Source organism: Nonomuraea sp. NPDC004702, assembly GCF_053601695.1.
In genome coordinates this window covers 182450-238942 of sequence record NZ_JBSGCE010000009.1, presented here as the reverse complement: position 1 = coordinate 238942, position 56493 = coordinate 182450, and the positions used below count along the sequence as shown (strand labels likewise).

Below are 56493 nucleotides of genomic sequence, written 5' to 3'. Positions count from 1 at the left end.
CGTCGCCCGGCGCCCTCCGATCGCAGCAACTTCACCGCGCCAAAGATGAAGGCGCCGCCGACCACGACCGGGGGGATGAGCGCTGACAATACGTCTGTTACGGCTTCCATTCGTCCTCGCCTCCAGGGCTAGCAGGGTTTCGGGGGCGCTAAATACGCATCCCGGCGCGACCTGCGGGACCTGCGGGAGCACGCCGGACGCTCATGACGCCTAGGTGACAACTCACCCGGAACCGACCATAGCCACACACAGTCGCCCTCAGGGAGCAGGGGCACCGACATCCGGCAACCCGGACGTCCCATAGCCTAATGCCAGTCTCTCCAGGCTCCTTACCGGATCAAGGGAAAATTTTGCGAAAAGGCATCTTCCCAGGTGTGGACGCCTCAACGAAGATCTTTTACCACCCGCGTTCCGGCCAGCCTGTCATGCGGCCCGCGCTCCAACGGCTTGTCGATCAGGATGAGCAGCCCGACGCCGAACAGCAGCATTCCGGCCAGCAGATTGACCACCGGAATGCCCATCAGCATGACAGGCCCGGGATAGACCAGGGCCCGTTTCAGCAGGGCGCCACGCGGAAGGTCGTCCGGCGCCAGGCGAATCTTCATGATCGCCTGGCCGAACGTGCGCCGGCGCAGGCAATGGGCCCGCCAGTCATAGGCCGTATAACACAGGCCGGCCAGGAACCAGGCCAAGAGCCCGGGGAGCCGTCCGCCGAACGCCTCGACCATCCCGACAGTCCGGAAGGCGCCCCACAGCGCGATGAACAGAATGTAATAGAAGACCCCGAAGACCAGGGCCTCAATGAAGCGGGCGGCGAGGCGTTCCCACCATTCCGCGGGCACGGCGCCCGGCCACGACGGTGTCCCGGCCATATCCCACCTCACGCGGTCGGCGGTCGTACCCCCCATATTGGTACGCCCCGCACACACAAAACAGAGGCCGGCGGGAAGCCGGCCCCTGTTTTACGCTGACGCGGGATTACTTGATCTTCACGACCACCGTGCCCGCGAACTTGTCCGCGAACGTCTGCTGCAGCGGCTTGTCCCACAGCTGCGAGGCGCCGTTGACCGCGACGCACGCCCAGGCGAGCAGCGGGCCGAGGAACGGGATCCAGCTCAGGATGTAGCCGCCCCAGGTGACGCCGGCGCGCTTGATCGCCAGGTCGGACGCGAGCCCGCCCGGAGGCAGGGCCTGGCCCACCGGCACGACCTTGATCCCCATGACCATCTTGCCGACCGTCTGGCCGTTCATCTTCGTCAGGAAGAACTCGTAGCACACCCAGACGGCGGTCGTCACGATCGCCGACAGGAGGATGATGACGAAGGGGGACAAGAGGCCGGAAGTCAGGCCGGTCGCCGAGTCGTAACCGACCGCGAGCAGGCCCAGGATGAGGCTGACCACGAAGTTCACGACGCCGAGGATGACGCCGTCGACGATCCTCGCGACCAGACGCTGCCACCACTCCGCCAGGGGGGCCGGAGCGCCCGGAGGCTGCACGCCGACGGGCTGACCGTAGGGCTGGCCGTAGCCGGGCTGGCCGTAGGGCTGCGACTGCTGCTGCTGGCCGTATGCCTGGCCGTACTGCTGCTGGTCGCCGTACTGCTGGCCGTAACCCTGTTGCTGGTCGCCGTACTGCTGCTGGGCGTAGCCGCCCTGCTGGCCGTACTGGGCGTCCTGGCCGTAGCCCTGCTGCTGACCGTAGTCGGACTGCGGCTGCTGGCCGTAGCCCTGCTGGCCGTACTGGGCCTCCTGGCCGTAACCCTGCTGACCGGAGGCGGCCTGCTGGCCGTAGCCGGGCTGGGCGTACTGCTGGCCCGAGGACTGCGGCTGCTGACCGTAACCCTGCTGGCCCGAGGCGGCCTGCTGGCCGTACTGGGCGTCCTGACCGTAGCCCTGCTGCTGGCCGTAGTCGGGTAGCGACTGCGGCTGCTGGCCGTACTGCTGCTGGCCGTAACCCTGCTGACCCGATGCGGCCTGCTGGCCGTACTGGGCCTCCTGGCCGTAGCCCTGCTGACCCGAAGCGGCCTGCTGGCCGTAGCCGGGCTGGGCGTACTGCTGGCCGGAGGCGGGCTGCTGGCCGTAACCCTGCTGGCCGTACTGGGCTTCCTGGCCGTAGCCGGGCTGCGTGTACTGCTGGCCGGAGGACTGCGGCTGCTGGCCGTAGCCCTGCTGACCCGAGGCGGCCTGCTGGCCGTACTGGGCCTCCTGGCCGTAGCCGGGCTGCGTGTACTGCTGGCCCGAGGACTGCGGCTGCTGGCCGTAGCCCTGCTGCTGGCCGTAGCCCTGCTGACCCGGGGCGGCCTGCTGGCCGTACTGGGGCTGCTGGCCGTAGCCCTGCTGGTGGCCGTACTGCTGCTGTTGCTGGCCGTACTGCTGTTGCTGGCCATAGCCCTGTTGCTGCTGCTGACCGTATGGGGGCTGGCCGAAGGCATCGTCCGCCCGGTAGCCGACCACAGTCACGTCCGGGTCGGGCTCACCGGGCCGACGGCCGTGGTGCTGGCCGTACTCGGGGTTCTCGCCGGAATCGTCCTGTGGGTACGGCGGCTGTCCGGTGCTCACCGTGTCACCTCGCTTCGAGTGCGCATGTGGCACGTGTCAGGACACATGCCTGTGCTGCCCAACGTATCGACATAGGTATCAACAATCACCTTTCCAAGTGGTCAAGGTCCGCGTCACCCGATGTCAGATGCAGCAGCATGCGGGTGTTGCCAAGGGTGTTCGGTTTGACGTGTTCCAGATCAAGGAACTCCGCCACACCCTCGTCGTACGAGGCCAGCAACTCGGCGTAGACCTCGGGTGAGACCGGTGTGCCCTGGATGGGGCGGAAACCGTGCCTCGCGAAGAAGTCGACCTCAAAAGTCAGACAGAATACACGCCGCAGTCCCAGATCCTTCGCCTGCCGGACGAGTGCCGAGACGATCCGCCGCCCCACGCCCAGCCCCCGGCACGCGGGATCGACGGCCACCGTACGGACCTCGGCGAGGTCCTCCCAGAGCACGTGGAGCGCGCCGCAGCCGACGACCTCCCCGCCCCGCTCGGCCACCCAGAACTCCTGGACGTCCTCGTACAGCGTGACCGTGGCCTTCTCCAGGAGCCGCGGCCCCGCGCCCGCGTAGGTGTCCACGAGACGCCTGATCGCACGCACGTCGGGCGTGCGCGCACGCCTGACCACGACCGCGGTCTCGGGGACTGCCACTTCGGCCACCTGCTCCATGGCTCTCCAGGGTACAGATCTCATTACGGCTCGGCCCTAAATCCCACGTCTCGGGCATCTCATCACATCCCGTGGTCAGGTGAACACGGGCCGACTTGGAGCTTTCCTCCAGACCTCAGCACCCCGAATGCTGGACAAAAGGTGCAGAAGCCCGCTTCCGTACGGCTACCCACGAGATCACCTTGTGACCCTTCAGTTGTGAAACCTCTACAGACTCGGCAGTTCCGGTTGAGCGTGAACCCGGAGTGCATTAGTGTCCAGCGACGATGTTCTCCGCGTAATGCGCGCGGAAAGACACGCCCAATTCCCGCAAGGGAAGCCGGGGAACCAACGGCGGCGAGCACCTGGCGCCACCACTTGGGGTGAATCCGACCATCTCGGTAGGGCTGCTCCGGCCCGAACCCGTCAGCTAACCCGGCCGGCGTCGATGAGAGGAGCTCGGTTGGTGAAGCGGACGTTCGACCGCTCGGGGACGTCCGGGGGCAGGCACGCCCGCCCCCAGGAGCAGGCCAGGCGCGCACACCGCCTCGGCGTCATCGGCGTCACCGTCGCCGCGATGCTGTTCGCCGTCCCCGTCGGCTCCGCCGCCGCCGACCCGAAGCCGTCGCTCTCCGAGCTCTCCGACCAGGTGGAGAAGCTGCACGAAGAGATCGAGACGCTGGCCGAGCAGTACAACGAGCAGCGCGAACGGCTGAAGGCCGCCCAGAAGGCCAACGACTCCGCCCAGAAGATCCTGGCCACCAGCGAGTCCGACCTGGCCGCCAAGCGCGCCAGGGCCTCACTGCTCGCCCAGAACGCCTACATCACCGGCGGCCTGGACAAGGCCCTGGCCTTCGCCCAGTCCGGCGACCCCGAGACCTTCCTCGACCGGGCCGCGACCACGTACGCGCTCGAACAGCAGCAGGGCGAGGAGGTCAACCAGCTCGCCAGGGCCATGGAGGCCGCCGAGCGGGCCAGGGCCGGCGCCAAGACCCGCATCGCCGAGGTCCAGAAGCTCGTCACCGATCTGGAGAGCAGGCGCTCGAAGATCACCAAGCTGGTCACCAAGGTCGAGAGCAACCTCTACCGGCGGGCCGTCGGCGAGGCGGGCCGTCCCGGCACCCGGGCCGTGCGCGTCAACCTGCCGGTCATCGGCGACGGCAAGGCCGCCCAGGCCGTCAAGTGGGCCCTCACCCAGCAGCTCAAGCCGTACGTGTGGGGCGCCGAAGGGCCGCGCTCCTACGACTGCTCCGGGCTGGTGATGGCCGCCTACCAGCGCGTGGGCATCTCGCTCCCCCACTACACCGGCGACCAGTGGACGGCCGGCAGGCAGGTCAGCCGCGACCAGCTGCGCCCCGGCGACCTGGTGTTCTTCTACAGCGACCTGCACCACGTCGGCATCTACATCGGCGGCGGCATGATGGTCCACGCTCCGCGGACGGGTGACGTCGTGCGGGTCGCCCCGATCGGCGGGCGGCCGTTCGCCGGCGGCGTGCGCATCGCGGACTGACCCGCGCGCCGGTTCGCCCAGCGCCACTTCGCCCAGCGCCGGTTCGCCCAGCGTCACTGGATGATGAGCGCCACCAGATGAGCGCCGCTAGATGAGCTGGCGGCGCGCCGCCCATGCCACGGCCTCGATCGCCGTGGCCACCCCGATGCGGTCGCAGATGCCCCTCAGCCTGCGCCGTACGGTCCGTCCGCTGATGTCCAGCCGCCTGCCGACCCGATCGACCGTCACTCCCCTGGCCAGCTCGGCCAGTAACGCCAAATCCGCGTGGCTCAGCTCAACGCCTTCTGTGAGCACATCCACCGGGAGCCCTCCCCCAAACAGCAGAACTCGGACCTTTCAGGCGAAGCAAAGCCGCTCGTCTCGGTGAAGGTAAACGCATCGCGGAAAGGTCGTCAAGCGCCACAATCGGCGCCCTTGACCAGTGCTATTGACATGATCACTTATATGTGACGTACTCCGCATATGTTGGCACGCCGTGGTCCGCTATGAACGGTCCAAACGATCAATTCGGCGGCCCGGTTCCACCTCCGATGAGCGCCACCGACGTGCTGGGTTTTGATCCCTCGGATCCGCAATTTGTGCGCGATCCGTACGTCCGATATCGCGAGCTGCGAGCCGCCGGGCCGATCTTCAGAACGCGCGGCGGGCTGCTCGTCGTGACCACGTACGAGTGGTGCGCGGCCGTGTTGCGCGACCCCGGGTTCGGTCACGGAACGTCCCCGTCCGCGCAGGAAGAGGCAGGTCAGCCCGGCAGGTCGTTCCTGCTCATGGACCCGCCCGATCACACCCGGTTGCGTGCTCTGGTCAGCCGCGCGTTCACGCCGCGCATGGTGGCCCGCCTCAGGCCGCGGATCGAGGCGATCACCGCCGACCTGATCGGGCGGCTGCCGGAGGAGGCGGAGCTGATTTCCGGCTTCGCGTACCCGCTGCCGGTGATGGTGATCAGCGAGATGCTCGGGGTGCCGCCGGAGGACCACGACCGCTTCCGCGGATGGAGCGAGGCCCTTGCCCGCGGACTTGACCCGATGCTGACAGACGCCCTCATGTCGGAAACGGAGCGTTCCAGGAACGAGTTCCGCGACTACTTCCGCCACCTGATCGCACGGCGACGCGAGCGTCCCGGCGAGGACCTCCTGAGCGCCCTCGCACACGTCGAGGAGCTCACCGAGGCCGAGTTGCTGGCGACCTGCGTGCTGCTGCTCGTGGCCGGCCACGAGACCACCGTCAACCTCATCGCGAACGGCGTGCTGAACCTGCTGCGGCACGACCTGCTGCACCGCGCCGCCGAGCGCCCGAGGGAGGTCGTGGAGGAGGTGCTGCGCTTCGATCCGCCGGTCCAGCTCACCTCCAGGATCGCGCTGGAGGACCGGGAACTGGGCGGGACGCCGGTGCCCGCGGGCTCGGCCGTGCTCGTGCCGATCGGCGCGGCCAATCGCGACCCCGCCGCGTTCGCCGATCCCGACCGGTTCGACCCCGGCCGCGAGCCCGGCCGCCACCTGGCCTTCGGGCTCGGCCTGCACTTCTGCCTGGGCGCGACGCTGGCCAGGATGGAGGGCGAGATCGCGCTGTCGGCGCTGGCCGCGGCGGCGCCGAAGATGGAGGCCGCCGATCCGGATCCGCCGTACAAGGAGAACGTGGTGCTGCGCGGGCTGGCCCGGCTGCCGGTGCGGCTCAGGCGGTAGCGTCGTAGCGTTCCCTGGCGGCCTCGACGTCCTCGATGTGCTCCTCGGCCCACGCCTTGATGGCGGTGACCAGCGGCATCAGGCTCTGGCCCAGCGGGGTGAGCGCGTAGTCGACGCGCACCGGCACCTGCGGCGTGATCCGGCGCGCCACCAGGCCGTCGCGCTCCAGGCCGCGCAGGGTCTGGGTGAGCATCTTCTGGCTGACCCCCGCGATGTGCCGGGCCAGGTCGCTGTAGCGGCGCTCGCCGGAGGCCAGCGAGCTGAGCACCAGCGTGACCCATTTGTCGCTGAGCCGGTCGAGCAGCTTGCGGGAAGGGCATTCGGCGAAGTAGGCGTCGAAGGCGAGTCTCGCCTGGTCACGCCGCTGCGCCGCCGTCGTGGTGGCCACCGTCTCACTCCTCGCTGTGTGTTACGCACTTCCAGGTGCCTACTTACTGAAAGAGAGTAACTCTTCCTAGGGTCACGGGCATGACGAACATGCGTGCACTCATCGGCGGCTCCGGCGCTCCCCGGCTGGTGTCCGCGCCGCTGCCGGTGGCGGGGCCCGGCCAGGTGCGGATCAAGGTGGCCGCGGCCGGGGTCAACCCCTTCGACCTGGCCGTGGCGTCCGGGGCCCTGGTCTCGTACGGGCTGGCCAGGAAGCTCGACTCGTACGGGATCGGCTTCGACGCCGCGGGGACCGTCGACCAGGTGGGCCTGGGAACCTCCTTCAGCGTGGGAGAGGAGGTCGTGGGGCTCTGCGCGCGGCTGGAGCTGCCGTACAAGGCGCAGGCCGAGTACGTCGTGCTGGACGCCCCGGCGGTGGCCCGCGCGCCGCGCGGCGTGAGCCCCGTCCACGCGGCCACGCTGCCGCTGAACGGGCTCACCGCCTGGCAGGCGCTCGACCGGACCGGCGTCGGGCCGGGCGGCACGCTGCTGGTCACGGGGGCGGCGGGGGCCGTCGGAGGCTACCTGGTGGAGCTGGCCGCCGTGCGCGGCGTCAGGGTGGTGGCCGCCGCCGGCGCCGCGGACGAGGAGCTGGTACGCGGCTTCGGAGCGGAATGGTTCGTCCCGCGCGAGGAGGACCTGGCCGAGGCCGTACGGGCGCAGGTGCCCGGCGGTGTGGACGCCGTGGTGGACGCGGCCGTGCTGGGCCTGCCCGCGCTCGACGCCGTACGGGACGGCGGAGCGTTCGTGGCGCTCGCGTCGGGGGTCGCGCCGGTGGCGCTGCGCGGCACGGACGTGGCCACCGTGCTGTTCCGCTCGGACGCCCGGCAGCTCGCGGAGCTGGTGCGCCTGGTCGAGGCCGGACGGCTGACGCTACGCGTGGCCGGGACGTACCCGCTGGAGAAGGCCGCCGACGCCCACGCCCGCCTGGCGGAGGGCGGCCTGCGCGGACGGCTGGTGCTGGTGCCCTGACCGTCCGGACCGGCGCCCCGCACGTGCGCGGGGCGCCGGACGGCGGCTCAGTGGGTGGGCTTGACCAGCGGGAACAGGATGGTCTCGCGGATGTTCTTGCCGGTGAAGGCCATGATCATCCGGTCGATGCCGGCGCCCATGCCACCCGTGGGCGGCATCGCGTACTCAAGGGCCTGCAGGAAGTCCTCGTCGAGCTGCATCGCCTCAAGGTCGCCGCCCGCGGCCAGCAGCGACTGCTCCACCAGCCGGTGGCGCTGGTCGATCGGGTCGTTGAGCTCGGAGTAGCCGGTGCCGAGCTCGGTGCCGAACCCGATCAGGTCCCACTTCTCGGTCAGCAGCGGGTTGTCGCGGTGGAGACGGGCCAGCGGCGAGGTCTCCAGCGGGTAGTCCATGACGAACGTCGGCTGCACGAGCGTGTGCTCGACCAGCGCCTCGAACAGCTCCTGGACGAGCTTGCCCGACCCCCACTTGACGTCCCAGTGGACCTCGCGGCGATCGGCGATCTTCCGCAGCTCCTCAAGGGTGGTCTCGGTGGTGATCTCCTCGCCCACGGCGTCGGACACCAGGTCGTAGAGCCGGACCCGCGGCCACTTCTCCAGGCCGAGGTCGATCTCGACGCCGTCGTGCACGACCACGGTGGTGTCCAGGGCGGCCACGACGGCCTTCTGGTACATGCGCTGCGTCAGGTCGGCGATGTCGTTGTAGTCGAGGTAGGTGCCGTAGGCCTCAAGCATGGTGAACTCGGGGTTGTGCGTGGAGTCGGCGCCCTCGTTGCGGAAGTTGCGGTTGATCTCGAAGACCTTCTCGACGCCGCCGACCACCAGCCGCTTGAGGTAGAGCTCGATCGCGATGCGGAGGTAGAGCTCCATGTCGTAGGCGTTGATGTGGGTCTTGAACGGCCGGGCCGTCGCGCCGCCGTGGATGGGCTGCAACATCGGGGTCTCGACCTCGAGGTAGCCCTCCTCGTGCCAGAAGTCGCGCACCGCGCGCACGGTCGCGCTGCGCACCCGCGCCATCTTCCTGGCCTCGTCGTTGACGATGAGGTCGACGTAGCGCTGACGCACCCGCGCCTCGGGGTCGGTGAGGCCGACGTGCTTCTCCGGCAGCGGGCGCAGGCACTTGGCGGTGATCTGCCAGCTGTCGGCGAGGATCGACAGCTCGCCGCGGCGCGAGGTGATGACCTCGCCGGTCACGCCGACGTGGTCGCCCAGGTCGACGTCGCGCTTCCAGGCCGCCAGCGACTCCTCGCCGACCTTGTCGAGCGAGATCATGACCTGCAGGTCGGCGCCGCCGTCGCGGAGTGTGGCGAAGCAGAGCTTGCCGCCCACGCGGTTGAGCATGACGCGGCCCGCGACCCCCACCGTCTCACCGGTGGCGGTGTCGGGCTCCAGGCCCTGGTGTTTCTCCTTGACCTCGGCGTTGGTCGCCGTGCGTGGGAAGTTCACCGGGTAAGGGTCGACGCCCTCGCTGCGGAGGCGGTCGAGCTTTTCCCTCCGGATGCGCATCTGCTCTGGAAGTTCCTCGCTCACAACAACAAAGCGTAGGGGATACGGCGAACTGCAAGCGCTCGTGACGGTTCCCTGCAGGGGCGCTGCAAGGACCCTTTTGTACCAATGACTCACGAGCTCCGGGGGGAGCCGGCAAGGAGCCGGCCCGAGGGGAGCTCCGGGAGAGATCATGATGAAGAAGATCGCGACAGGCATCCTCGCCATCGCCGCCACCAGCGCCGTGGCCCTGTCGCTTCCTTCGGCCGCCAGCGCCACCACCGCCGACTTCGACGACTACTCCGACTACTGGGGCCCGGTGTACGCCAAGCAGCACCTGGCCAAGGCCCAGGGTCACGTCAGCGTCGAGTGGGACGAGGAGGACTCCAACGAGGTCCACGTCACCGGCCGGCTGTACGACCTGGACGACCGCGACTACGACGAGGGCGGCAAGTGCGCGTACGTGAAGTTCCAGGCCGAGGACTCCGACGGCGACTGGTCCACGGTCTACGCCAAGAAGTACTGCGGCTTCCCCGGCTACAAGAAGTTCCACTTCGAGGAGAACGACGTCTTCACCCTGCGGGCCAAGGTCTGCCAGGTTCCCGAGCAGGGCGTCTTCGCCACCAAGTGCGGCCCCTGGAGCGAGCTCTACAGCGCCGAGAACGAGTGACCCTCGCCGGCGACACCACGACCGACAGGCGGCCCCCTTCCCGAACGGGGGCCGCTTGTCACGTTCTAAGCGGTATTGCGGTGATAAATCAGGCGCAAGCCGATGAGGGTCAGCCACGGCTCGTGCACGTCGATCGAGCGCGACTCGCCGACCACCAGCGCCGCGTGGCCGCCGGTCGCCACGACGGTCACCTCGTCGGGGTCGTCGGCCAGCTCGGCGGCCATGCGCTCGACGATGCCGTCGACCTGGCCGGCGAAGCCGTAGATGATGCCGGCCTGCAGCGCCTCGACCGTGTTCTTGGCGATCACCGAGCGCGGCCTGACCAGCTCGACCTTGTGCAACTGGGCGCCGGCGGCGGCCAGGGCGTCGACCGAGATCTCGATGCCGGGAGCGGTGACCGCCCCGACGTACTCGCCCTTGGCCGACACCGCGTCGAAGGAGGTGGCGGTGCCGAAGTCGACGATGATGCACGGGCCGCCGTACTGGTCGATGGCGGCCAGGGCGTTCACGATGCGGTCGCTGCCCACCTCTTTGGGGTTGTCCATGCGCACCGGCACGCCCGTGCGCACGCCGGGCTCCACGATCACGGCGGTGACGTCGCCGTAGTAGCGGCGGCACATCTCCCGCATCTCGTTGAGCACGCTCGGCACGGTCGAGCAGATGGCGATGCCGCTGATGTCGGCGCCCTTGAGCAGGGGTGACTGGGCCAGCAGCCCCTGGAGCACGACGGCGATCTCGTCGGCGGTGCGGCGGGCGTCGGTGGCCAGCCTCCAGTGCTCGATGACGTCCTCGCCCTCGAACAGCCCCAGCACCGTGTGCGTGTTGCCGACGTCGATCGTGAGCAGCATCAATTACCCCCGCAAATCCAGTGCGATGTCCAGGGCCGGCGCCGAGTGGGTGAGCGCTCCCACCGCAAGGTAGTCAACGCCAGTTTCAGCCACATCACGAGCCGATTCCAAGGTCAATCCCCCACTCGCTTCAAGCGCAACCCTGTTTTTCGCCCGACTTTTCACGATTTGTACGGCATGTACGGTGTCCTCGACCGTGAAGTTGTCCAGCAGGATCTCCTCGGCGCCCTCGTCCAGCAGGGGCTCCAGCTGGTCGAGCCGGTCGATCTCGACCTCGATCGGCACCTCGGGATAGCGCTCCCGCACCGCGCGGTACGCCTCGGCCACGCCGCCGGCCGCCACCACGTGGTTGTCCTTGATCAGGGCCGCGTCCGACAGCGACATGCGGTGGTTGACGCCGCCGCCGCAGCGCACGGCGTACTTCTCCAGGGACCGCAGACCCGGCAGGGTCTTGCGGCTGTCGCGCACCCGCGCCCGCGTGCCGTCGATCGCGGCCACCCACCTGGCGGTCAGCGTGGCCACCCCGGACAGGTGCGTGAGCAGGTTGAGCGCGGTGCGCTCGGCGGTCAGCACGGCCCGCGTCGGGCCCTCGACCGTCATCAGCACGTCGCCGGCCGCCACCCGCTCGCCGTCCTTGGCCCGCCGCTCGGCGCGGCCGGCGCCCAGCCGGAGGAAGACCGCCTCGGCCACGGCCAGCCCGGCCACCACGCCGTCCTTGCGGGCCACCACGTCGGCGGCCGAACGCTGCTCGGCCGGGATCGTGGCCAGGCTGGTCACGTCGCCCGCCTCCTGCAGGTCCTCTTCGAGCGCGCGGTCGATCAGCGCGTCGACCTCGGCCGGGTCGAGCCCGGCGGCGGTCAGCTCCTGCGCCAGCCGCGGCGGCATCGCCTCGCCGTGCGGGGTGTACGTCATGCGAAGGCCCTCCTCGGTCAGGGTCACGTCCAGGTGGCCCAGCCACTCATTGTCGTCCCGGGTCTCGTGGTCCTCGCGCCAGTGGGAGCCGCGGGTCTCCAGCCTGGCCGCCGCCACGCCGGTCAGGACGGCGGCGACGGTGAGGAGGTTGCTCGCCTCCCACGACTCGGTGCAGGCGGGCACCTCGACCGGCGTCCAGAGCGCGTCACGCAGCGCCTTCGACGTGGCCTGCAGCGACGCGCGGCTGCGCAGCACCCCGGCGCCGGCGCTCATGTGCGCCTGGATCCTGGGCCTGGCCCTGGGGTCCACCAGGCCCGTCGCGGCCCGCCCGGCGACCGGCTCGCCCGGCTCGGGACGCGTCCGGTGGATGTCCTCGGCGATGCGCTCGGCGAAGACCAGGCCCTCAAGGAGCGAGTTCGAGGCCAGCCGGTTGGCGCCGTGGACGCCGGTGCAGGCCACCTCGCCGCAGGCGTACAGACCCTCGATCGAGGTACGCCCGGACAGGTCGGCGCGCACGCCGCCGCTGGCGTAGTGGGCGGCCGGGGAGACGGGGATCGGCTCGGTGGCCGGGTCGATGCCGTGCTCCCGGCAGACGGCGTAGATGGTGGGGAAGCGGCTCTCCCACTTGTCCCTGCCGAAGTGGCGGCCGTCGAGGAAGACGTGGTCGCGGCCGGTCTCGCCCATGACCCTGGTGATCGCCTTGGCCACGACGTCGCGCGGGGCCAGGTCGGCCAGCTCGTGCACGCCCTGCATGAACCGGTTGCCCTCGTGGTCGACGAGGACGGCGCCCTCGCCCCTGACCGCCTCGGAGATCAGCGGCTGCTGGCCGGTCGAGCCCTCCCCCAGCCACAACACGGTCGGGTGGAACTGCACGAACTCGATGTCGCGCACGACCGCCCCCGCCCTGAGCGCGAGCGCCACGCCGTCGCCGGTGGACACGACCGGGTTGGTGGTCGCGGCGTAGACCTGGCCCATGCCGCCGGTGGCCAGCACCACCGCCCGCGCCAGGACCGCCCCGACGCCGTCACGCGCGCCCTCGCCCATGACGTGCAGGGTCACGCCCCTGGCCCGGCCGCGGGCGTCCTTGAGCAGGTCGAGCACGAGCGCGTGCTCGATCACCTCGATCGATCCGGCGCGCACCGCCTCGACCAGCGCCCGCTGCACCTCGGCGCCCGTGGCGTCGCCGCCGGCGTGCACGATCCGGTGGCGCCGGTGTCCGCCTTCCCTGGTGAGCTGGAGCTCGCCGTCGGGGGTGCGGTCGAACCGGGCGCCGCGCTCGATGAGCCGCCGCAGCGCGCCCGGCCCCTCGGTCACCAGGGTTCGCACGGCCTTGGTGTCGCACAGCCCGACCCCGGCGAGCAACGTGTCGCTCAGGTGCTCGTCGGGGGTGTCGCGCGGGTCGAGCACGGCGGCGATGCCCCCCTGGGCCCACTTGGTGGACCCGGCGGACAGCACGTCCTTGGTGACGACCAGGACCTTGGCCGCGGGATCCAGCTCGGCATGGCGCAGCGCCACGGTCAGGCCCGCGACGCCGGAGCCGACGACGACCACGTCCGCCTCGACCGTCCAGCCGGGTTCGGGGGCCGTCAGACGCTGGGGAATCGCCGGTGCACTCATGGGGGTCTCCTCACTGAGGCGATTTCGTCACTATGACGATAACGCCTGCCGCAGCGTGGACATGCCCCGGGGGCACCGTACGGATCAGTGACGAAGGCTCAGGACGACGTTGTCGATCAGCCGGGTGCCGCCCACCCGGGCCGCCACGGCGAGCACGGCCGAGCCCTCGTAGGCGTCGTCGACCTCCTTGAACGTGGCCGGATCGACCAGTGCCAGGTAGTCGAGGTCGAGGTCGGGCCCGGCCTCGTCGAGCACCGCGCGGGCGGTGGACCGGATCGCGCCGGCGGTGAGCTCGGCCGCGCCCGCCCGCAGGGCGCGGGACAGGGCCAGCGCGACCGTGCGGTCGCGCGCCGACAGGTAACGGTTGCGGCTGGACAGGGCCAGGCCGTCGGGCTCGCGCACGGTGGGCGCGCCGACGATCTCGACGGCCAGGTCGAGGTCGGCCACCATGCGGCGGATGACGGCGAGCTGCTGGGCGTCCTTCTGACCGAAGATCGCCACGTCGGGGCGGACCAGGTTGAACAGCTTGAGCACCACCGTCAGCACGCCGTCGAAGTGGCCCGGCCTGGAGGCGCCCTCGACGATCGTGCCCATCTCGCCCGCGCAGACGCTCACCTGCCGGTCGGGGCGGTACATGTCCTCGGGCGAGGGCGCGAACACGACGTGCACGCCCTCCTCCCGGCACACGTCGAGATCGGCGTCGAACGTACGGGGATAGCGGGAAAAATCCTCGTTAGGACCGAATTGCAGCGGGTTGACGAAGATGCTGACCACGACCTGGTCGGCGCGCACCCGGGCGGCCCTGATCAGCGACCGGTGGCCCTCGTGCAGCGCGCCCATGGTCGGGACCAGCGCCACGCTGCCCGTGCCACGCGCCTTCGCCAGGTCGTCCCGGTTGCCGGCCACGATCAGATCCATTGCTGCCCTCCACACCCGACGGTCAGGTCCATATATTGCCCCCAAGCGCGTCGAGCAGCCGCTCCGCCTCCTCCGGTTTGAGCAGCCCCGCGGCCAGCGCCCGGTCGGCGGTGAGCCGGGCCAGCGCGATGTAGGCGTCGGCGGCCTCCGGGGCGGCCAGGATCAGCGCGTCGACGTGTTTGCGCACGGTGCCGGCGTCGCCGCGGACGACCGGGCCGGTCAGCCCGGCGATGCCCAGCCGCAGCACGTTGTCGAGGGCCGCGCCGAGCAGCGGGCCCAGCATCCGGCCCGGGTGCTCGACGCCGATGCGCCCGAGCAGCTCCTCGGACTCGGCGATGAGGGTGACCATGTGGTTGGCGGCGTTGGCCAGGGCCGCGTGGTAGAGCGCGCGGTCGCTCTCGGCGATCCAGACCGGCTCGCCGCCCATCTCGATCACCAGGGCCTCGGCCACCGGCCGCAGCATGTCGGGCGCGGTGACGCCGAACGAGATACCGGTGATCTTGTTGAGGTCGTCGTCGCGGCCGGTGAAGGTCATGACCGGGTGGAGCGCGAGCGGCAGCGCGCCCACCCCGGCGGCCGGTTCGAGCACCGACAGGCCGTACGCGCCGCTGGTGTGGACGAGCAGCTTGCCCTGGAGGTCGGCGCCCGTACGGGCCAGGCCGGCCACGAGGTCGGGCAGCGCGTCGTCGGGGACGGTCAGCAGGATGAGCTGGGCGGCGGCCACCACCTCGTCGGGCCGCGTCAGCTCGACCCCGAGCCGGTCGGCGGCCCACCTTCGCGACCTGTCGGAGACCCCGCTCGCGGCGACGATCCGGTGGCCCGCCTGCGCCAGCGCGGCGCCGAGCGCGGAGCCGACCTTGCCCGCGCCGAGCACGCCGACGGTCAGCCGTGCCGGGCGATCACCTGCGTCCATGACGTCTCACCCCTGTCGACCGTGATGGCACTGCCGACCAGCGTAACCGGCGGGCGGCGGCGCACATGTCGCGGGCCGACGAACGCGGCCAGGCATGTCCGCCGCTTTACCGCCCGTTGAGTTAACGACAAATGCGACAGGGGCATACGAATCGTGCACCCCCTGTCGAAAGAGATGAGGAGAGGGGTCCACGCACGACGACGGGCGCCGAGTCCTGACAACCCGACGCCCGCCTGGATGCGACCTCTTGGAGGTGCGCTGACCGGTCATCCGCCGACTGACCGGCCGGGATCAGAGCCCGGACCGCGCGCGAGCGGTCCGGGCTCTCCCTGCCTCAGCGGCTGTAGACCGCGGTGTTGGGGCTCCCCTGGCAGCCGTTGATCGGCACGGCCTGGATGCCGATGTTGTTGCCGCAGACGGGCACGACGGCGGTGATGGGGAGGTGGATCGGGCTGCCGCTCAGGATGCCGTTGTTGCCGTGGGTGACGTCGTCGGCGTACGCGGGGGCCGCCAGCGCCAGCAGGGCAATGGCACCTGCCATGACCAGAGTCTTCTTCACGGGGGGCTCCTCTCAGTATGCGGCCGTGGAGGCCGCAATGCTTTGGTGGAGCGAACCGGCTCGCCGCTTACCGCGGATGGGCGAAACGCAGTCGCTCGGTGACAGTACGTAAACGTTAGCGCAATGTAGCGACCAAGTGTAGTCAATCAATGACTTAGCGTGTTGATGGCCGGAGTCATGAGATAGTCAGCCTCATGTGGCTCACCTGGCGCGCCGCGACCGAGCGCGCGCTCTACGGCGAGGAGGGTTTCTACCTCCGCGAACGCCCCTCGGGCCACTTCCGCACCTCGGTCGGGGCCTCGGCCGTGTTCGCCGAGGCGGTCCTGGCCCTGCTGGCGGAGGTCGACTGCGACCTCGGCTCCCCCGAGTGGCTCGACCTGGTCGACATCGGCTCCGGCGAGGGCGTGCTGGTCCGCCGCGTCCTCGACCTGGCCGAGCCCGCTCTGCGCGACCGGCTCCGGGTCACGTGCGTCGACCTGTCACCCAGGCCGCCGGGCCTGCCCGACGAGATCGAGTGGCGCCGCTGCCTGCCGTCCAGCATCACCGGGCTGGCCGTCGCCAACGAGTGGCTCGACAACATCCCGCTCGACGTGGCCGAGCAGACCTCCGGCGGCCCGCGTCTGGTCATGGTCAACACCCGCACCGGGGAGGAGCGCCTCGGCGGCCCGCTGCGGCCCGCCGACCGCGAATGGCTCGACCGCTGGTGGCCGCTGCCGCACGTGGGCACCCGAGCCGAGATCGGCCGTCCCCGTGACGACGCCTGGGCCTCCGTTCTGGTACGCCTCGCCCGCGGCCGGGCGATAGCCGTGGATTATGCACACCCTGTGGATAACCGACCGCTCTGTGGCACGCTGACCGGTTACCGCGACGGCGCCGTCGTCACGCCCATCCCCGACGGGACCTGCGACATCACCGCCCACGTCGCGCTCGACGCGTGCGCCGAGGCCGGGCGGCGGGCCGGCGCGATATCCACAACCTTGTCCACACAGCGCGACATGTTGCGGGCGCTGGGCCTCACCGGCGCCCGGCCGCCGGTCGACCTCGCCCGCACCGATCCGCGCGGCTACGTGCGCGCGTTGGCGCGGGCGTCGGAGGAGGGCGAGCTGATCGATCCGGCCGGGCTCGGCGGGTTCGGCTGGCTCAGCCAGAGCCGGTGACGTCGAGGTCGAGCGAGCGCAGCCCGCGGATGACGAAGCCCGGCTTGTAGACCGGCTCCGTGCGCAGCTCGATGGTCCCGACCCGGTCCAGCAGCGCGGTGAACGACTCCGTCAGCTCGATCCTGGCCAGCGGCGCGCCCAGGCAGAAGTGGATGCCGGCGCCGAAGGAGATGTGCGGGTTGTCCGGACGGCCCAGGTCGAGCCGGTCCGGGTCCTCGAACACCTCGGGGTCCCTGTTGGCCGAGCCGAACAGGCAGGCGACCTCCGAGCCGCGCGGGATCCGCACGCCGTGCACCTCGATGTCCTCCAGCACCCAGCGCTCGAAGAGCTGGAGCGGGGTGTCGTAGCGCAGCAGCTCCTCGATGGCGGTCGGCAGCAGCGAACGGTCGGCGCGCAGCCGGGCCAGCTCGCCCGGGTTCTTCAGCAGGGCCCGCCAGCCGTTGCCGGTGACGTTGACCGTGGCCTCGTGGCCCGCGTTGAGCAGCAGCACGCAGGTGCCGGCCAGCTCGTCGAGGGTCAGCTCGGGGATCGCGGCCAGGGCGCTGACCAGGTCCTCGCCGGGGTTGGCGAGCCGGTCGCGGGCCAGGTCCTTGAGGTAGGACTCGAACTCCTCGGCCGCGCGCACCGCCTGGTGCTGGGTCTCCAGGCTGGGGTTGAGCTCGTACATCCCGCACATGTCGGCCGACCACGGGCGCAGCAGGTGGCGGTCCTGCTCGGGGACGCCGAGCATCTCGGCGATGACGGTGACCGGCAGCGGCTCGGCGACCTCGGCGATCAGGTCGCCGCCGCCCTTCTCGACGTAGGCGTCGATCAGGCTCTCGGCGATGGCCCGGACGCGCGGGCGCAGCGACTCGACCATGCGCGGCGTGAACGCCTTGGACACCAGCCGGCGCAGCCTCGTGTGGTCCGGCGGCTCGACCTCCAGCATGCCGTTCCTACTGACCCGCCAGAAGGCTTCCTGGAACTCCGGCGCGGGCTGCCGGCCGAACTCCTCGTGCGTGGCGACGTGGGTGTAGTCGCGGCCCAGCCGCCGGTCCCTGAGCAGCGCGTTCACGTCCGCGTGCCGGGAGATCAGCCACTGGTTGGACGGCTCGAAGTAGCGGACGGGCGCCTCGCGCCTCAGCTCGTCGTACGCCGGATAAGGGTCGACGACGAAATCTGGATTCCAGGGATCAAAGCGCACGATTTCATCTTATGAGACGGGTTGACCTGCTGAGCTTGCGAATCATGCCCGGGTGTCGGTTATAGTGCCGTCGTAGGTCATGAGTGCCAGCGACAAGCCCCGGCTAGCTGGCCGGCAACCCTCGCGTCCGCGGCGGGGTGCCCCGGGTGAAGACCTGGTCCGTCACGAGGTGTGGCGGGCAAGCGCGGGCTCCGTGGCTGCTCCCAGGGGTCCGACCGACCCGTGAGGAGCTGTGCCGTGTCCACGCTGACGATCTTCAACTCCGTTCCCGCCCAGGCCGCCGCCGAGGCCCCCGCCCCTGCCGCCGCCTCCGGACGGTCGATCCCCGCCGTGCTCGGCGCCGACCTCGAAGTGCCGGTCAAGGGCGGCCGGCTGGTGAGCTACGCCAACCTCGACTACGCGGCCAGCGCCCCCTGTCTTGAGCCGGTCAGCGCCGCCGTCGCCGCCGCGCTCCCGGCCTACTCCAGCGTCCACCGCGGCGCGGGCTACGCCTCCCAGCTCACCACCGCCCGCTACGAGCAGGCCCGCCACACGGTCCGGGCCTTCGTCGGCGCCCGCCCGGACGACGCCGTCATCTTCACCCGCAACACCACCGACGCCACCAACCTGCTGGCCGGCTGCCTGCCCGAGGGCACGACCGTCGTCGTCTTCGACTCCGAGCACCACGCCTCGCTGCTGCCCTGGGAGCGGTCCGTGCGCCTGGCGCCGCCCGCCTTCCCCGGCGAGGCCGTCCGCGCCGCCGACGAGGCGCTGGCCGGGATCGAGGGGCCCAAGCTGCTCGTGGTCACCGCCGCCTCCAACGTCACCGGCGAGCTGTGGCCCATCGCCGCCCTCGCCCACATCGCCCACCGGCACGACGCCCGGATCCTGGTGGACGCCGCCCAGCTCGTCCCGCACCGCAGGCTCAACCTGACCGCGCTCGACCTGGACTACGTGGCCTTCTCCGGCCACAAGCTGTACGCGCCCTTCGGCGCCGGCGTGCTGGTCGGACGCCGTGACTGGCTGGCGGCGGGCGAGCCGTACCTGAAGGGCGGCGGCGCGGTGCGCTCGGTCGGCGAGACCACCGAGTGGCACGACGACCCCGAGCCCCGCCACGAGGCCGGCACCCCCAACGTGCTCGGCGCCATCGCCCTGGCCGCCGCCTGCGACGCGCTCACCGCCACGGGGTGGACGGAGCTGGTGCGCGAGGAGGAGCGCCTGATCGCCCGGCTGCGTACCGGTCTGGCCTCGATCGACGGGGTGCGCGAGCTGTCGTTGTGGGGCGAGGACCACCCGCGGGTGGGGATCGTGTCGTTCGTCGTGGACGGCTACTCGGCCCGCGAGGTGGCCGAGGCGCTGTCCGGCGAGTACGGCATCGGCGTGCGGGACGGCAAGTTCTGCGCGCACCCGTTCGTCCGCCACCTGCTGGGGACCTCGGACGGCGGCTGCGAGGACGGCACCGCCTCGGCGGTACGCGCCTCCATCGGCATCGGCAGCACGCAGGAGCACGTCGACCGCCTGATCGAGGCCCTGCGCGACCTGGTCAGCCGCTGACGCTCAGCGGTTGGGCGGCTTCTGCTGGTGCGGCTCGTCGGACACCAGGGCGTCGATGTCCCGCATGTCCTCGTCGTTGAGGTGCCCGGGGCGCGGCGCGTTGGGCTGCCGCGGCACGTTGGGCTGCTCGGCCTCGCCCTCGGGCCGGGCCGGTGTCGTCGGGCCGCCCTCGGGCCCGACCTGCGCGGCCGGCCCCTCGGTGACGACCGTCGTCGGCTCGGCGCGCCGGGCCGGCCGGTGCGCGGCGAGGTCGTCCTCGGCGATCTGGCGTTCCCTGCGGCGGCGGTACGTCGAGTGGAAGATGCCGTCGAGCCCGATGCGGCCGCCACCCAGCGCGGCGAGCATCAAGGACAGCGCACCCAGCGCGCCCGGCAGTTCCCATCCCCCGCCCTGCGACAACACCCCGTGGCCCGCGTGCACGAAGACGATCGCGCCGATCATGTCGATGAGCAGCAGCAACGCCACCGGCCGGACCAGCAGGCCGAGGATCAGCAGGGCGCCGCCGACCAGCTCGACGATGGCGGCGAATCCGGCCGACAACTCGGGCATGGGCACGCCCATCTCCCGGAACTGCCCCGCCGCGGCACCGAGCCCGCCCTGCCACTTCTGCCAGCCGTGCGCCACGAAGATCACCCCGAGTACCACCCGGGAGATCAGGGCCGCCACATCAAACAGGACTCTCTTCACAGTGCTTTCTCCCCCCGTTCCCGGTATTGATCCCCATGTCTGGCTTCGGGATGCGTTGCCATACGATTCCTTGACCATCCCCCACGCTGGATCACCCCGTGGGACGGTGGCAGCATGGGCCCTATGACGGAACGCGTGGTCGGGATCGGCGCCGGTGCGAAGGAGCTGGCGACCGAGGACATGATCCTCAACATCGGCCCCCAGCATCCCTCCACGCACGGCGTGCTCAGGCTCCGGCTCACCCTCGACGGCGAGCGCATCGAGGCGGCCGAGCCGATCATCGGCTACATGCACAGGGGCGCGGAGAAGCTGTTCGAGGTCCGCGACTACCGCCAGATCATCATGCTCGCCAACCGGCACGACTGGCTGTCGGGGTTCGCCAACGAACTGGGCGTCGTGCTGGCCGCCGAACGGCTGCTCGGCATGGAGACGCCGGTCAGGGCCGTATGGGCGCGCACGCTGCTGGCCGAGCTCAACCGGGTGCTCAACCACCTGATGTTCCTCGGCTCCTACCCCCTCGAACTGGGCGCGATCACCCCCGTCTTCTACGCCTTCGACGAGCGCGAACGCATCCAGGCCGTCATGGAGGAGATCTCCGGCGGGCGCATGCACTACATGTTCAACCGGGTCGGCGGCCTCAAGGAGGACCTGCCGCTCGGCTGGCTCGACCGGGTCGCCGCGGCCGTCGCCGAGACCCGCCGCCGGGTGCCCGACATCGAGGGCCTCATCCTGAACAACGAGATCTTCCTCGCCCGTACCAAGGGCGTCGGCGTGCTGACCCGCGAGCAGATCCTCCAGTACGGCGTCAGCGGCCCCATCGCGCGCGCCTCCGGCGTGGACCTCGACCTGCGGCGCGACGACCCGTACCTGGCCTACGGGGAGCTGCCGGTCACGGTCGTCACCCGGCGCGACGGCGACTGCCATGCCCGGTTCGAGGTGCTGTTCGAGCAGCTCAAGGTCTCCCTCGACCTGGCCGACGCGTGCGTCGCCCGGCTGCGCGAGCTGCCGCCCGGGCCCGTCAACCAGCGCCTGCCGAAGGTGCTCAAGGTGCCCGAGGGCCACACGTACGCGTGGACCGAGAACCCGCTCGGCATCAACGGCTACTACCTGGTCTCCAAGGGCGACAAGACGCCGTGGCGGCTCAAGCTGCGCTCGGCGTCGTTCGGCAACGTCCAGGCGCTGCGCGAGCTGCTGCCCGGGAACCTGGTGGCCGACATGATCGCCATTCTGGGCTCGATGTTCTTCGTCGTGGGTGACATCGACAAGTGAGCACTCCCGAACGCGACAAGTACGTCGACTGGCTGCGCGCCCTCAGCCTCATCGTCGTGGTGGTCTGGCACTGGGCGTTCACGATCCTGGAGTGGAAGCCCAGCGGGCCCGAGCCCACCAGCCCGCTCGGCTTCACCTCCGGGTTGTGGATCCTGACCTGGCTGCTCCAGGTGCTGCCGCTGTTCTTCTACGTCGGCGGCCACGTGCACCTGCTGTCCTGGAACCGGGCCCAGGCGCGCGGCGTCGGCATCGGGGCGTTCGTCTGGCGGCGCATCCGCGCGCTGTCCCTGCCCGCGCTGTTCCTGTGCGGCGTGTGGATCTCCGTCGGGGCGATCGTCACCTGGGCGTTCCACGTGGAGTGGATGTGGCGGGTGGTGCTGCTCGTGCTCAGCCCGCTGTGGTTCCTCGGCGTCTACCTGGTGCTGATCGCGCTGCTGCCGGTGGCCCTGTGGCTGCACAGGCGCTACGACGTGCTGGCCCTCATCTGGCTCGGCGGCTCGGCCCTGGTCGTCGACGTCGTCCGCTTCCGCTACGGCTTCGAGTGGGCCGGCTGGCTCAACATGATCATCGTCTGGGGACTGGCCCACCAGGCGGGCTTCTTCTACGACCGGATCGTCGTCCTGCCCCGGCGGTACGACGTCGGCATCCTGTGGACCGGCCTGTTCGCGCTGATCGGCCTGGTCTACTCGGGCATCTACCCGGGCTCGATGGTGGGCGTGCCGGGCGACAAGTGGTCGAACATGGCGCCGCCCACGTTCGTCATCGTCGCCCTGCTGATCTTCCAGATCGGCCTGGTGGAGGTGCTGCGCCCGGCCATGGAACGCGTGCTCGAACGCCCCCGCTGGGCCCGCGCCAACTCCTTCATCAACCGCTACGCCCTGCCGCTGTTCCTGTTCCACACGACCGGCATGGCGATCGCCTTAGGGCTGTCGTGGTGGTTGTTCGGCAACCTCGGCACGAAGATCCCGCCCGACCTGAAGTGGTGGCTGGAGCGGCCGATCGCCATCGTCGGGCCGCTGATCTGCACGCTGCCGGTCATCTACCTCTTCGGCCGCCGCCGCTAGTCGGGTTTGCGCTCGTCGGAGTCCTTCGGGATCCGGCAGCAGTGTTCCAGGTACAGGGCCGCGCAGACGAGCACCACGCAGGCCACGAACGACCCGGCCGCCACGAAGAACTCCGAGCGCGGCGTCTCCCGGTCGAAGAGCTCCAGCGTGTACGCGGCGAACCCGGCGAACAACCCCGCGAACACCGCCCCCGCGTACGCCGACGCCTTGGCCAGCGCCGCCAGCCGGGCCACCGCCAGCGGCTCGACCGGCTTGGTGTCGGGCTTCCTGGCGATCCTGGCCTTGGTCACCCATCCGCTGTACCCCTCGCCGAGGGCGAGCAGCAACACGGTCGGGATGGCCGTCCAGGGCAGCAGGAACGCGCCGTAGAAGTGCCGGACCGCCGCCCAGAAGATCAGGGCGACGACGACGAGGAGAGCGACCAGGTGGCCGGGATGCGTCGGCTTCAATCGGGCCTCTGCAGCTTCAGGTCGTCACGCAGGCGCACGCCGTGCCGGTCGAGCTCGGCCAGCAGGTCGGCCACCCGGCCCCGGCCCGGCACCGTGGCCTCGGGGTCGATCACCGACCACGGCACCAGCACGAACGCCCGCTCGTGGGCCCGGGGATGCGGCAACGTCAGCTCGGGGTCGTCGGACACGGTCTCGCCCACGACGATCAGGTCGACGTCGAGCGTACGCGGCCCCCACCGCTCCGCACGCACCCGGCCGAACGCGTTCTCCACGCCCAGCGCCCGCTCCAGCAACGTGCGCGGCGGCAGCGCGGTCTCGGCGACGACGACCGCGTTGAGGTACGGCTCCTGGCCTCCCGGCCCCCCGACCGGGTCGGTCTCGTAGACCGGGGACACCTTGACGAACTCCAGGCCAGGGGCGTCGAACAACGTGTCGATGGCTCCCTGCAACGTCTGGAACCGCTCCCCCAGGTTGCTGCCGAGAGCGAGGACGGCCTTCATGCGCGGCTCCGCTCGATCGTCACGATCACATCGTCGAACGGCAGCGGGATCGGCGCCGCCGGTTTGTGCACACTCACCTCGACCTTGTGCACCAGCTCGCTCGCCAGGCAGACGTCGGCCAGCCGCTGGGCCAGCGTCTCGATCAGCTCGACCGGCTCGCCCCCGACCACCTCGACCAGCGCCTGGGCCAGCTCGCCGTAGTGGACGGTCTTGGTGAGGTCGTCGCCGGCCGCCGCCGGGGCGGTGTCGAGGAACAACGTCGCGTCGATCACGAACTCCTGGCCGAGCTCCCGCTCGGCGGGCAGCACGCCGTGCCTGCCCCTGGCCCGCAGGCCCTTGAGAGCGATGCGGTCAGACCTCAAGCTCGCCCTCCTCGTCCTCGTCGTCGTCTCCCTGGAGCACCGGGGAGCCGTGGTGCATCCACAACCGCCAGCCCTGCGCGGTGCGGATGTAGACGTTGCTCGCCACCACCTTGCCCGCGGCGAAGCTGGACTCACCCTCCTCGCCCGCCGTCAGGATGTTCTCCACGCAGGTGAGCACGGCCACGTCGCCCAGCACGGTGGTGTTGACGTCGGTCAGCACGAACTGGATGTAGGTGGTGTTGGCCATGATCAGCGCCCACGACCGCAGCACCTCCGACCGGCCGGTCAGCAACGTCCAGCCCGGATGGACGCAGCTCACCTGGTCGTCGGCGGTGTCCTCGGCCCAGATCTCGGTCATCTTGTCGAGATCGGCGCTCTCGATCGCGGTGTAGAACTCCTCGTTGACCGTCTCGATCGCGGCAGTGTCGACGCTCATGTGCCTGCTCCGGCTCTCTTCCATGCGGCCGCCACGCGCACGGCATCGGCATTGGGACCTACCTCGTGCACGCGCACGCACCAGGCCCCCGCCTGAGCCGCCAGCGCGGTGACCGCCAGCGTTGCGTCGTCGCTCCTGCTGAACGGGCGGGGCGCGCCGTCGGGGCCGGCCAGCAGCCGCCCGAGGAACCGCTTGCGCGAGGCCCCGATCAGCAGCGGGAACCCCAGCTCGGCGAGCTGCGGGATGCCGGCCAGCAACGCCCAGTTGTGCTCGGCGTTCTTGGCGAAGCCGAGGCCGGGGTCGAGCACGATCTGCTCGGGGGACACCCCCTCGGCCAGCACGAGATCGACCCGCTTGCTGAGCTCCTCGCGCACCTCTGTCACGACGTCGGCGTAGACGGCGCGGCTGTCCATGTCATGGCTGTGGCCGCGCCAGTGCATCACCACGTAGGGCGCTCCCGTCGCGGCGACCACGCGCGGCATCTCGGGGTCGGCCAGGCCGCCGCTGACGTCGTTGACGAGCCTGGCGCCCGCCTCGACCGCGGCCCTGGCGACCTCGGCTCGCATCGTGTCGACGCTGACGGCCACGCCCTCGGCGTCGAGCGCCCGGATCACCGGGACGACCCTGGCCAGCTCCTCCTCCAGCGACACCCGCGCGGCGCCGGGACGGGTGGACTCACCGCCCACGTCGACGATGTCGGCGCCCTCCCGCACCAGGTCGAGCCCATGCCGGACGGCGGCCTCCTCGTCGAACCACAGGCCGCCGTCGGAGAAGGAGTCGGGGGTCACGTTGACCACGCCCATGACGAGGCACCGCTCCGTGCCGCCCGGCACGTTGATGGGCACGCTAGTCATGGGGCAAGCCTAGGCGTTCCCCCACACCTGCCGACATCTCGGGTCCCCAGTTGTGGATAACGATCGTCACCTGCCGAGAATCAGCGCCATGGCCTCGGAGCGGGTCTTGTCGCTGGTACGGAAGTCGCCGCGGACCGCCGACGTGACCGTCTTGGCCCCCGGCTTGCGCACGCCGCGCATGGTCATGCACAGGTGTTCGGCCTCGACCACCACGATGACCCCGCGCGGCTCCAGCACCCGCATGAGGGCGTCGGCGATCTGCGAGGTCATGCGCTCCTGCACCTGCGGACGGCGGGCGAAGACGTCGACCAGCCGGGCCAGCTTGGACAGCCCGGTCACCTGGCCGCGCTCGTTGGGGATGTAGCCCACGTGGGCCACGCCGTGGAACGGGACCAGATGGTGCTCGCAGGTCGAGTAGACCTCGATGTCCCTGACCAGCACCATCTCGTCGTGGTCGACGTCGAAGACCTTGTTGAGCACGTCTTCGGGGGTCTGGCCGAGCCCGGAGAACTGCTCGGCCATCGCGCGGGCGACCCTGGCGGGCGTTTCGAGCAGGCCGTCGCGGTCGGGATCCTCGCCGATGCCGTAGAGGATCTCGCGTACGGCCTTCTCGATCCGCCCCAGGTCGACCTCGTGCTGGGTCACGCACTGTCTCCGGACTGGAAGGCGTCCTGGTGGCCGGAGGTGAGCGAGCCGTTGGCCGACTGCTCCTTCGGGGTCAGGATCGGCGGGCGGTCGGAGGGCAGCCGCTTGCCGTAGCCCGCGTACGAGGGCCGGTGCTCCTTGACGACCACCGGGGCGAAGATCTGCAGGACCTGCTCGCGGGAGAGGGTCTCCTTCTCCATGAGCTCCAGCACCAGGTTGTCGAGCACGTCGCGGTATTCGACCAGGATGTCCCAGGCCTGGTCGTGCGCCGTCTCGATCATCCGGCGGACCTCCTCGTCGATGGAGGAGGCGATCTTCTCGGAGTAGTCGCGCTCGTGGCCCATCTCGCGGCCGAGGAAGACCTCGGCCTGGCCGGTGCCGAACTTACGGGCGCCGAGCTGCTCGCTCATGCCGTACTCGGTCACCATGCGACGGGCGACCGCCGTGGCCTTCTCGATGTCGTTGGAGGCGCCGGTGGTGGGCTCGTGGAAGACGAGCTCCTCCGCCGCGCGGCCGCCGAGCAGCATCGCGAGCTGGTCCATCATCTCGGACCTGGTGGCCAGGAACTTGTCCTCCATCGGCAGCGTCATCGTGTAACCGAGCGCGCGGCCGCGGGACAGGATGGTGATCTTGTGGACCGGGTCGGAGTTGGGCAGCGCGTGCGCCACCAGCGCGTGACCGCCCTCGTGGTAGGCGATCATCTTCTTCTCCTTGTCGGACATGACCCGCGACTTGCGCTCGGGCCCTGCCATGACACGGTCGATCGACTCCTCAAGGACCTCCATCGTGATCAGCTTCTGGTCGGCCCGCGCGGTGAGCAGGGCCGCCTCGTTGATCACGTTGGCCAGGTCGGCGCCGGTGAACCCGGGGGTGCGGCGCGCGATGACGTCGAGGTCGACGTCGGGCGCGAACGGCTTGCCGCGACCGTGGACCTTGAGGATGCCCTTGCGGCCCTCCAGGTCGGGACGGTCGACCGTGACCTGCCGGTCGAAACGGCCCGGACGCAGCAGCGCCGGGTCGAGGATGTCGGGCCGGTTGGTCGCGGCGATGAGGATCACGCCGCCCTTGACGTCGAAGCCGTCCATCTCGACGAGCAGCTGGTTGAGGGTCTGCTCGCGCTCGTCGTGACCGCCGCCCAGGCCGGCGCCGCGGTGGCGGCCGACGGCGTCGATCTCGTCGATGAAGATGATCGCGGGGGCGTTGGCCTTGGCCTGCTCGAACAGGTCGCGCACGCGGGAGGCGCCGACGCCGACGAACATCTCGACGAAGTCGGAGCCGGAGATCGAGTAGAAGGGCACGCCCGCCTCGCCCGCGACCGCGCGGGCCAGCAGGGTCTTGCCTGTGCCGGGCGGGCCGTAGAGCAGCACGCCCTTGGGGATCTTCGCGCCGATCGCTTGGAACTTGGCCGGGGCCTGCAGGAACTCCTTGATCTCCTGGAGCTCCTCGATGGCCTCGTCGGCGCCGGCGACGTCGGCGAACGTGGTCTTGGGGGTGTCTTTGGTGATGAGCTTGGCCTTCGACTTGCCGAAGTTCATCACCCGGGAGCCGCCGCCCTGCATCTGGTTCATGATGAACAGGAAGATCAGCACGATGATGACGATCGGCAGGAAGCTCACCAGGATGCTGAGCAGGAAGTTCTCCTGGGGCACCTCGGTGGTGAAGCTCTTCGTCTTGTTGGCGTCGACCTGGGCCTGCAGCTCGTCGGTCAGCTTCGCGCCGTAACCGCTCACCCAGTTGGACTGGATCAGCTTCGCCGGGGCGTCACCCGGCCGGACGACGATCGGCTTGATGAGGGTGAGCTCGACCCGATTGTCCTTGTCGACGACCTTGGCGCTGGTGAAATTGCCGGCGCGAATCTGCTGAAGGACCGTGGACGTGTCGGCCTGCTTGAAATTGCCCCCGCCGCTCCAGAGCTGGGTGACGAGCAGGAGCAGCACGACGATGCCCAGGATCCACAGCAGTGGCCCACGTGTAAATCGCTTGAGATCCATCCGATGCGGAACCCCTTGCGGGCCCGTCCCTTCCTGACCATGGCCTGGAACCCCGGGCTGGCCCGGGGCCGCGGCATCCGACACCGCGACTTCTGACTACCCGAAGGGGACTTGCGGTCACCCTTCCGGAGTCTGAAGGTACACCGGCACGGCGCACGGAGGGACCCGCCCGCTACACCGGTCTTGCCCTATCAACGTACGTCACGTTGCGCGATGTTCCCGGCCATGGCCGGGATTACTACTTATAAACGTGCGGCGCGAGCGTTCCGATGAACGGCAAATTGCGGTAGCGCTCCGCGTAGTCGAGCCCGTAGCCGATGACGAACTCGTTGGGAATGTCGAAGCCGACGTATTTCACGTCGATCGGCACCTTCACCGCGTCCGGCTTGCGCAGCGCGGCGCAGATCTCCAACGACGCCGGATTGCGCGACTTCAGGTTTTCCAGCAGCCAGTGGAGGGTCAGGCCCGAGTCGATGATGTCCTCGACGATGAGGACGTGGCGGTTCAAGATGTCGGTGTCGAGGTCCTTCAGCACCCGTACGACGCCGGATGACTTGGTGCCCGCGCCGTAGGACGACACCGCCATCCAGTCCATCTGCACCGGCACGTGCAGGGCTCTGGCCAGGTCGGCCATCACCATGACCGCGCCCTTCAGCACGCCCACGAGCAGGACGTCCTTGCCCGCGTAGTCCTCGTCGATGCGCCCGGCAAGCTCTTTGATCTTGGCCTGGAGGTCGTCCTCGGGGATGAGGACCTTCTCCAGGTCTTTGCCCATGTCGGCAGCGTCCACCTGTGGTTCCTTAAACGATGGGACTGATGGCGAGTATCAGGGTGCCATACCGCCGAACTGCGGACAGACCTCCGGGTAGATCCACCGCCTTCTGCCCGTGCCATTGCGTGACCAGCCGATCGACCGCCAGCACGTGGGTGGCGGAAAGCGCGCCGGAGGGCGTGCCCGCCGCGATGGCCGCGCGCCGCAGCACCCTGCGGCGCACGGCGTCGGGCAGTTTCTCCAACTCGGGTACGGACAGGATGACGGACTCTCCGATATCGCTAAGAGCGCAATTCGGGAACGCCGATTCGGCCCACTGGTCGAGGGCGTTGGCGTCCTCCCGCGCCATTCCGGCGGTCCGCGCGAGCGCCTCGGCCACCCCCGGGCCGAGTTCCTCGTCGAGCATCGGCAGGATCCGCTTCCTGACGCGGACGCGGGTGTAGCGGGGGTCGTCGTTGTGCGGGTCGTCCCAGGGGACGAGGGACATGGCCGCGCAGGCGGCGACCGTCGTGGCCCTGGACAGGCCGAGGAAGGGCCGGCGGTAGCGGCCCGCGCGGGCGGCCATGCCGGAGATCGAGCGCAGCCCGCTCCCCCTGGCCAGGCCCAGCAGGACGGTCTCGGCCTGGTCGTCGCGGGTGTGGCCGAGCAGGACGGCGGCGGCCCCCAGGCGGTCGGCCGCCTCGGCCAGCGCGGCGTACCTGGCCTCGCGGGCGGCGGCCTCGGGACCGCCGTCGGTGCCGACGGTGACGGTGAGCACCTCGGCCGGGGCCAGGCCGAGACCGGCGGCGATGCCGGCGACCTGCCGGGCGCGATCGGCCGAGCCCGGCTGGAGCTGGTGGTCGACCGTGACCAGGCCCGCGCGCAGGCCGGCGCGGGGGGCGACGAAGGCCAGCGCCGCCGCCAGGGCCAGCGAGTCGGCGCCGCCGCTGCACGCGGCCAGGACCAGCGCGCCGGTGCCGGCGAGGTCGGTCAGCGACTCGCGGACGGCCCGGCGCACGTCGGCGACGGCTGGACGGGGACCCACAGGAGCCATTGTCCCGGCTGGAGGAACCGGCCGCACGCCACGCGCACGGCCGGGTCCCCCGGGGACGGGAAGGTCAGGCGGGAAGGGCCGGGGTGCCGATGACGCGGTGGATCCAGGCGTCGGGGTCGGCGATCTCGGGGGTCGTGGGCAGGGTCTCCGGGGAGGTCCAGACCTTGTTGAAGCCGTCCATGCCGACCCGGTCGACCACCTTGCGGACGAACGCGGAGCCCTCGGCGTACTGCTTCATCTTGACCTCGATGCCCAGCAGGCGCCGGACCGTGCGGTCGAGCCGGGAGCCGCCCTCGCGGCGCTGGGCGAACTTGGCGCGGATCTCCGAGACCGACGGGACCACCGAGGGGCCCACGGCGTCCATGACGAAGTCGCCATGGCCCTCCACCAGGGTCATCACGGCCGTCAGGCGGTCGAGGATCTCCTTCTGGGCGGGCGACTGGATGGCGTCGATCAGGTTGCCCTCGCCGCCCCTGACCACGTCGGCCACCGTGTCGGCGGCGTTGCGCAGGCGGTCGAGGAGCGTGGGCAGGTCGAGGTCGGAGGCGAGGAGGAACTCGGTCATCTGCGACCTGACGTACTCGCGCAGCCAGGTGACGCCGGTGAACTGCACGCGGTGGGTCTCCTCGTGGAGGCACACCCACAGGCGGAAGTCGCGGGGCACGACGTTCATCTCGCGCTCGGCGTGGACGATGTTGGGCGCCACGAGCGTCAGCCGGCCGGTCGGCTCCTGGCCGGTCGGGTCGGGCGGCAGGAACAGCTCGTACTGGCCGAGCACCCGGGAGGCGAGGAAGGCGAGGACGGCCCCGACCTCGACGCCGGTGATGCGCGAGCCCACCGCGGTGACGATGGCGGGCGGCGGGTTGTCTCCGCCGCCCATGCGCTGGGTCAGCGGTTCGAGGACCACGCGGAAGCCCTCGACGTTGGCCTTGATCCAGCCCGGCCGGTCGACGATGGTCGCGGGCTGCGGCGCGGTCTCGGTGTGGATCTTCGTGAACTCGCGCACGTGGCCCTCGGCCTCACGTGACAGCGTGCGGAGCTCGGCGACGGCCTGCCTGGCCTCCTCCTTGCTCACCTGAGGACCGGGGCGCACCAGGCGCGTGCCGGTCGTGACGGCCAGATCCCAGTCGATCACCTGCATGACGTCCACCGTACGTTGTTCTCGTCACGCCTGCGAAGAAGCGGCGGTCAGGATCGCGCGACGATCGCGGCGAGCCTGTCGAGCACGGGCTCGGCGTTCACCGGCACGTCGTCGGCCAGGAAGGCGAAGGTGACCAGCCGGCCGTCTTTGGTGGTGGCGAGGCCCGCCAGGGTGTTGACGTTGTTGAGGGTGCCGGTCTTGGCGCGGACGAGGCCGACCTGGCCCTTGCTGTCGGCGCGGGTGAAGCGCTTGCCGTTGCCCAGCGTGCCGGAGAAGCCGGCGACCGGCATGCCCGAGTCGACGGCTCGCAGCTCGGGATGCGCGGCCGAGCCGGCGATGGCGATGATCCTGGCCATGGCGTCGGCGCTGACCCGGTTGCGGATGGACAGGCCGCTGCCGTCGGCGACGCTGACGCCCTTGGTCACGCCGAGCCGCCGCATGACCCCGATCACCGCCTCCGCGGCCCCCGCGTACGACGCCTCCTTGCCCTCCTTGATGGCGACGTGCCTGGCCAGGGCCTCGGCCATGTCGTTGTCGCTGTGGGTCAGGGTGTGCTCGACCAGGGCGTACAGGGGGGCGGAGTCGACCTTGCCCAGCTCGGCGGCGCCCGCCGCGGCCCGCTCCTGGCGGATGTCCTTGGAGACGGTGACGCCGTACCTGGGCAGCAGCCGGGCGAAGGCGGCGGCGGCGTACGCGGCCGGGTCGGGCACGCGGGGCCGGGCGCCGGGGCGCTGGCGTCCCTCGTCCATGGCCAGGGCGTGGACGGGGGCCGCCTCGCCGTCGGGCACGTAGTTGGGCTTCCAGCCGGGCGCGACGGTCGGCCCGGTGAACAGGCTGTCGTCGTAGGAGAGCGTGACCTTCCTGACGCCCTTGGCCTTCAGCGCGGCGGCGGTCCGGGCGGCCAGGGTGGCGAGGGAGGCCTGCTTGGGGTAGCCGGGTTTGGCCGACGGCCCGGCGAGCATCGGGTCGCCGCCGCCCACCAGGACGATCGCGCCGGGCGCGCGGCCCTGGACGACGCGGGTGGAGAAGCGGGTGTCGGGGCCCAGCGAGGCGAGCGCCGCCGTGGTCGTGACGACCTTGTTCGTGGAGGCCGGGGTGATGCCCGTGTCGGGGTTGGCGGCGAAGATCCGGGCGCCGGTGGCGGCGTCGAGCACGACCGCGCCCACCCGGCCGCCGAGTGCTTTGTCACCCAGCGCGTCGGTGAGCTGGCGGGTCAAAGTACTCTTAGTCGGGAGAGGTCCGTTCCCTGACGTCGCCGAAAGCTGGGCCAGCACAGGCCCCGAGGTGACCACGGGGGCGGGGGGGATTCCCCGGGGAGACGCCGTCGGCCCGATCGGTGACGGCTGCCTCGTCAGCGCGCTCAGGTTGAAGTCGCTGGTCATGGCGTAGACGCCGATGACGATCGTGACGATCTGAAGCACGGCGAGAGTGGCCAGCATCATCGAACGCTCGTGCCGCGCCACGTCGCCTGACCTCTCTCCTGGTGTTCGCCTACGAGACATTAACGCCCAGCCGGGACTTCCCGGGGGCCTTGAGCGGAGGAACCGCGGTGGAGTTCGACGTTGTCGTTGAGATTCCCAAGGGGCAACGGAACAAGTACGAAGTGGACCACGAGACCGGAAAGATCAGGCTTGACCGGCTCCTGTTCACCTCCACGCAGTACCCCGCCGACTACGGCTTCATCGAGAACACCCTCGGCGAGGACGGTGACCCGCTCGACGCGCTGGTGCTGCTCCAGGAGCCGACGTTCCCGGGGTGCTACATCACCTGCCGCGCGGTCGGCATGTTCCGGATGACCGACGAGAAGGGCGGCGACGACAAGGTCCTGTGCGTGCCCTCGACCGACCCCCGGATGCACCACATCCAGGACATCCACCACGTGTCGGAGTTCGACCGGCTGGAGATCCAGCACTTCTTCGAGGTCTACAAGGACCTTGAGCCCGGCAAGTCCGTCGAGGGCGCCAACTGGGTCGGGCGCATCGAGGCCGAGGCCGAGATCGAGCGCTCGTTCCACCGGGCCAAGGACGCGGGTCACCACTGATCCTCACCGGGGCCTGGTGGCGCCCACCAGGTCCCCTCTCCAGATCGGGGCGACCCGTACCACGTCGCCGGTCTGGGGCGCGTGCACCATCTGGCCCTGGCCGACGTAGATGCCCACGTGGTGGATCGTGCCGGGGTCCTCGGTGATGCGGCCGAAGAACAGCAGGTCGCCGCGGCGGAGCTGGTCCAGCGGCACGTGCGGGCCGGACGTCCACTGGGTTCCGGTCCAGTGGTCCAGGCGCACGCCCACCTGCTCCCAGGCGCGCATGACCAGGCCGGAGCAGTCGTAGGTGTCGGGGCCCGCGGCGGCCCACACGTACGGCTTGCCGAGCTGGGTCAGCGCCCAGTTGGCGGCCAGGTTGCCGCCCGCCGATCCCGCCGACAGGCCGGCCGCCGACAGGGCCAGGGCCCGCCGTCTGGCCAGCAGCTCGGCGTGGCTGCGGGCGGCGTTCACCCGGTGCTGGAGCTGACGCCGCTCCACCCGGAGGGTGCGCGTCTCGCGGCGCTGCCGGGCGACGGCCGCCTCCGCGGCCAGCTTCGCCCGCCGGGCGCGCTCCGAGGCGGCCTGCCGGGCGTCGTAGGCGTTCTGCGCCTGCGTCCGCAGGATGGCGGCGACCTCCTGGGCGTCGCGCATCCTGCGCAGGATCTGGGCCCGCTCGTCGCCGAGCTGGCCGAGCACGCTCGCCCGGTGCAGGAAGCCGTCGACGCCGCCCTCGTCGATGAGCATGCCGACGATCGGGTCCAGCGCCGTCATCCCGCCGTAGCTCTGCGCGGCGAGCAGCGCGACGGCCTGCCGGGCGCGCTCGGCCTCGGCGTCGGCCGCCGCCTGACGCGCCTGGGCCTGCGCGTACGACTGCTCGGCCTGCCGGAGCCGGACCAGCTCGCCGTTGTACGCCTCCACCTGCCGTTCCACGGCCGCGGCCAGCTCGTCGAGCCTGGACTGGGCCACGGCCAGCCCGGCGCTGGCCACCCCCAGCTCCTTCGAGCGCTCGCGGGCGGCCGCGCGCGCCTTCTTCACGTCCTTGGCCGACGGCATGGGGTCGGCCAGCACCGGCGAGCCCGGAGTGAGCGGACACAGGGTGGCCAGCAGGACGCACGCCAGGAGCCCAGCCCGAAATGCGCGCATAGGTCCCCCCGGAAACAGATGGTTACTCTATGCACACAGTTCCCAGCGCTTTCATGCGCGTAACGTCATCACCGCAGGCGGAAGAGCCGTTCTATCCACGGACGGATTCCGGTGACCACCGGCCGGGCGGCCCGCGGGTAGGTGAAGACGGGGGTCCGGACGCCGTACGCGGCGTGCAGCTCGGCGGCCTTGCACCAGTCGGCGGTCACGCGGGCCGCGGCCCATGCCGCCGCGATGGCCGGTCTGGCCTCCGGATGGCGGTCGTAGGTCTGGAAGAGGGTCATCGTGGCGTCGGCGGCGGCGTGACCGTCGCCCGGGTAGGCGGTGCCGGCCAGGTAGGGGGCGGTGACGCGGCCGCCGTGGCAGGTGTCGAGCACCCAGGTCCAGTTGGCCGTCACCAGCCCGAGCACGGGCTCGGGGACGTCGGCGGCGGCGCCGTACATGCGGTCCTGGCGGGGGCCGGTCAGGCGGCGGGCGTCCCACAGCCAGTCGAGCTCGTCCGGCTGCGGGCCGCCGGCCAGCCAGGACAGCACCGCCAGGCCGCGCGCGGTGCGCAGGCGGCACAGGTCGAGCACATGGCGCAGCATGCGGGGGCCGCGGTCGAGCCAGGTCGGCCAGTCGACGCGGTGTCCCCTCGGCACCAGCTCGGCCACCCGCCCCGGAACGGGCGACGGGCAGACCCGGCGCCCCAGATGCGCATCCTGACGCACCTCGAACGCCTCCACGAAGCGCCCGGCGAGCCGGTCCTGGTGCGTCTCCAGAAGCTCCACGGGGTGCTCAGCCGCTCTCGACGGGGGTGACGGGCTCCTCGGTGGGGGTGTGCGTGGGGGCGGGCGTCGCCGTCTCCGAGGGCGTGGTGGTGGGCGCGGGCGTCTCGGTGGGCGTCGGGGCGGGGGTGGGGGTCGGCACCGGCGGGGTCCGGGTGGGCGGGCGCGTGCCGGGTTCGCCGTGCGGCGGACGGCCCGGCTCGCCGTGCGGCGGATGACCCGGGTGGCCGGTACGGCCGGGCAGACCGGGCTGGCCGTACGTCGGCTCGCCGGGGTCCTCGCCGGGCGGGTCGGTCTGCGGCGGGCCGTCGGGCGTCGGCCGCGGCTCGCCGGGCGCGGATTCGGCGGGCGGCGAGCTCGCGTACGTGGGCACGAGCACGGCCGGCGGCACCGGCGTCGTCGAGCCGAGCATGCCGAACGGCTCGGGCGCGGCGCTGTCGAGGATGGGCGCTACGGTCAACTGGGCGTCCTGCGGGTCGGGTTGCCAGGGCAGTCTGATGCCGGGCGGCTCGCCGGTGGCGGGGAACGCGGCCGTCGCCACCCCGGCGAGACCGCCGTTGTCCTTGCCGAACTGGTTGAAGATCACTGCTATCGCCACCACGGTCGCGACCGCCGCCAGCGCGCCCGCCACCGCCTGAGGCCACCTTCGAGCCGCCGTCTGCGTGGGAACGGGAAATCCGGCGGCGTCCAGGGAGGCCGTGCGCCGGGCGACGTAGCGGCGGTAGGGCAGCAGCTCGGGGTCGGCGAAGCAGCTCATGACCCTGATGCGCAGGGCCTCGGGCAGCGCGGCGGCGGGCAGCAGGCCGAAGACCTTGGCGGCCGAGGCCTGGCGGGCGCGGTGGGGGGCGCAGACCTCGCAGCGGGCGACGTGCCCGACCAGGTGCTCGCGCATCTCCCTGGTGAGGTCGCCGGTGAAGCCGGCCAGGATCCGCGCCCGGCGCGGGCAGTCGTAGGGGCCCTTGCGCGCCAGGATCTCGGCGGTGACGGCGTCGGTGAGACGATCGCGCGCCTGCTCCCTGGCCTGCTCGACCTGGCGCGGCGGGATCGCGAGCACCTGGGACAGCTCGGCGGTGTCCAGCGCGTGCCTGGTCGCCAGCTCCAGCACCTCGCGGTCGGCGACGGGCAGGCTCACGACCGCGTTCCAGGCCATGAGCCGCAGGTCGGCGTCGGCGGGGTCGTCCAGCGGCGGAGCCTCGGCCAGGACCTCGTCGGCGCCGGGCGGCGCGGCCATCCGGCGGCGCAGGCACTCCTGCCGGGCCAGGGCGAGCAGCCAGACCCGGAACCTGTCCGGCTGGGACAGCGCGCCCGCGTGCGCCTCGGCGGCGATCAGCGTGTCACGCAGGGCCACCTGGGCGCTGTCGGTGTCGAGCAGGAGGGACCAGCAGTAGCGGTAGACGTTCTCCGCGTGCGTGTCGTAGAGCGCGGCGAGGGCTCCCGGGTCGCGGGTGCGGAGTGCCTCCACCAGGACGCGGTCATTCATGTGACCGAAGGTAATGGATCGGTAACTAGTAGTTCTACCGGTTCCGCCGCTTCTACCGCGACCCCGCCAATTTCCCAAGCAATTTGTTCGGACTAATGCCGATTATTGCTTTACCTGTCCCATGGCCTCGCTCCCCCGGTCCACCGCGAACGGCTCGGAGGTGGGCTTGACCGTGTGCACCGGGAGCGCGCCGCCCATCGCCAGGTCCTCGTAGGGACGGCCGGTCGAGCCCCAGGTCCGGGCGGTGACGTCGGTCTTGGCGACCTTGCTGTCCTTGGGCAGTCCGGCCACGGTGAGGATGAACCTGGGCGGGCTGCCGGCCTTCACGTCGTCCACGAACGTGCTGCCGCCGCCGAGCAGTTTGCCGGCCGCGTCGCGCAGCAACGCGTTCACCACCAGGCTGCTCGCCGGCAATTGATACGGATTCCCGACATAGCCGGTAATAAGGTAAGAGCCGTCTTTTTGGCGCATTGTCTGGACGCGCGTGATCGGGAACGACTGGAACGACGACGGGATGCGCGCGGCGGACCGCCACTGCGCCGGACGGTACTGGATGGTCACCTTCACCGGCTTCTCGGCGGCGGACGCCTGGCCGGTGAAGGCCAGGGAGCCGCCCGGCGGCACGGCGTCGAGCGGCTGGTCCATGCGCACCACCTCGGTGCCGGCGGCGTCGCGGCCCACGATGGTGGCCACCACATGCTCACCGAAGTGCCACGGGTTGGCGTTGCTGAGCACGCCCGCCCAGTTGACGGCGTAACCGTCGGTGGACTTGGCGATGTTCGAGACCTGCTCCTTGAGAACGAGCGGCTTGAGCGATTGGGCGGGCTGGTCCTCACTTGAACAACCGGCGAGGCAGATCGCCCCGAGTGCGAGGAGGCTGACGGTTCGGCTACGCGGGATCACTTTGCCGTGATAACCCGTGCATGGGCACGGCTGGCAGATGACACGCGCCGGGCGTACCAACTCTTTAACGCCTCCGGACGACCCTCGTCTCGTCCCACACCGGCTCGGACGACTCGTAGACCGTGCCGTCGGAGCCGAAGACCAGGAAACGGTCGAAGTCGGCGGCGAACCAGCGGTCGTGGGTGACCGCCATGACCGTGCCGTCGAACGCGTCGAGGCCCACCTGGAGCGCCTCGGCGCTGGCCAGGTCGAGGTTGTCGGTCGGCTCGTCGAGCAGGAGCAGCGTGGCGCCCGACAGCTCCAGCAGCAGGATCTGCAGCCGCGCCTGCTGGCCTCCGGACAGCGTGTCGAACCGCTGCTCGGCGATCAGCCCGGCCAGCTCGTAGCGGGCCAGCGCCTTCATGGCCTCGTTCTTGAGCTTGGCGTGCTCGTTCATCACGATCTCGACCGGGGTGCGGCCGAGCAGGTCGGGACGGGAGTGGGTCTGGGCGAAGTGCCCCGGGACGACCCGGGCGCCGAGCCTGGCCACGCCGGTGTGCGCGACGGGCTCGCCGGCCACCAGGCGCAGGAAGTGGGACTTGCCCGAGCCGTTGGAGCCGAGGACGGCGACCCGCTCGCCGTACCAGATCTCCAGGTCGAACGGGCGCATCAGGCCGGTCAGCTCAAGGCCCTCGCAGATGACCGCGCGCTTGCCGGTGCGGCCGCCGCGCAGGCGCATCTTGATGTTCTGGTCGGCGGGCGCCTGCTCGGGCGGGCCCGCCTCGACGAACCTGCGCAGCCGGGTCTGGGCCGCGTGGTACGGGGCGGCCATGCCGTCGTTGTACCTGGCCTTGTTCTTCAGCATGTTGACCAGGGCCTTGAGCTTGGCGTGCTCTTCGTCCCAGCGCCTGCGCAGCTCGTCGAGCCGCTCGTTGCGGGCCTTGCGGGCCTCGGCGTAACCGGCGAAGCCGCCGCCGTGGATCCAGATGTTGCCCGACTCGACCGTGACGATGCGGTCGGCGGCGTTGGCGAGGAGCTGGCGGTCGTGGCTGACCAGCAGCACGGTCTTGGGCGTCTCGCGCAGCTGCTGCTCCAGCCACTCCTTGCCGGGCACGTCGAGGTAGTTGTCGGGCTCGTCGAGCAGCAGGGTCTGGTCGGGGCCGCGCAGCAGCGCCTCCAGGACGAGCCGCTTCTGCTCGCCGCCGGACAGGGTGGCCACGTCGCGGTACTTCACCCGGTCGAACGGGACGCCGAGGGCCGAGACCGTGCAGGTGTCCCAGAGCACCTCGATCTCGTAGCCGCCGGCGTCGGTGTAGTCGCTGATGGCCTGCGCGTAGCGCATCTGCGCCTTCTCGTCGTCGCGCTCCATCATCACCAGCTCGGCCGCGTCGAGCCGCTCGGCCGCCTGCCGCACGGCCGGCGGGGCGACGCCGAGCAGCAGGTCGCGCACGTTGCTCCCGTCGCGCACGTTGCCGATGAACTGGCGCATCACGCCCAGCCCGCCGGAGCTGGTGACGCTGCCCTCGACGGGCTCCAGGTCGCCCGCGACCAGGCGCATGAGGGTGGTCTTGCCCGCGCCGTTGGGCCCGACGAGCGCCGCCTTGACACCGTCGCCGATCCGGAAGGAGACGTCGTTGAGCAGGGGCCTGCCGTCGGGCAGCACGTACGTCAGATGTCCTACTTCAACGTGGCCCATCCGGGCAGGCTACCGGCCGCCCGCGACCACCGGCACCCGGTTTTCGGCCGGTGATCAGGGGGCCCTGGACAGCAAGTGATCTAATGACTAGAACTGTACGGGACTCCCCCAGCCCCTAGGAACCGGTGATGACGCGATTCCGCTCCTCCCTCGTCCCCCTCGCCGTCGCCCTGCTCGGCCTGGTCGCCGTCCCGCAGCAGGCGTGGGCCGCGCCGCCCAAGCCGGTGCCGCCGTCGGCCGGCGTGCCGCGGGAACCGTCCGGGCCGGTCTCGGCGTGCGCGCCCACCGTGCGCGGCGCGTCCGTGGACGCCCGGCTGACCAGCCTGTTCACCTCGTACGGCAACGACAACAGCCGCCTGGACGACTGGACGGGAGCCGACGGCACCTACTCGCTCCGGCTGCCGAACGGCCGTGAGCTGTGGGTGTTCTCCGACACCTTCCTCGGCCAGGTCGACGCCGACGGCTCCCGGCCGCCCGTCGTCGAGGAGGGCGGCAGCACCGTCTTCCTGAACAACTCCTTCGCCGTCGAGCGGGACGGGCGGCTGTCCACGGTCCACGACGGCACGGCCGCGAAGCCCGAAGCCGTGATGCCGCCGCGCGACGACAAGCACTGGTTCTGGGCCGGGGACGCCACGCTGGCCGGCGGCCTGGTCGAGGTCACCTACCAGGAGTACGAGCGGTTCGGCCCCGGCGCGTGGGACTGGCGCTGGCACCGCAACGTGGTGGCGAGGTTCGCGCCCGGCCGGCTCGACCAGCCGGTCAGCGTGCACGACCTGCCCTCGGGCCACGGCGTCTCCTGGGCCTCCGGCCTGCTGAAGGACGGCGGCTACACCTACGTGTACGGCGTCGAGGACCTCGGCTCGGCCAAGTACATGCACCTCGCCCGGGTCAGGGGCCAGAGCCTGCTCGGCACGTGGGAGTTCCGCACGGCCGACGGCTCGTGGTCACCGGACGAGACCGACTCGGCCCGCATCATGGGCGGGGTGGCGAACGAGTACAGCGTCACCCGGGTCGGATCCGGATATGTCCTGATCACGCATGACACCACCGAGGTGCTCAGCCCCAACATCGTGGCCTACTCCTCCTGCTCGCCCACCGGCCCCTTCACCGGCAAGCAGCACGTCTACACCACCCCCGAGACCAGCGGGAACGTCTTCACCTACAACGCCCACGCCCACCCCGACGTCGCCGGGAACGGCCTGGTGGTCTCCTACAACGTCAACAGCTTCGTCAACACCGACCACTACCGGGACGTGTCGATCTACCGGCCCAGGTTCCTGGACGTGACGTTCGGGTGAGGCGCAACTGGGCGGCGCGCCTGCGGCATTTCACCCTCGACGGGCTGCGGGCGGTCACGCTGGAGAACGAACGGCTGCGCGTGACCGTCCTGCCGGACAAGGGCGGCGACGTGGTGGAGTTCCTGCACAAGCCCACCGACACCGACTTCGTCTGGCTCTCCCCGCAGGGCCTGCGCGACCCGCGCGACCACCGTCACGGCGCGGCCGACGACGTCGCCCAGTTCGTCGACCACTACGAGGGCGGCTGGCAGGAGGTCTTCCCCAACGGCGGCGCGCCGAGCGAGTACCGGGGCGCGCGCCTGGCCCAGCACGGCGAGGTCGCCGGGCTGCCGTGGTCGTGCGAGGTGGTGGCCGACCGCGCGGAGGAGGTCGCGGTGCGGCTCGCCGTGCGGACCCGGCGGCTGCCGTACCGGGTGGAGAAGGTGTTCCGGCTCCGGGCGGGCACGGCCGCGCTGGAGGTCGAGGGGCGGGCGACCAACGAGGCGGACCTCGCGCTGCACGCGATGTGGGGCCAGCACATCGTCTTCGGGGCGCCGTTCCTGCGGGCCGGCGCGCGGATCCGGCTGCCCGAAGGCGTGCGGGTGATCCCGCACGCGACGCCGATCGGCCCGGCCGGGCGCCGGGTGCGGGCCGGCGGGCCGTGGCGGTGGCCGGTGGTGCCCGCCGACGGGGGCGGGGAGACGGACCTGAGCGTGGTGCCCGAGCGGGGCGGGCCGAGCGACATCGTGTACCTCACGGGTTTCCCGGAGGGTTGGTACGAAATTTCAGGGGATATCGGTATCCGGGTGGAGTGGGATGCGGCGCTCCTCCCCTACCTGTGGATGTGGCAGGAGCTCGGCGCGTCCACCGGCTACCCCTGGTGGGGACGGGCCTGCACGCTGGGGCTCGAACCGTTCGCCGGCATGCCGACCGACGGCCTGGCCGCCGCCGTGGCCAACGGCAGCGCCCTGTCGCTCGGACCGCAGGAGACCAAGGTGTCGAGATGGCGCGTGGAGGTGCTGGCGTGAGTGAGTTCTCCGGCAAGGTGGCGCTGGTCACCGGCGGATCGATGGGCATCGGGCGGGCGGTGGTCGACCGGCTGGCCGACGGCGGCGCGAACGTGGTCTTCTGCGGCGTGGACGAGGACGCGGCGCTCGACAGCGAGCACGTCACCGGCGTCGTCGCCGACGTGCGCCGGGCCGGCGACATGCGCGACCTCGTGGACCTGGCCGTGACCAGGTACGGCGGCCTCGACGTCGTCGTCACCTGCGCCGGCGTCCAGCGGTACGGCACGGTCGAGGACACCCCGGAGGAGGTGTGGGACGAGGTCATGGACGTCAATCTCAAGGGCGTCTACCTCACCTGCAAGGCCGCCGTGCCGAGGCTCAGGGAACGCGGCGGCGGCTCGATCGTGGTCATGTCGTCGGTGCAGGCGTTCTCGTCGCAGGCGCAGGTGGCCGCCTACACCGCGAGCAAAGCCGCCCTGAACGGCCTGACCAGGGCCATGGCGCTCGACCACGCGGCCGACGGCATCCGGGTCAACGTGGTCTGCCCCGGCTCGGTGGACACCCCCATGCTGCGCTGGGCGGCCGACCTGTGGCGGGGCGACCTGTCGCAGGAGGAGCAGGTCGAGCAGTGGGGGAAGGCCCATCCGCTGGGCCGCGTGGGCCGCGCGGAAGAGGTGGCCGAGCTGGTGGCGTTCCTGGCGGGGCCGCGTTCGTCGTTCATCACCGGGGCCGAGCACCGCGTGGACGGCGGCCTGCTGGCCCGGAACCCGGCGGCGCTCCCCGACTAGGTCGAGTAAGTCCCCAGTCGCCTCCCGAACCTGGCAATCGTTGCGTCAATCCGGCGAAGTGCCAGGTGGTGAGCCTGGTAACCAAGGTCTCTGCGTGTATTCGAGGGTGGGTCCCGAGCCCCCTCACAGCACGCTTGGTACGGGTTCCGAAACGACTCACCGATCTAGGAGAGACCTGTGAGGCTCACCAAGAAGGCCGCCGGCTTCATCGCCGCGGCCGCGCTGTTCACCGTGGTCGTCCCGGCTGCCGCGGCTGAGGCCAGCCCACGCTCGACGTGCTACGGCGGCCGCGTCTGCCTGTACGCCGGTTTCGACTACAACCGGGGCCAGAGCGACCACTGGCGCGACTTCACGGCCGACGACTCCGACCTGGCCGACAACAACTGGCTGAACTGGGACTTCAGCAACACCTGGCACAGCATGGACAACGAGACCAGCTCCGTCAGGAACCGGGTCGGCTGCAGCGCCACCCTCTGGCAGCACGCCGACTACACCGGTGCGCACAGCACCTTCACCCACAACTCCAACGACGGTTACCTGTCGAACAACGCCATCGGCAACAACCGCACCAGCTCGATCGACATCTGGTGCCGCTGAGAAATAACGGGAGTGCCGGTTTCCGGGCTTGGCCGCCGGAAACCGGCTGTCGCGGCCTCCTCGCGGGCGCGCTGCTGCTGTCCGTCGCGGCCTGCGCCGCCGGCGAGCCCGTACGCGAGCGGCCCCCGGCGGGCGTGACCTCGGTGTCGCAGCTCGTGTTGCCGTTCGACGCCTACAAGCCGACTCCCGAGCAGCGGGCCGTCCTGGGCAATGCCCACAACCACCTGGTCGCGCGGTGCATGAGCCGCCGCGGCCTCACCGTCACCCCACCCGCGGAGGACGCCGCCGAGCTGGCGGCGATCGACCCGGGCAACTCCCGCCGCTACGGCGTCGTGGACACCTCGGCCGCCCAGCGGTACGGCTACCACCTGGCCAGGCCCCCGTCCCCGGACACCACCGGCTCCTGGGTCAACAAGCTGCCCAAGCACACCCGCCACCGCCTGTACGGCACCGCCGCCGACCGCGGCTGCCTCGACCGCGCCTCCGCCGAGCTGGAGGGCGGCACCCGCCAGGCGGACTGGCCCTGGCTGGGCCTGCAGGACTCGCTCACCCTGGAACAGGCCGCCAAGCACGGCGGCGTGGCCGCGGCGACCAGGCGCTGGCAGTCGTGCATGACCCAGGCGGGACACCCCTACCCCGACCCGGAGTCGGCCATCGCCGACTCCCGCTGGAACCTGGAGAAGCCGGACGTGAGCGAGGAGGAGAAGCTGACGGCCGTCGCCGACACGACCTGCAAGTGGGCCTCGGGCCTGGTCGCCGCCTGGTTCTCGGCCGACGCCGAGCTTCAGCGCGCGGTCATCCGGGACAACCGGGAACGCTTCGACGCGCTCGCGGCCAGCCTGCGGCAGCGGCTGGAGCGCGCCTCACGCCTGCTGTCCGAGCACGAAGGCCGCCAGGTCGGCTGACTGGCGCAGCCTGCTGGGCTCGTGCGCGTACATCATGTGGCCGGCCTCGTAGTACTTGAACTCGACGTTGGCGGCCAGCTCGGCGGGCACGGGCAGGTGGGCGAAGGCGTGCTCGGCCGCGTAGTACGGCGTGGCGCCGTCGTGGTAGCCGCAGGCCACGTGCACGCGCAGGTGCGGGTTGGTGCGCATGGCGGCGCCGAGCCGGGCGGTCACGCTGACGTGCGCGCCCTCGAACTCCTTGAACGACCACGGGTACACCCGCTCGGTGAGCACCTCGTAGGGCAGGTCGTTGGCGTAGTCCAGCTCGGTCCGCACGTAGTGGTTGAGCGCGGCGCTGTAGGGGCCCATGATGGCGTTCGAGCTGGGGTCGGCGGCGAAGTGCTCGCGCCCGCCGTCGGGGTCCCAGCCGGTGAAGCGGCCGTCGAGCCTGCCGACGGTCAGCCGGCGGTCGCGCAGCAGTTCGGTGAAGAAGCGGATGTGCTCGATGCGCAGGTTGACGCGGTCGACGTAGTCCTCGGACAGGCCGGACAGCGCGGCGACCTTGGAGACGGCGGCGGCGCGCTCGTCCGGGGTGAGGCGGTTGCCGCGGGCCAGGGCCCAGGGGTAGTCGCGGGCGGCGTACTCCTCGGCCTCGCGCAGCACGTCGGCCAGCGGGCGGTCGCCGTGCAGCCCGTGATAGTGCGCGATGGCGGCATAGGTCGGGAGATAGAGGGCGTAGGCCAGGTCGTTGCCCTCGTTGAACTCCCCGGTCGCGTAGTCGAGCACCGAGGAGATCAGCATCACGCCGTTGAGGTACATGCCGTACCGCGACTGCAGGTGGTCGGCCAGCCCGGCCGCCCTGACCGTGCCGTACGACTCGCCGGCCAGGAACTTCGGCGACATCCACCGCGCGTTCCTGGTCGTCCACAGCCGGATCACCTCGCCGACCAGCTCCAGGTCGCCGCTGAACCCGTGGTACGGCTCGGCCTTCTCCCCCTCGGCCGCCCGCGAGTAGCCGGTGGACATCGGGTCGATGACGACCAGGTCGCTCACCTTGAGCAGCGTCTCGTCGTTGTCGGCCAGCGCGTACGGCGGCGGCAGGAGCGCGCCCGCGTCCCCCATCACGACCCGGCGCGGGCCGAGGATGCCGAGGTGCAGCCACACGCTCGACGACCCCGGCCCGCCGTTGAAGGCGAACGTGACCGGCCTGGTCAGCGGGTCGGCGTCGTCGAGGGTGTAGGAGGTGAGGAACACCTCGGCCTTCGGGCGGTGGCCGTCGAACGTGCCGTCCGTGAACACCTCCTCGCGCACCACCATGGTTCCGGTGGTGGCGGTGTACGCCTGACCGGTCGGCAGGGTGTGCCGGGTGGTGACGAGGTGGTCGGCGGGCTTCTTTGTCTGTACTTCGTCGGACATAGCGGCCAATTATGGGGCAACGTCCACCGAGATCGCGGGGTCGGCGAAGCGCTCGTTCGGGACGGTGGCGTACCAGCCGGGACGCCCCGGGTCGCGGTCGTAGGGATAGCCGCCGGTCTCCCGGTAGAACTCGGCGTAGCGGGCCACGCGATCGGGGTCGAGACGCACCCCGAGCCCCGGCCCGGAGGGCACCGCGATGGCGCCGTCCGCGTACGGCAGCCTGCCGCCCTCGATCACGTCGTCGCGCAGCTGGTGGTAGTGGGCGTCGGCGGCGTAGGTGAGGTTCGGCAGCACCGCGCCGAGGTGCAGCATGGTCGCGAGCTGGATGCCGAGCTCGCCCGAGGAATGCACGGCCACCCCGACCTGGAACGTGTCGCACACCCCCGCCGCCTTCACGCACGGCCGGACCCCGCCCCAGAACGTCGTGTCCAGCAGCACCACGTCGGCGGACCTGCGCAGCACGTTGGAGGCGAGCTGCTCGAAGTTGACGACCACCGTGTTGGTGGCGAGGGGCACCCTGACCTGCTCCCGGACGGCCCTGAGACCCTCCATCCCCCAGACGGGGTCCTCCAGGTAGTCGTTGTTCAGCCCCTCGATGGCCCGGCCGAACCGCAGCCCCTCGGCCACCGACAGGACGGCGTTGGGGTCGTACCTGAGCCGGTCGTCCGGGAACGCCTCGGCCAGGGCCCGGTAGCACTCCAGCTCGTAGTCCGGCGGGAAGACGCCGCCCTTGAGCTTGTGCACGGTGAACCCGTGCGCCTGCTTGAGCCGAGCGGCGTGCTCGACGAGCTGGCCGGGGGTGCGGATCTCCGGATGGCCGTCGGCGGCGTACCGGAAGAACAGGTAGGAGGCGAACGGGACCGTGTCCCGCAGCCGCCCGCCCAGCAGGTCGTGGACGGGCACGCCGAGATGCTGCCCCACGAGGTCGAGGCAGGCGAACTCGACGGCGGCCAGGAGCTGGGTGCGGTTGTTGTAGAGCGAGGCGGTCGGATTGGCGATCTTGAAGCGCAGCGCCTCCAGCTCGAACGGGTTGTGCCCCTTCAGGTACGGGACGAGCGCCCGGAAGGCCGACTCCGCGCTCTCCCCACCGCCGCCCATCTCCCCCAGGCCGACCAGCCCGTTGTCGGCCTCGACCTCGACGATCGTGCGCACGAACCGGCCCCAGTGGGCGCCGTTGCTGTGCCGCAGCGGCGCCTCCAGCGGGACGGCGACCGTCGTGGCCCGGATGTCAACGATCTTCACGCGCGCTTCCCTCCGACGAGGGCGACCCCGCAGGCGGGCAGCCGGACCTCGACCGGATCCCGTCCAGGGACCGTGACCGTCGCCGTCACCGGCTCGGCGGCCAGCGATTGCAACCGGACCACCTGCTCGCCGTCCACCCGGCCGATCGAGGTGATCAGCACGTCGGGGTGGTCCACCGAGGCGTAGGTCTCGGTGGCCCCGGGACCGCCGGTGATCAGCGCGCCGACGAACGGCTCGGTCAGCCCCGAGGCCGCCGCCGCCCCCAGCCTGCTGCCCTTGACGCCGGCCGCCGAGGTGACGGCGTACCGGAAGGTGGTCTCGCCCTGCTGCTGGGCCGGGAAATTGGTGTCCCAGATGTTGTTGAGCGCCCAGGAGTAGACCGTGCCGTCCTCCTGGTCGAGCGTGGGCGGGAACGGCGCGTACGGCATGTGGATGGTGCCGAGCTGCACCAGCGGCGCTTCCAGGGTGGCCCAGGCGACGGTCAGCTCGGGGTCCTCGAAGGCGATCCAGTGCCTGATCGGCAACATGTACTCGGCCGAACCGGGCACGCGCGGCACGCCGGGGCCGCCGACCCCGCCGGTCAGCTCCCAGGCCGTGGCCGGGCCGGTCGCGAACGGGAACGCCAGGAACACCGCCTCCTTGGCCGGGGTGCCCTGCTTGGCGAGCTGGTAGGTCAGATCGAGCCTGGGGACGCCCCGGTGCAGCTCGATCGTGGTGCGCAGCCAGTCGACGCCCTTGCCGTGGAGCTCGACGACCAGCTTCTCGCCGACCGCCGTGCGCAGGGCCCTGACGATCGTCGCGTTGCGGGCCACGGCCCGGTCGCCGAGGAGCGTCCTGTCGTGCGCCCCGACGTGGCCCGACAGGTGGTTGAAGTGCGGGGCGGTGGCGTAGCGGTCGTAGACGTACTGGCCGAAGCCGGCGGCGGCGTCGCCGTTGACCAGCTCGCGGCCGGCGGACTTGTCGAAGATCGAGCTGATGTGGCCCTCGCGGACGTCGTAGGCGACCCGGTAGAACTCGTTCTCGATCACGCCGTCCAGGTCCGGCTCGACCGGCTCGGGGGCCTGGCCCGGCCCGCGGACGACGTCCAGCCGCGCGTAGCCGAAGCCGGGGACGTCCGGCACGACCGCGTGCACGTGCCGGCCGATCGGGCGGGTCGGCCAGTCGTCGGGGTCGACGTACTCCTCGTGGTGCGGCACGGTCTCGCCGGTACGGGCGTCGACCAGCGTGATCGGCACGTCCACGGCCACCACGTCGCGCGGCAGGAACGCGCGCACCACGTCGGTGCGCGCCCTGGTGCCGGGGTTGAACACGGCGAAGGCGGCCAGGACAGCGCCTTCCGCGCCCGCGCTCTCCGGGGCCGGGGAGGAGAGGGCGGCGGCGAAGCGGCGGGTGGCGGCGTGCAGCAGGTCGGAGGCGTCGTCCTGGGCCTGGTAGGCGCCCGACGACTTGCGGGTCCACTGCAGGCCGCCGGAGTCGCCCGCCTCCTCGGCGTCCTCCCACGGGTTGGCCGCGCCCCAGGTGTGCTCGTTGAACAGGGCGACCTTGTCGTAGGCCGCGTCGATCTCGTCCGTGGCGTCCGTGCCGGCGATCGTGTGCAGGGTCTCGGCGACGCGCAGGGCCGACTGGGCCCGGCGCACGTAGCCGAGCGGGCGGGCGCCCGAGCCGAGCCCGTCGGCCCACCAGTCGGTCCAGTCGCCCTCGTGCACGGCCAGGCGGTCGTGGTAGCGCTCCTCGACGTGCTCGAAGAAGTCGCTGTTGACCGCCGAGCGCAGGCGCGGCCAGGCCCACGTCTCGTTCCACCGGCGGGCGATGGAGGCGGGCACTATCGACGGCCCGGCGTTGTCGGCGTGCGCGCCCTGCACCCGCAGGTGCAGCACGTCCAGCTCGTACGGCTCGCGCGGCGCGTCCGGCCCCTGCCACCCGAACGTCCCCGGCCCGTACGGGTAGCCCCGCGTGGCCAGCGCCGACAGGTAGCGCGGCAGCAGGTCGTCGGCCAGCTCGTAGGAGTCGGTCAGCCCGACCGTGTTGCCCTCCATGTACGCCATCCCGTGCGGCGTGTCGGTGAACCACACGAGCAGCTCGTTCCCGCTCGGCGCCCGCCACCGGAACGGCCTGGTCAGCTTGTCGCCGCCGTGCAGGTACGGCACCGACCGCCCGGCCCAGTTGTGCGCCGCGGCCAGATAACGCACGCCTGAGGCGTTGAGCGCGTCCACCAGGCCGACGACCGCGCCCGGCACGTCGGTGTGCATGGCGGACCTGGTGGCGAAGCCGTACCGGTCCTGGAGCTGGGCGGTGAAGCGGAGCTGGCGGTAGAGCTCCTCGGTCGAGCACGCCTCGGTGTGCAGCTGGAACGGCAGCGCGGTCACCTCGATCACGCCCGCCCTGGCCAGCGCGGCGAACGACTCGACCTGCCCGGCCGGCCGGGCGTCGAGCCATTTGAGCGCGGGCATCGACGACTCGACCGTCCAGCGGAACTTGGCGTCGTCCGGCCAGGAGGCGGTCTCCTCGGCCAGCCGCACGGCCGCGTCGAGGTAGTCGAGGTGGTGGCGGAGCACCGTGCCCTGGGGGTCGGTGTAGCCGATGTCCAGGTGCGAGTGGTGCACGACGAACACGCTCCACCTGCGCTGCGGGGTGACCGTGACCTGCGCGCTGCCGACCACGCCGGCGTCGTCGCGGCACTCCAGGGTGAGCGTGCGCGGCGCGTCCACCTCGGGCACCAGCAGCGTCACGTCCGTGCCGGAGGCGCTGTCGACGCCCACCAGCACGTGGGTCAGGGGTTGCGTGCTCGACACCCTGACCGCCTGGCGGCCGTCGTGCGTGAACAGCGGCAGCACCGCGACCCGCACCTCCAGCCCGCGCGCGCTGATCACCGGGGTCGAGGTGTCGTTGCGCAGCGCCTGCCTGATCCCGTCGTAGTCGGGGCTACCCAGGCTCCGCTGCAGCAACCGGCTCGTCATCTAAACACTCCCTAGGGACAGGCCCCGTGCGAAGAGGCGCTGGGTTGCCAGGAACAGCACGACCGTCGGCAGCGAGACCACCAGGCCCGCCGCCAGGCCGACGGGGACCGGGGTGCCGGCGTAGACGTCGGTCATCAGCCCGGCCAGGGCGGTCATGACCGGTCGTACGCTCTCGGTCTGGGTCAGCGTCAGGCCGAAGATGAGGTCGTTCCAGATGAAGGTGAACTCCAGGATGAACACCGCCGTCAGCGCGCTGAGCGAGATCGGCAGGTAGATGCGCCAGAAGATGCGCCACGTGGACGCGCCGTCCATGCGGGCCGCCTCGAAGATCGAGAACGCGACCCCCGTGTAGAAGTTGCGCAGCACGAACGCGGCCAGCGGCACGTTGATGGCGGTGTAGATCAGGATCATGCCGAGCCTGCTGTCGTACAGGCCGGCGTCGCTGTAGCCGACGAACAGCGGCACGAGCAGCATCTGGGACGGGAACACGGTGCCGCCGAAGATCAGCAGGAACCACCAGAACCCGTGGCGCAGCCGCAGCACCACGATCGTGTAGCCGGCCAGCGCCCCGATCACCACGCCGAGCAGCGGCGAGACGACCGCGTAGAGCGCGGTGCTGGCCAGGCTGCCGGTCAGGTCGGCGCTGTCCAGGGCGCGGCCGAAGTTGTCCAGCAGCGCGAAGTCGCCGGACGGCACCCACGCGCTGCCCGGGTCGTACGAGGCCGCCGGCCTGGAGGCGTTGACGACGAGCAGGTAGGTCGGGCCGAGCCAGATCAGCCCGAACACGATGAGCACGATGCGCCGGATCATCGCACCTGCCTCCTCAGGTAGAGGTAGGAGGCCAGCCCGGTGACCACGGTGAGCAGCACCGCGACCGCCGAGCCGTAGCCGTAGTCACTGGCCACGAACGTGTCGCGGTACATGGTCACCGCCAGCGTCTCGGAGCTGCGTCCCGGGCCGCCCTGTGTCAGCACCCACACGATGTCGAACGTCTTCAGGCTCGCCACCAGGGCCAGCCCGACCACGACCGCGGTCAGCGGGCGCATCAGCGGCCAGATCACGTGCCGGAACAGCCGCCAGCCGGAGGCGCCGTCCAGGCGGGCGGCCTCGATGGGCTCCTTGGGGATGGACTGCAGGCCCACGACGAACAGCAGCGTGTTCACGCCGAGCTGCTGCCAGGTCCACACCAGCAGCATGGCCAGCGTGTTGTCCGGCGCGACCTGCAGGAACGCGGTGTCCACGCCGAGCAGCCGGTTGGCGATCCCGTCGTGGGACAACACCGGGCTCCACACCATGGCCAGGCCCGCGCCGCTCAGCGCGTACGGCAACATGAACGGCACCCGGTACCAGGCGCCGCCCTTGATGTCGTAGGACAGCACCGCGACCAGCAGGCCGAGCCCGACCGGCAGCACCATCGTGCCGGCCACCCAGATGAGCGTGTTGCGGGTCGAGGTGAGCAGCGCGGGGTCGTCCAGCAGCTTGACGAAGTTGTGCACGCCGACCCACGCCGGGGGCTCCAGGCCGTCGTAGCGGGTGAGGCTCAGGTAGGCCGTCCACAGGAACGGCGCGTAGAGCAGCCCCGCGACCAGCACGGCCGCGGGCGCCACGTAACCGTGCCTGAACCGGCCCAGCATCGGGGTCCGGGCGCTCATCACTGATGCGTGGCCCAGTACTCGTCGGCGGCCTTCTGGATGGTGTCCAGCACTTCCTTGTACGTGCCGGGCTCGGTGACGAACTTGCCGAAGCCGTCGAGAGCGGCGGTCAGCACCGGCGGCGGCGTGGCTTCGAAGTAGCGGTTGACCAGGCGGTACTTGCCGCCGCCCGCGTCCTTGGTGACCGCGCCGAGCGCTTCGTCGGCGATCTCGACCTTCGGGTTGGCGCTCACGTCGCCCCTGGTGGTGGCCCACTTCTTCTGGGCGTCGGCGGTGGTCCACCACTTGAGGTACTTCAAGCTGGAGTCGGGGTCGGCGCCCTTGGCGAGCGAGCACAGCGGCCCGCTCTCGAAGATCATCGAGGTCTTCGGCAGCGCGGGGTTCACGTTGGGGATGACGAAGAATCCGTAGTCGGTACCGGACTTCAGGTCGCGCTGCGTCATGCTGGTGCTGAACCAGGTGCCGAAGGAGACCATCGCCGCCTTGCCGGTCTTCATGACGTCCCCGGGGTCGGTCTTGTCACCCGGGTTCATGAAATATCCGGCGTCGATGAGCGACTTCCACTTCTCCATCACCTGCACCACACCCGGGTCGGTGTACTTGGCCTGGCCCGTGGACAGCCGGTCGTACAGGTCGGGGTCGGAGCCGGCCAGGAGCTGCTCGAACCAGACGAAGGAGAACAGCACGCTGGTGTGGTAGAAGGCCTTGACGCCGTTCTTCTTCAGGGTCTCGGCGGCCTGGACCAGCTCGTCCCACGTCTGCGGGGGCTTCAGGCCGTACTTGTCGAAGATCTTCTTGTTGTAGAACATGCCCCAGTAGGCGACGTTCATCGGCACGCAGTACTGCTTGCCGCCGATGGTGTAGTACGGGGCGAGGTCCTGCGACAGGTCGCCCGCCTTGATCGCCTCCTGCCAGACGGCCGTCGTGTCGGCCACCTGCTTCTGCTTGACGATCTCCGCCAGCATCCCCCCGGTCTGCCAGGTGAACAGGTCGGGCTTCACGTCCGTGCGGAACGACGCCTTGATGAAGGCCTGGTACTGCGCGGAGTCGGTGTATCCCGTCGGCTTCATGCCCAGGCCGATCTGCTGCTTGGACAGCGCGCCCATCTCGTCGAAGTATTTCGTCCAGGCGCCCTTGTCGTTGTAGAGCGTCAGTTCGGTCTTCTTCTTCGGCGCCTCGGCGCTGTTGCCGCCGCAGGCGGTCAGGACCAGCGCCGCCACGCCGAGCGTGGCCACACGTGACCGGAACATGGCCGGCCTCCTTGCTCTTTCGGGGGGACTTGCTCTATCTGGGTGGCAACCTCTGTTCGACGACGGTCCGGACGTCGACCAGATGGGCCCGCATGCGCGCCTGCGCCTCGGCGGCGTCACGCGCTTCGATGGCCTCCAGGATGGCCAGGTGCTCCTCGTAGTCGCGGCGCCGGTCGTCGAAGATCTGCAGGATCTCCCGCTGCTCCGGCCCGTGAACGGTGAGCAGCGAGTCGACGACCTCGTGCAGCACGCTGTTGCCCGCCATCCGCGCGGTCGCCCGGTGGAAGGACATGTTGGCCTCGTGCAGCTCGGCGTCCTCGCCGCGCAGGTGCCGGCCGGCCTGGTCGAGCACCCGCTTGAGCGCGGCCAGCTCCGCGCCCTCGGCGTGCTCGGCGGCCATGGCGGCCAGCGGCGGCTCGATCACGATCCGCGCGCCGAGCAGTTCGAGGAGCTGGGCGGCGTGCATCTCGCGCATGTTGGGGTTGGGCAGCACGAGCCGCTCGATGTCGGCGCCGACGTAGATGCCCGAGCCGTGCCGCAGCTCGATGGCTCCGGTGGCCTCCAGCCTGCGCAGCGCTTCGCGCAGCGTCGGGGTGGTGACGGCGAAACGCTGGGAGAGCTCCCTGGTGGAGGGCAGCCTGTCGCCCGGCCGGTGCCCTCCACTACGGATGAGCTCCAGCATGCGCTCGGTCAGAGCGTCGGAAAGCGTCGGCCGCGCAACCTCGGACATATCAAGTGATCTAATCACTTAATCCGACGCACGTCTACGCCGACCGGGGATCTTCCCCGATCAGCGCTTGAGCAGGTCCTTCATCAGGTCGATCTGCGCCTTGCGGGACGCCTGCACCTGCCCCGCCCACTCCTTGACCTCCGGGTCCGCGCCGGAGGCGACCTCGGTGTCCGCCATTTTGATCGCGTCGCCCTGGTGCGCGATCAGCAGGGTCATCAGGTCGTGCTCGAAGGACTTCGACTTCTTCAGCGCCCTGATCTGCTTGCGGTCGGTCTCCGGCATGCCGCCGTGGTGGTCGTGGGCGCCGGAGGCGGCGGTGAGCGGCTGCTCCCAGGCGTACAGCCAGCGCAGCATCATCTCGACCTCGTCCTGCTGCGTGCTGGCCACGGCGGCCACCAGGATCCGGAGCTGGTCGTCGGTGGCCCGTTGACTGCCGAGCTTGGCGATCTCTATGCCCTGACGGTGGTGCTGCACCATCATCTGCACGAACATCACGTCCTGGGCGTTCACCGGAGGGGCCTGGGCTCCGGCCGCGCCGCAGGCGGTGGCCAGCAGGAGGCACAGGGCCGCCAGGACGAGCTTCAGGGCGCCGGATCGGGGGGTAGCGGCCACTCTGCGCGCCTTCCATTAAAAAGGAAACCTTCCTAAGAGTTAGACGATTTCCCCCTGGCGCGCAAGGGCCCCTGTCAAGGCGGCGGACCCCCGGCGCGGCGGCCCGCCGTCCGGACCGGCCCCTAGGAAGCCGCCTGGCCGAAGACCTCCTTGACCAGCCGCTGCACGACCTCCTGGAACGCCGCCGCCTGGGACATCGCGGCGTCGTCCACGTAGGTCACCGAGGCGGTCAGGGTCCTGCGGCCGTCGGGCGTGCTGTACATCAGCGCGGCCGAGCCCGAGATGCCGCCGTTGTGGGTGATGAGGGTGCCGGTGTCGGGGTCCGCGTCCTGCACGAACACCCCCAGGCCGTAGCCGACCTTGGGATGCGCGGCGCGCATCTCGTCCAGCAGCGAGGACGGCAGGAGCCGGCCGCCCATCAGCCCGGAGATGAACGTGTGCAGGTCGCGGGTGGTCGAGATCATGTCGCCGCCGGTGGAGATCCAGGAGGGGTTCTGACGGGTGACGTCGACCGTCTTGTCCTGGCCGTCCTCCTCGTAGCGGTAGTAGGCGTGGGCGTGCGGGCCGGCGATCTCCGTGTCGGTGTCCGGCACGACGGTGTCCGGCAGCCCGAGCGGGTCCAGGACGCGCAGCCGCATCTCCTCGGCCAGAGGGCGGCCGGTGACCTTCTCGATCAGCAGCCTGGCCAGGACGTAGTTGGTGTTGGAGTAGCTCCAGTCCGCCCCCGGCTCGAAGCGGGCGGGCTTGGACAGCGCGAGCCGTACCAGCTCCTGCGGCTGGTAGGTCCTGAAGCGGTTCTCCACCCACTCCTTGCCCGACCAGACGATCCCCGGCACGACGGTGCCGTCCTCGTAGTACTCGCCGGTGAAGTTGAACACGCCGCTGGTGTGCTGGAGCAACATCCGCACGGTGATCCGCCGGTCCAGCCCGAACTCGGGCAGGTGGTCGTCCACGACATCGTCCAGGCCGAGCACGCCGTCGGCCACCAGGCTCAGGACCAGGGCCGCGGTGAAGGTCTTGGTGACGCTGCCGACCCGGAACCGCCCGTCCGCCGGCGGCTCGGCGAGGCCGCCCAGCTCGCGCACCCCGGCGGTGCCGACCCACTCGCCCCGCTCGTCGTTCACCCGCATCTGCACGCCGACGAAACCGGCGTCCACGATCTCCTGGAGGATCTTCTGCAGCTCCGGGCGCTCGGCCACGTTGTCCACGGAAACGCTGTCGTTCGTCATGCTTCGTACGCCTTTCAGAGCCTTCGGGCCGATTCCCCGAACCGGTGATGGTTCAACCATCCCCGGCCGCGCTGACACGGGACCGTCGCCGTCCTGACGCGCCCGCTGACGCGGCGTCTCCCGTACGGCTACCGGTGGCTCCGGTGCACGGTCTCCGGCCCCACCACCCGCAACAGCTCCAGCGCCTCGAACGTCTTCGACCCGGGCGGCGGCGTGAAGATCAGCAGCCGCTGGTCCTCGGCCGGGGCAAGCAGCACCTCGTAGTCGAACTCCATCACGCCGATGGCCGGATGCCGGACCCGCATGCGGCTGCCGCGGCGTACCGCGACCTCGTGCCGTTCCCACAACGAGACGAACTCCGGGCTGGCCCGGCGCAGGCGCTCGACCAGGGCGCGGGCCGGCTCGTCGTTGCCCCGGCGGACCACCGCCGCGCGCAGGTCGGCCACGTGCACGCGGGAGCGCTCGGCCTGCTCCTCCTCCGGGTAGGCCTCGCGCCTGAACGGGTCGGTGAACCAGCGCCACACGATGTTGCGATCGGGCTCCTCGACCGTGCAGCTGCACCCGAACAGGGACTCGGCCATGGCGTTCTGCGCCAGCACGTCACCCAGGTCGCTGAGCACCTGCGCGGGCGTGCCGACGAGGCGGTCGAGCAGGTAGAGCAGGCTCGGCTTGACGTGCTCGCCCGCCCGCGGCCCGGCCGGCGGCCGGTGCCCGGCCAGCAGGTAGAGGTGGTCGCGTTCGTCGCTCGTCAGCCGCAGCGCCCGCGCCAGCGCGCCCAACAGCTGGGTGGACGGCTGCGGGCTGCGCGCCTGCTCCAACCGCATCAGGTAGTCCGCCGACATGCCCGCGAGCTGCGCCACCTCCTCCCGCCTCAGCCCCGGCGTACGGCGACGCGGCCCCGACGGCAGCCCCACCTCGCCGGGCAGCAGCCGCTCCCGCGAGCGGCGAAGGAAGTCAGCAAGCTCCGCACGATCCATGAGCCCATCCTGCAATACCGCGAAATATCGCAGTCCAGGACTGCCTGTCCTAGGGAATGCGGTCCGCTCCTCATCCGCGACGCCGGCTGGCACGGTGGCGCCCATGACCCGACACCTGACCGTCTCCGGGACCCGCGTCGCCTACCGCACCGTCGGCGACGGCCCCGGCCTGGTGCTCCTGCACGGCACCGGCCCGGGCTCGTCGACCTGGGACGACGTCGCCGAGCGCTTCGCCGACCGCAACACCGTGATCCTGCCCGACCTCGGCGGCAGCGACCTCGTCGAGGACGACGGCGCCCCCCTGACCGTCGAGGGCCTGACCGAGCAGCTCGCGGCCGTCATCGAGGACTCCGGCAAGGCCCCCGTGAACCTGCTCGGGTTCTCTTTGGGCGCGGTGGTCGCCCTGTCGCTCGCCGCCACCCGCCCCGAACTCGTCCGCCGCCTGATCCCGGTCTCCGGCTGGGCCCACACCGAGGACGCCTACCTGCGCACCGCCCTGCAGACCTGGCTCGGCCTGGCCGGCAACCCGGACGCCTTCGCCCGTTTCTCCATGCTGACCGCCTTCAGCCGCCGCTACCTCAACTCCCTCGACCCCGAGGCCTTGGAGAGCCGGGCGACGTACTTCCGGCCGCACCCCAACCGCCTGCGCCAGATCGACCTCGGCCGCCGCGTCGACCTCCGCCACCTGCTGCCCGGCATCACGGCCCCCACGCTGGTCGTCGGCGCCGCCCGCGACGGCCTGATCCCGGTGGAGAACTCCCGCGAGCTCCACGCCGCCATCCCGGGCAGCTCCTACCTCGAACTCGACACCGGCCACGTCTCCGGCGTCGAACGCCCCGACGACTTCGTCACCCTCGTCCGGGACTTCACCACCTGACCTCTGCCCCCCGTCACCAGTCCGGCGTCCGGCGTCCGGCACAAGGATGGCGGGGGCCGATCCGCTCACCGCGGACCAGCCCCCGCCACCGACCCGCCGGCTCAGACCAGAGTGTCCTTGATCTTGATCTGACCCGCGTCGATCACGAACCTCTGGTTGTTGTTGTTGGCCTGACACTCCCACTGATAGATCCGGACCCCGTTACCGCGGTCGTTGGTGACATCGAC

General features: G+C 70.8%; 54 protein-coding genes and 2 riboswitches. Of the genes, 15 read left to right on the top strand and 39 right to left on the bottom strand.

What is annotated here, in order from left to right; all coding sequences use genetic code 11:
• Window positions 1–383 precede the first annotated feature (383 nt).
• The 3 genes from ACWEJ6_RS15090 to ACWEJ6_RS15080 all read right to left on the bottom strand — a co-directional run bounded on the left by ACWEJ6_RS15090 (window position 384) and on the right by ACWEJ6_RS15080 (window position 3214).
• Window positions 384–872, bottom strand: a complete 489-nt coding sequence (locus ACWEJ6_RS15090) for an RDD family protein (protein ID WP_358291591.1) — start codon at window positions 870–872, stop codon at window positions 384–386.
• A 106-nt stretch (window positions 873–978) separates the two neighbouring features.
• On the bottom strand, window positions 979–2559 hold the full coding sequence (locus tag ACWEJ6_RS15085) for an RDD family protein (protein WP_452424077.1): 1581 nt from the start codon (window positions 2557–2559) through the stop codon (window positions 979–981).
• 85 nt (window positions 2560–2644) lie between these two features.
• Complete coding sequence (locus ACWEJ6_RS15080) at window positions 2645–3214, bottom strand: amino-acid N-acetyltransferase (protein WP_358291588.1); 570 nt, start codon at window positions 3212–3214, stop codon at window positions 2645–2647.
• 287 nt (window positions 3215–3501) lie between these two features.
• A riboswitch (cyclic di-AMP (ydaO/yuaA leader) is annotated at window positions 3502–3653 on the top strand.
• Between the two features lie 6 nt (window positions 3654–3659).
• On the opposite strand from ACWEJ6_RS15080, the gene ACWEJ6_RS15075 reads away from it, so the two are divergent.
• Window positions 3660–4703, top strand: a complete 1044-nt coding sequence (locus ACWEJ6_RS15075) for a C40 family peptidase (protein WP_387671507.1) — start codon at window positions 3660–3662, stop codon at window positions 4701–4703.
• 87 nt (window positions 4704–4790) lie between these two features.
• Here the strand turns inward: ACWEJ6_RS15075 and ACWEJ6_RS15070 are convergent, their stop codons facing one another.
• Window positions 4791–5003 (bottom strand): helix-turn-helix domain-containing protein, encoded by a 213-nt coding sequence (locus ACWEJ6_RS15070; RefSeq protein WP_132597751.1) that lies wholly within the window; start codon window positions 5001–5003, stop codon window positions 4791–4793.
• A gap of 278 nt (window positions 5004–5281) precedes the next feature.
• On the opposite strand from ACWEJ6_RS15070, the gene ACWEJ6_RS15065 reads away from it, so the two are divergent.
• Window positions 5282–6385, top strand: coding sequence for a cytochrome P450 (locus tag ACWEJ6_RS15065; protein ID WP_452424074.1), 1104 nt, complete (start codon window positions 5282–5284; stop codon window positions 6383–6385).
• Here ACWEJ6_RS15065 and ACWEJ6_RS15060 read toward each other — a convergent pair.
• On the bottom strand, window positions 6375–6773 hold the full coding sequence (locus ACWEJ6_RS15060; RefSeq protein WP_387672192.1) for a winged helix-turn-helix transcriptional regulator: 399 nt from the start codon (window positions 6771–6773) through the stop codon (window positions 6375–6377). The genes ACWEJ6_RS15065 and ACWEJ6_RS15060 overlap by 11 nt on opposite strands.
• Window positions 6774–6853: 80 nt before the next feature.
• Here ACWEJ6_RS15060 and ACWEJ6_RS15055 point away from each other — a divergent pair, with 80 nt between their 5' ends.
• A complete protein-coding gene (locus tag ACWEJ6_RS15055) occupies window positions 6854–7783 on the top strand; it encodes an NADP-dependent oxidoreductase (RefSeq protein ID WP_452424071.1) in 930 nt (309 codons plus the stop codon).
• A 47-nt stretch (window positions 7784–7830) separates the two neighbouring features.
• Here the strand turns inward: ACWEJ6_RS15055 and lysX are convergent, their stop codons facing one another.
• Window positions 7831–9312: a bifunctional lysylphosphatidylglycerol synthetase/lysine--tRNA ligase LysX gene (lysX, locus tag ACWEJ6_RS15050; RefSeq protein WP_452424069.1), complete on the bottom strand. Its 1482-nt coding sequence runs from the start codon at window positions 9310–9312 to the stop codon at window positions 7831–7833.
• Between the two features lie 148 nt (window positions 9313–9460).
• Between lysX and ACWEJ6_RS15045 the strand changes: the two genes are divergently transcribed.
• Window positions 9461–9937 carry a hypothetical protein gene (locus tag ACWEJ6_RS15045; RefSeq protein ID WP_397155438.1) on the top strand — a complete coding sequence of 159 codons (477 nt, stop codon included), beginning with the start codon at window positions 9461–9463 and terminating at the stop codon, window positions 9935–9937.
• Window positions 9938–10002: 65 nt separating this feature from the next.
• Here ACWEJ6_RS15045 and ACWEJ6_RS15040 read toward each other — a convergent pair whose 3' ends face one another.
• From ACWEJ6_RS15040 to ACWEJ6_RS15020, 5 genes are all read right to left on the bottom strand, one after another.
• Entirely contained in the window at window positions 10003–10785 is a 783-nt protein-coding gene (locus ACWEJ6_RS15040) for a type III pantothenate kinase (protein WP_352318636.1), read from the bottom strand.
• Window positions 10786–10788: 3 nt separating this feature from the next.
• Entirely contained in the window at window positions 10789–13314 is a 2526-nt protein-coding gene (locus tag ACWEJ6_RS15035) for an L-aspartate oxidase (RefSeq protein ID WP_452424067.1), read from the bottom strand.
• A gap of 84 nt (window positions 13315–13398) precedes the next feature.
• Window positions 13399–14232, bottom strand: coding sequence for a pantoate--beta-alanine ligase (gene panC, locus ACWEJ6_RS15030; protein WP_452424065.1), 834 nt, complete (start codon window positions 14230–14232; stop codon window positions 13399–13401).
• Window positions 14233–14254: 22 nt separating this feature from the next.
• Window positions 14255–15145, bottom strand: a complete 891-nt coding sequence (locus ACWEJ6_RS15025; RefSeq protein ID WP_358291572.1) for a Rossmann-like and DUF2520 domain-containing protein — start codon at window positions 15143–15145, stop codon at window positions 14255–14257.
• 334 nt (window positions 15146–15479) lie between these two features.
• Window positions 15480–15704 (bottom strand): chaplin family protein, encoded by a 225-nt coding sequence (locus ACWEJ6_RS15020; RefSeq protein ID WP_352358570.1) that lies wholly within the window; start codon window positions 15702–15704, stop codon window positions 15480–15482.
• A 194-nt stretch (window positions 15705–15898) separates the two neighbouring features.
• Between ACWEJ6_RS15020 and ACWEJ6_RS15015 the strand changes: the two genes are divergently transcribed.
• Window positions 15899–16861: an SAM-dependent methyltransferase gene (locus ACWEJ6_RS15015; RefSeq protein ID WP_387671518.1), complete on the top strand. Its 963-nt coding sequence runs from the start codon at window positions 15899–15901 to the stop codon at window positions 16859–16861.
• Here the strand turns inward: ACWEJ6_RS15015 and ACWEJ6_RS15010 are convergent.
• Window positions 16845–18044 (bottom strand): cytochrome P450, encoded by a 1200-nt coding sequence (locus tag ACWEJ6_RS15010; RefSeq protein WP_452424062.1) that lies wholly within the window; start codon window positions 18042–18044, stop codon window positions 16845–16847. The genes ACWEJ6_RS15015 and ACWEJ6_RS15010 overlap by 17 nt on opposite strands.
• A gap of 75 nt (window positions 18045–18119) precedes the next feature.
• Window positions 18120–18235: riboswitch (SAM riboswitch) on the top strand.
• A gap of 46 nt (window positions 18236–18281) precedes the next feature.
• On the opposite strand from ACWEJ6_RS15010, the gene ACWEJ6_RS15005 reads away from it, so the two are divergent.
• The gene (locus ACWEJ6_RS15005; RefSeq protein ID WP_452424060.1) at window positions 18282–19577 is read left to right on the top strand and encodes an aminotransferase class V-fold PLP-dependent enzyme; all 1296 of its coding nucleotides are present in this window, start codon (window positions 18282–18284) and stop codon (window positions 19575–19577) included.
• Window positions 19578–19580: 3 nt separating this feature from the next.
• Here ACWEJ6_RS15005 and ACWEJ6_RS15000 read toward each other — a convergent pair whose 3' ends face one another.
• Complete coding sequence (locus ACWEJ6_RS15000) at window positions 19581–20264, bottom strand: DoxX family protein (RefSeq protein WP_387671522.1); 684 nt, start codon at window positions 20262–20264, stop codon at window positions 19581–19583.
• A gap of 123 nt (window positions 20265–20387) precedes the next feature.
• Here ACWEJ6_RS15000 and ACWEJ6_RS14995 point away from each other — a divergent pair, with 123 nt between their 5' ends.
• Window positions 20388–21533: an NADH-quinone oxidoreductase subunit D gene (locus ACWEJ6_RS14995; RefSeq protein WP_387671524.1), complete on the top strand. Its 1146-nt coding sequence runs from the start codon at window positions 20388–20390 to the stop codon at window positions 21531–21533.
• Window positions 21530–22597: an acyltransferase family protein gene (locus ACWEJ6_RS14990; RefSeq protein WP_364332656.1), complete on the top strand. Its 1068-nt coding sequence runs from the start codon at window positions 21530–21532 to the stop codon at window positions 22595–22597. Before ACWEJ6_RS14995 ends, ACWEJ6_RS14990 begins: the two co-directional genes overlap by 4 nt.
• On the opposite strand, the gene ACWEJ6_RS14985 is transcribed toward ACWEJ6_RS14990, so the two are convergent.
• The 11 genes from ACWEJ6_RS14985 to dacB form a co-directional block, all read right to left on the bottom strand.
• On the bottom strand, window positions 22594–23046 hold the full coding sequence (locus tag ACWEJ6_RS14985) for a DUF3180 domain-containing protein (protein ID WP_358291560.1): 453 nt from the start codon (window positions 23044–23046) through the stop codon (window positions 22594–22596). The two genes, ACWEJ6_RS14990 and ACWEJ6_RS14985, sit on opposite strands and share 4 nt — an antisense overlap.
• Entirely contained in the window at window positions 23043–23546 is a 504-nt protein-coding gene (gene folK / locus ACWEJ6_RS14980) for a 2-amino-4-hydroxy-6-hydroxymethyldihydropteridine diphosphokinase (protein WP_352358556.1), read from the bottom strand. Before folK ends, ACWEJ6_RS14985 begins: the two co-directional genes overlap by 4 nt.
• On the bottom strand, window positions 23543–23908 hold the full coding sequence (folB, locus tag ACWEJ6_RS14975) for a dihydroneopterin aldolase (protein ID WP_387671527.1): 366 nt from the start codon (window positions 23906–23908) through the stop codon (window positions 23543–23545). The genes folK and folB overlap by 4 nt, the downstream gene beginning before the upstream one ends.
• Window positions 23898–24344, bottom strand: coding sequence for a nuclear transport factor 2 family protein (locus ACWEJ6_RS14970; protein ID WP_358291555.1), 447 nt, complete (start codon window positions 24342–24344; stop codon window positions 23898–23900). The genes folB and ACWEJ6_RS14970 overlap by 11 nt, the downstream gene beginning before the upstream one ends.
• Window positions 24341–25198 (bottom strand): dihydropteroate synthase, encoded by an 858-nt coding sequence (gene folP / locus ACWEJ6_RS14965; RefSeq protein WP_449922192.1) that lies wholly within the window; start codon window positions 25196–25198, stop codon window positions 24341–24343. The genes ACWEJ6_RS14970 and folP overlap by 4 nt, the downstream gene beginning before the upstream one ends.
• Before the next feature lie 66 nt (window positions 25199–25264).
• On the bottom strand, window positions 25265–25843 hold the full coding sequence (gene folE / locus ACWEJ6_RS14960) for a GTP cyclohydrolase I FolE (RefSeq protein WP_352318609.1): 579 nt from the start codon (window positions 25841–25843) through the stop codon (window positions 25265–25267).
• On the bottom strand, window positions 25840–27834 hold the full coding sequence (ftsH, locus tag ACWEJ6_RS14955; protein WP_352358549.1) for an ATP-dependent zinc metalloprotease FtsH: 1995 nt from the start codon (window positions 27832–27834) through the stop codon (window positions 25840–25842). Before ftsH ends, folE begins: the two co-directional genes overlap by 4 nt.
• 238 nt (window positions 27835–28072) lie before the next feature.
• Complete coding sequence (gene hpt / locus ACWEJ6_RS14950) at window positions 28073–28624, bottom strand: hypoxanthine phosphoribosyltransferase (RefSeq protein ID WP_352318606.1); 552 nt, start codon at window positions 28622–28624, stop codon at window positions 28073–28075.
• A 10-nt stretch (window positions 28625–28634) separates the two neighbouring features.
• Window positions 28635–29639, bottom strand: coding sequence for a tRNA lysidine(34) synthetase TilS (tilS, locus tag ACWEJ6_RS14945; protein ID WP_452424054.1), 1005 nt, complete (start codon window positions 29637–29639; stop codon window positions 28635–28637).
• Window positions 29640–29703: 64 nt separating this feature from the next.
• Entirely contained in the window at window positions 29704–30780 is a 1077-nt protein-coding gene (locus tag ACWEJ6_RS14940) for a zinc-dependent metalloprotease (protein WP_352318602.1), read from the bottom strand.
• Window positions 30781–30827: 47 nt separating this feature from the next.
• Window positions 30828–32243, bottom strand: a complete 1416-nt coding sequence (gene dacB / locus ACWEJ6_RS14935; RefSeq protein WP_452424052.1) for a D-alanyl-D-alanine carboxypeptidase/D-alanyl-D-alanine endopeptidase — start codon at window positions 32241–32243, stop codon at window positions 30828–30830.
• Window positions 32244–32329: 86 nt separating this feature from the next.
• On the opposite strand from dacB, the gene ACWEJ6_RS14930 reads away from it, so the two are divergent.
• Window positions 32330–32821 carry an inorganic diphosphatase gene (locus ACWEJ6_RS14930; protein WP_352318598.1) on the top strand — a complete coding sequence of 164 codons (492 nt, stop codon included), beginning with the start codon at window positions 32330–32332 and terminating at the stop codon, window positions 32819–32821.
• A 3-nt stretch (window positions 32822–32824) separates the two neighbouring features.
• On the opposite strand, the gene ACWEJ6_RS14925 is transcribed toward ACWEJ6_RS14930, so the two are convergent.
• The 5 genes from ACWEJ6_RS14925 to ACWEJ6_RS14905 form a co-directional block, all read right to left on the bottom strand.
• Window positions 32825–33946 (bottom strand): C40 family peptidase, encoded by a 1122-nt coding sequence (locus ACWEJ6_RS14925; protein ID WP_452424050.1) that lies wholly within the window; start codon window positions 33944–33946, stop codon window positions 32825–32827.
• A gap of 68 nt (window positions 33947–34014) precedes the next feature.
• Window positions 34015–34716: a hypothetical protein gene (locus ACWEJ6_RS14920; RefSeq protein ID WP_452424048.1), complete on the bottom strand. Its 702-nt coding sequence runs from the start codon at window positions 34714–34716 to the stop codon at window positions 34015–34017.
• Between the two features lie 7 nt (window positions 34717–34723).
• Entirely contained in the window at window positions 34724–36193 is a 1470-nt protein-coding gene (locus ACWEJ6_RS14915) for a hypothetical protein (protein ID WP_452424046.1), read from the bottom strand.
• A 102-nt stretch (window positions 36194–36295) separates the two neighbouring features.
• Window positions 36296–37096: a hypothetical protein gene (locus tag ACWEJ6_RS14910; RefSeq protein WP_387671538.1), complete on the bottom strand. Its 801-nt coding sequence runs from the start codon at window positions 37094–37096 to the stop codon at window positions 36296–36298.
• Window positions 37097–37160: 64 nt separating this feature from the next.
• Window positions 37161–38771, bottom strand: coding sequence for an ABC-F family ATP-binding cassette domain-containing protein (locus ACWEJ6_RS14905; RefSeq protein ID WP_452424044.1), 1611 nt, complete (start codon window positions 38769–38771; stop codon window positions 37161–37163).
• A 128-nt stretch (window positions 38772–38899) separates the two neighbouring features.
• Here ACWEJ6_RS14905 and ACWEJ6_RS14900 point away from each other — a divergent pair, with 128 nt between their 5' ends.
• From ACWEJ6_RS14900 to ACWEJ6_RS14880, 5 genes are all read left to right on the top strand, one after another.
• Complete coding sequence (locus tag ACWEJ6_RS14900) at window positions 38900–40069, top strand: DUF4185 domain-containing protein (protein ID WP_452424042.1); 1170 nt, start codon at window positions 38900–38902, stop codon at window positions 40067–40069.
• Window positions 40066–41076, top strand: coding sequence for a DUF4432 family protein (locus ACWEJ6_RS14895; RefSeq protein ID WP_452424040.1), 1011 nt, complete (start codon window positions 40066–40068; stop codon window positions 41074–41076). Before ACWEJ6_RS14900 ends, ACWEJ6_RS14895 begins: the two co-directional genes overlap by 4 nt.
• Window positions 41073–41843, top strand: a complete 771-nt coding sequence (locus ACWEJ6_RS14890; RefSeq protein WP_387671544.1) for an SDR family NAD(P)-dependent oxidoreductase — start codon at window positions 41073–41075, stop codon at window positions 41841–41843. The genes ACWEJ6_RS14895 and ACWEJ6_RS14890 overlap by 4 nt, the downstream gene beginning before the upstream one ends.
• A gap of 177 nt (window positions 41844–42020) precedes the next feature.
• Window positions 42021–42440, top strand: a complete 420-nt coding sequence (locus ACWEJ6_RS14885; RefSeq protein WP_358291533.1) for a peptidase inhibitor family I36 protein — start codon at window positions 42021–42023, stop codon at window positions 42438–42440.
• Window positions 42431–43345: a hypothetical protein gene (locus ACWEJ6_RS14880; protein ID WP_357975420.1), complete on the top strand. Its 915-nt coding sequence runs from the start codon at window positions 42431–42433 to the stop codon at window positions 43343–43345. Before ACWEJ6_RS14885 ends, ACWEJ6_RS14880 begins: the two co-directional genes overlap by 10 nt.
• On the opposite strand, the gene ACWEJ6_RS14875 is transcribed toward ACWEJ6_RS14880, so the two are convergent.
• The 10 genes from ACWEJ6_RS14875 to ACWEJ6_RS14830 all read right to left on the bottom strand — a co-directional run bounded on the left by ACWEJ6_RS14875 (window position 43304) and on the right by ACWEJ6_RS14830 (window position 55389).
• Window positions 43304–44740, bottom strand: a complete 1437-nt coding sequence (locus ACWEJ6_RS14875) for a S10 family peptidase (RefSeq protein WP_452424037.1) — start codon at window positions 44738–44740, stop codon at window positions 43304–43306. The genes ACWEJ6_RS14880 and ACWEJ6_RS14875 overlap by 42 nt on opposite strands.
• 9 nt (window positions 44741–44749) lie before the next feature.
• Window positions 44750–45982, bottom strand: coding sequence for an enolase C-terminal domain-like protein (locus tag ACWEJ6_RS14870; RefSeq protein WP_397155400.1), 1233 nt, complete (start codon window positions 45980–45982; stop codon window positions 44750–44752).
• Window positions 45979–48939 carry a glycoside hydrolase family 38 N-terminal domain-containing protein gene (locus ACWEJ6_RS14865; RefSeq protein WP_452424035.1) on the bottom strand — a complete coding sequence of 987 codons (2961 nt, stop codon included), beginning with the start codon at window positions 48937–48939 and terminating at the stop codon, window positions 45979–45981. The genes ACWEJ6_RS14870 and ACWEJ6_RS14865 overlap by 4 nt, the downstream gene beginning before the upstream one ends.
• Window positions 48940–49749 carry a carbohydrate ABC transporter permease gene (locus ACWEJ6_RS14860; protein ID WP_452424033.1) on the bottom strand — a complete coding sequence of 270 codons (810 nt, stop codon included), beginning with the start codon at window positions 49747–49749 and terminating at the stop codon, window positions 48940–48942.
• The gene (locus tag ACWEJ6_RS14855; RefSeq protein WP_452424031.1) at window positions 49746–50591 is read right to left on the bottom strand and encodes a carbohydrate ABC transporter permease; all 846 of its coding nucleotides are present in this window, start codon (window positions 50589–50591) and stop codon (window positions 49746–49748) included. Before ACWEJ6_RS14855 ends, ACWEJ6_RS14860 begins: the two co-directional genes overlap by 4 nt.
• Entirely contained in the window at window positions 50591–51841 is a 1251-nt protein-coding gene (locus tag ACWEJ6_RS14850) for an ABC transporter substrate-binding protein (RefSeq protein ID WP_387671552.1), read from the bottom strand. The genes ACWEJ6_RS14855 and ACWEJ6_RS14850 overlap by 1 nt, the downstream gene beginning before the upstream one ends.
• Window positions 51842–51875: 34 nt before the next feature.
• Window positions 51876–52571: a FadR/GntR family transcriptional regulator gene (locus tag ACWEJ6_RS14845; protein WP_352318565.1), complete on the bottom strand. Its 696-nt coding sequence runs from the start codon at window positions 52569–52571 to the stop codon at window positions 51876–51878.
• Between the two features lie 60 nt (window positions 52572–52631).
• Window positions 52632–53183: a DUF305 domain-containing protein gene (locus ACWEJ6_RS14840; RefSeq protein WP_452424029.1), complete on the bottom strand. Its 552-nt coding sequence runs from the start codon at window positions 53181–53183 to the stop codon at window positions 52632–52634.
• A 122-nt stretch (window positions 53184–53305) separates the two neighbouring features.
• Window positions 53306–54412 (bottom strand): serine hydrolase domain-containing protein, encoded by a 1107-nt coding sequence (locus tag ACWEJ6_RS14835; protein WP_452424027.1) that lies wholly within the window; start codon window positions 54410–54412, stop codon window positions 53306–53308.
• A gap of 128 nt (window positions 54413–54540) precedes the next feature.
• On the bottom strand, window positions 54541–55389 hold the full coding sequence (locus tag ACWEJ6_RS14830) for a helix-turn-helix transcriptional regulator (RefSeq protein WP_452424025.1): 849 nt from the start codon (window positions 55387–55389) through the stop codon (window positions 54541–54543).
• Between the two features lie 103 nt (window positions 55390–55492).
• Between ACWEJ6_RS14830 and ACWEJ6_RS14825 the strand changes: the two genes are divergently transcribed.
• Window positions 55493–56266 (top strand): alpha/beta fold hydrolase, encoded by a 774-nt coding sequence (locus ACWEJ6_RS14825; protein ID WP_452424023.1) that lies wholly within the window; start codon window positions 55493–55495, stop codon window positions 56264–56266.
• Window positions 56267–56493 lie beyond the last annotated feature (227 nt).

Excerpts from the sequence above, each read along its gene's own strand:
- ACWEJ6_RS15090 (WP_358291591.1), bottom strand. The coding sequence starts at position 872 with ATGGCCGGGACACCGTCGTGGCCGGGCGCCGTGCCCGCGGAATGGTGG.
- ACWEJ6_RS15080 (WP_358291588.1), bottom strand. The coding sequence starts at position 3,214 with ATGGAGCAGGTGGCCGAAGTGGCAGTCCCCGAGACCGCGGTCGTGGTC.
- ACWEJ6_RS15055 (WP_452424071.1), top strand. The coding sequence starts at position 6,854 with ATGACGAACATGCGTGCACTCATCGGCGGCTCCGGCGCTCCCCGGCTG.
- ACWEJ6_RS15045 (WP_397155438.1), top strand. The coding sequence starts at position 9,461 with ATGATGAAGAAGATCGCGACAGGCATCCTCGCCATCGCCGCCACCAGC.
- ACWEJ6_RS15040 (WP_352318636.1), bottom strand. The coding sequence starts at position 10,785 with ATGCTGCTCACGATCGACGTCGGCAACACGCACACGGTGCTGGGGCTG.
- ACWEJ6_RS15035 (WP_452424067.1), bottom strand. The coding sequence starts at position 13,314 with ATGAGTGCACCGGCGATTCCCCAGCGTCTGACGGCCCCCGAACCCGGC.
- panC (WP_452424065.1), bottom strand. The coding sequence starts at position 14,232 with ATGGATCTGATCGTGGCCGGCAACCGGGACGACCTGGCGAAGGCGCGT.
- ACWEJ6_RS15025 (WP_358291572.1), bottom strand. The coding sequence starts at position 15,145 with ATGGACGCAGGTGATCGCCCGGCACGGCTGACCGTCGGCGTGCTCGGC.
- ACWEJ6_RS15015 (WP_387671518.1), top strand. The coding sequence starts at position 15,899 with ATGTGGCTCACCTGGCGCGCCGCGACCGAGCGCGCGCTCTACGGCGAG.
- ACWEJ6_RS14995 (WP_387671524.1), top strand. The coding sequence starts at position 20,388 with ATGACGGAACGCGTGGTCGGGATCGGCGCCGGTGCGAAGGAGCTGGCG.
- folK (WP_352358556.1), bottom strand. The coding sequence starts at position 23,546 with ATGAAGGCCGTCCTCGCTCTCGGCAGCAACCTGGGGGAGCGGTTCCAG.
- ACWEJ6_RS14970 (WP_358291555.1), bottom strand. The coding sequence starts at position 24,344 with ATGAGCGTCGACACTGCCGCGATCGAGACGGTCAACGAGGAGTTCTAC.
- folP (WP_449922192.1), bottom strand. The coding sequence starts at position 25,198 with ATGACTAGCGTGCCCATCAACGTGCCGGGCGGCACGGAGCGGTGCCTC.
- ftsH (WP_352358549.1), bottom strand. The coding sequence starts at position 27,834 with ATGGATCTCAAGCGATTTACACGTGGGCCACTGCTGTGGATCCTGGGC.
- tilS (WP_452424054.1), bottom strand. The coding sequence starts at position 29,639 with ATGGCTCCTGTGGGTCCCCGTCCAGCCGTCGCCGACGTGCGCCGGGCC.
- ACWEJ6_RS14940 (WP_352318602.1), bottom strand. The coding sequence starts at position 30,780 with ATGCAGGTGATCGACTGGGATCTGGCCGTCACGACCGGCACGCGCCTG.
- ACWEJ6_RS14925 (WP_452424050.1), bottom strand. The coding sequence starts at position 33,946 with ATGCGCGCATTTCGGGCTGGGCTCCTGGCGTGCGTCCTGCTGGCCACC.
- ACWEJ6_RS14915 (WP_452424046.1), bottom strand. The coding sequence starts at position 36,193 with ATGAATGACCGCGTCCTGGTGGAGGCACTCCGCACCCGCGACCCGGGA.
- ACWEJ6_RS14905 (WP_452424044.1), bottom strand. The coding sequence starts at position 38,771 with ATGGGCCACGTTGAAGTAGGACATCTGACGTACGTGCTGCCCGACGGC.
- ACWEJ6_RS14900 (WP_452424042.1), top strand. The coding sequence starts at position 38,900 with ATGACGCGATTCCGCTCCTCCCTCGTCCCCCTCGCCGTCGCCCTGCTC.
- ACWEJ6_RS14875 (WP_452424037.1), bottom strand. The coding sequence starts at position 44,740 with ATGTCCGACGAAGTACAGACAAAGAAGCCCGCCGACCACCTCGTCACC.
- ACWEJ6_RS14865 (WP_452424035.1), bottom strand. The coding sequence starts at position 48,939 with ATGACGAGCCGGTTGCTGCAGCGGAGCCTGGGTAGCCCCGACTACGAC.
- ACWEJ6_RS14860 (WP_452424033.1), bottom strand. The coding sequence starts at position 49,749 with ATGATCCGGCGCATCGTGCTCATCGTGTTCGGGCTGATCTGGCTCGGC.
- ACWEJ6_RS14855 (WP_452424031.1), bottom strand. The coding sequence starts at position 50,591 with ATGAGCGCCCGGACCCCGATGCTGGGCCGGTTCAGGCACGGTTACGTG.
- ACWEJ6_RS14850 (WP_387671552.1), bottom strand. The coding sequence starts at position 51,841 with ATGTTCCGGTCACGTGTGGCCACGCTCGGCGTGGCGGCGCTGGTCCTG.
- ACWEJ6_RS14845 (WP_352318565.1), bottom strand. The coding sequence starts at position 52,571 with ATGTCCGAGGTTGCGCGGCCGACGCTTTCCGACGCTCTGACCGAGCGC.
- ACWEJ6_RS14835 (WP_452424027.1), bottom strand. The coding sequence starts at position 54,412 with ATGACGAACGACAGCGTTTCCGTGGACAACGTGGCCGAGCGCCCGGAG.
- ACWEJ6_RS14830 (WP_452424025.1), bottom strand. The coding sequence starts at position 55,389 with ATGGATCGTGCGGAGCTTGCTGACTTCCTTCGCCGCTCGCGGGAGCGG.
- ACWEJ6_RS14825 (WP_452424023.1), top strand. The coding sequence starts at position 55,493 with ATGACCCGACACCTGACCGTCTCCGGGACCCGCGTCGCCTACCGCACC.